We start from the raw sequence: 55748 nt of genomic DNA, 5'->3' as shown, positions 1-55748 counted from the left end.
GCGGAGAGCAGACGCTCACGACCACTCAGATCCCGCTCGGCACGGATGCACCTCCGCTTGCCCGGAGAGTGCTCTTCCCGATGAGGTTCTCTCTTCGTCTCGGGAGGAACGCCGGGACGTCTGCCTCCGCGAGCTTGGTCATGGCGGAGCCTACGGGAGATCACCCGCAGGGGTACGCCTGGGGTGCAGTGCCCGGGGGCGGGCAGGCAGCGACGACTTCCAGTTCGTGAGCGCTGTCATCGGCGTTGCCGTACTGCAGGACCAACCCTCGGGCCGGAGCCCGGCCGGGCGGAGCCAGTGCGCTGCCGGGGCGGTCGTCGAGGGCGTCGATGCTGTCGTCCGTGGTGCTGCGCCGGTTCGCCGGTGTGGTGTAGGGGCGGGCTGGGGGGTTGTCGGGCGGAGTCAGCGGCAGAAGGGGCTCGCACGGGTGTCCGTTTGCCGCGCACTTGATCACCGCTCTATAGTCGCCGCGGTTCAAGGTCGTTTACGGGGGAGTCACACACATGCGCACTGCCACATCACTGCTCGGAGCGGCCGTAGCGGTCGCCGCTGTACTCACGCTTACCGCCTGCGGGGGCGGCGCGGACCCGGCCGTCGTTGGCGGCAGTGGCGCCGTCACCGGAACGAACGACGTCACCGATGGCGGCCCTAACGAGGGGACGTTGGACAACCCGGCGAAGAACGGTGGGGTCAACGGGGGTGCTCCAAAGGACGGCACCGCGTTCCAGAATCTGCCGAAGGCCGCGACGATGGCGGCCGCGGCCCGCTTCGTCAACAGCTTCACCGAATGCGTCGAGATCACGACGACGGAGAACGGCTACGAGTACTGGGAGCTGGACTCCCAGTACGGCGAGGAGACCTACTCGGTCATCGAGCGCGGTAGCTGCGACAGCGGCGACACCCGCATCTTCATGATCAAGGACATGAAGGTCTTCCAGGCGGCGCACAAGGCCGACGTCGACCGCCAGATCAAGGCCGGAGAGGGCGGCCGGGACGGCGGCCCGGTCATCGGTCAGGACTTCAGCGTCGGGTCCACCCAGTCCACGGCGATGGCCGCCCTCCTGCAGCCGCAAGCCGGTCTGCTGATGCTCAACTGCCACCCGGACTTCAAGGCTCCGAGCGGATTCCGCACGGAGCCTGCCCTGGTGGATGGCTGTGTCCTCACGGACTACTACAAGGACTGAGGGACTGGCGGACCCGGGAACGGGGTTCGCTGCTCCATTCTCAGTCGGATCGTGCGGCTTCCCACCTCCATGAGGTGGGGCGGGGGAGGCCGTCGAGCTCTCCGCGACCGGTGCACCACAGGAGTACACGAGCGGGGTCTCCGGGCGGGGCGGCGGGGAAGAGCCGGCCGAGTACCGCTTCGCTCAGCGGTGCGGGTGGCAGCCAGCTCACGGACAGTCCCTGCGCGATGTCGTGGGTGTGCAGCAGAGTTTCGGCGACGCCCATCGCCGCGAACCCCTCGGGGTCGCACGGACCCCAGTGCCAGGCACGCACGGCCGGGCCGGCTGTGGCCAGGGCGCTGCTGAGCAGTCCGCCGCAAGCAGTGACGATCTGGAGCACTTCGGCCGGCGAGGCAGTGGGGCGCACGGTCAGGTCGACGGGAAGGTAGGCGTCGGCAGGCCGTGCTGCCAGCTGCGCTGCGTAGGCCAGCAGGTCGTGGCCGATGTGGGCTGCTGTCTGCCAGCAGGTCCATTCGAGAGGCCCCGCCGGAACCGTCCAGTCCTCGGCGGTATGAGAGCCAAGCACCCGCAGCATCTCTGCCACGGCGGCGTCGACGTCCTGATGATCCACGCAGAGCTCCTCACGGTCCGTGTGGGGGGACTGGGCCGGGGCCGGTCGATCCTTCACGCCACCGGGTCCGGCTGCCCGCCCCAGCAGCCTCCGCCGGGCCCCTCACCTGAGGGTGAGGGACGCCGGTGTGACCAGGTGGCTGTGAGCATGCCGGGCCCGGCGCCGTATCTCCGCGGCGTCCGCCAGGAGTTGGCGGGCCCGGGAGGAGACCTCCATGCGGGAGGTGAGATCCGTACGGCCCTCGGCGAGCAGCTTCAGCGCCGTGGTGGTCTCACGGTGGGCGCGGTGCAGCGAATGCGCCTCGACGCCGGCCCGGGCGAGCGCGGCAAGGTCGTCGGCCCCCGCGTCGAGAGCCGCTCCGGCGGCCGTGAGGGGACCAAGGGTCTCGGTCCTGAACCGGCCGAAGGTCTCCAGCATCGTCTCCAGGGCCTCGTCCACCCCCCGCGTCTTCTCGATCAGTTCGTCGAAGGCATCCCTCCACTCCAGAAACAGCCCGGCCGCCTGTCGCAGGTCAGCCGGCTCGGTGAACCTGGACAAGGGAGTCCACTGGTCGAGCGCCTCGAAATAGGACACGAAATAGCCGTCGAGAGTCCTGTCGAATCTCTGCGCCCACTGGAGCGGGTTGGCGACCATGTCCTGGTTGAGGCCGAACCGAGCCTCCACGAGTTCTCCCAGCAAGGCCCTCATCCGGTCGTACCGCCTGCTGATCACCTCGATCTCGTAGAACGCCGCCGTCACCTCACGCAGCGCACTCTCCGACCGTGCCCGTTCCGCCAGGGCCTCTTCGGCTGCCACCCGCTCGGCTTGTCGTCGTCCCCACCACACAGCGCCCCCCTCGGTCAGTCACACGCGTTTGGATCATGCCACGCGGAGCCGCCGAGCGGCCGGGCTGTCTCGACAAGGGCAGCGGCGGCTACGTCTAGGAGTCGATCAACAGGTGGGTGTACGACGGCGCCATGGGCGCACGACGGGCCGACCGGATCAGGGCGCGGTGCGCGTGCGGCCGCGCGGGCAGAGCGCGTACCCGGTGGCCCTGAGGGGCCGTCGACTACGGCCGGCCGCACCACGGGCCGCTCTCGGCACGCTCCTGGTGACCGCTGCAGCCTGAGCACGCCGAACAGGAACGCATGATCGTTTGGTCTGTTCGTGTGCAACCCTTCCGCTCGTCGGCTCGTCCAACTGTTCGTTACTGACCGGAAAAAGCGAGGAAACCGTACGCGTGACGCGTCGATGGGAACGAATGACAGCGGCGGTGGGGGCGGCGGCTCTGCTGCTGACCTGCCTGACCGCCGCGGCACAGGCGGCGCCGGCGGCGAACCCGGTGGACGCCAAAATTTACGCCCACCTCGACAGGGCGATCGTCACGCCCGGCATGAAGGTCGGTCTCGTGGTCAGTGCCGACACCGAGGGAAGGGGAGCCATATTGGACCCGGGCCTGACGCTCACCCTGCCCGAGGGCGTCACGTTTGACGGCCACATCGACGACGAACGAGGAAGCTGCGTCCCGGAAGCTGGGGGCCGGACCCTCACCTGCACGGCGGTGAACCGCGGCCCGGTGGATCTGGTCTGGGTTCATCTCCGTGTCGCGTTCGCCGCGGGCCTGGCGCCGGGTACGAAGCTGGAGTTCACGGCCGCTGCGCACCTCGGCGGCGCCACCGACCCATGGCCGGACAACAACACCACGACGGTGAAGGCCACCGTGCAGACTCCCGCGGATCTCGAACTGACGTGGACCGGGCCGTCCGGGCCGGTGCCCGCCGGCGAGTCCGTGCCGACCACGCTGGTCGTCACGAACCACGGTCCCGGCACCGCCACCGGCTTCTTTCCGTTCCAGGTCAGCGTGCGCGGGGAAAATGCCCACCCCAGTGGGTACGAGAAAATCTGCTGGGCCGATCCCGCCTCAATGATCTGTGACGCGTCGGGCGTCCTGCAGCCGGGCGAGAGCCGGTCGTTTCCCTTCGTCTGGGACCTCCCGAAGACGACCCCGGGGACGTCCCGGACCGTGGGGGCTTCGCTGCGAACCCAGGACGTGCTCGACCTGAATCCGGCGAACGACGCGGCCGACCTCACTCTGAAGTTCGGCTCGGAGCCGGGGTCGAAGCCCACCAAGCTGACTCCGACCGCCTCCGCCACGATCGCGGGCGCGGTCCTGGCGCTGATCTTGGCCGGTGCCACGTTCGTGGCCGTCCGCCGACGCAACCGGCACCGGGCCTGAGCAGGGTCCCGTCGATCGGCCTGGAGGTCAGGCCGGTCCACGTCCCCGCGTCGGCAACCCGTCGTGGGCGCCGCCCCTCTCGCACCGCCACGAGAACGCCGTCTTTGCCAGGCACGCGGCGGGTTGGGCACGCGCTGAGCGGCCCGAGGTATCCAGGAGCCGGCTCCTCTGCTCACGTGGGCTGATGCGTCGCTGTCAGGGCAGAAGACACCGCGCCGGTCACGTGAGGCAAGGGGCCTGAGGCGCCAGGAGGGCATGAACCCGGTCTGCCCCGAGCACCTCACAGCCTCCGCAGCGCCGACGCCTTCTCCCGCGCGCGGCCAGGAGTCCGTAACCCTCAGTCGATCAGAAACGGAGTCAGGGCCAGGGCGATACCGCCGGCCAGCGGCGGCAGTGAACCGAGGATCCAGGCCCCGGCCCGGAGCTGGTGGTTGGGTCCTGATATCTCGGCGGTCAACCCGTGGGGGGCCTCGGGGTCGTAGGAGACGCGGGCTACCGGACCGCTGTACTTGCCCCGCGTACTGAGCTCGACGCCGTCGACGTCGGTGAACTTGTACCAGGCCGCCCCGTCCGTGGTCCTGAAGTCCAACGTGGCGGGCACGGTGACCCCGCGCCGCTTGAGTGCAAAGTGGATCAGCGTCCTTTGGGCCCCGACAATCAAGAGGCCCGCTCCGAAGGCGATCGGGACGGTCGCGGCGAGGGGAGCGACCACCTTGGTCCCCAGAGTGACGCCTACCCAGATCACGTAGGCGACGTAGACGGCGAGGAGGGCGATCAGGATCACCGGCCGCGGCCGGTACTTCGGGTGGCGTTCCGGCTCTTCCGGCTCCTCCGGTAGCGCCAGCGGAGTGACCGTGACCCGGGCGCTACCGGCGGGGTCTCGCTCTTCGGGGAGTGCGGCGGTCAGGGTGGAGACGAAGGTGGTGGCGGCCGTCGGGTTGCCGGCGTCCACACGGTGCACAGCACCGTCGCTGAGCACGATCTCGACGCGGCGTCCGCCGTCGGTACGGGCCGCCTGGACCACCGCGAGGGGAATCTCCGTTCGGCTGCGTCTGTCGACCAGCCGCAGGCCACTGTCATCGAGCACGGTCTCGGCACCGTCGCCGCCGATCAGTATCTGCGAAGAGACCATCGCCTTCTCCCACCCCTGTCGATACGCCACGGTCCGGTCGCCGCCGCGTCGGCGGAAACCTACCGGAAGGTGCAACGGGCCCCGCCACCACGGCCGATCTCGCCGGATCACCCCTCCGCGTCGGCTGCCGAGGCGTTAACGGTTCGAGGTCTGGTCGGCGAGCTGCGGGAGCACGGCCCGGATGCCGCGCCGACGGAGATGACTGTGGATCGCCCGAGACGAATAGGCCTTGTCGGCCAGGACCAACTCCGGGGTGATTCTGGGGCGGCCGATCGGCCGGGGCACCCGTAGGGCCATGACGTGGGCGGACGCGGGTACGTCACCAGCCCGGCCGGGCGTGAGGACGACGGCGAGCGGACGGCATCTGCTGTCCGCGGCGAGGTGGATCTTGGTGGTCTGTCCGCCGCGGGACCGTCCAAGGGCATGGTCGTCCGGCTCGCCGACCGGGGCCCCTTTTGACGGGCCCCGGCGGCGTGCTGATGAGCCCGGACAGCGGGTGGAGTCGTCCGCGACGACCAAGCCGGCTCCCGGCCTCAGCCTCGTACGCGCGGGGGCGACAGCCGGGGAGTCCGCTTCGTGGACGGCAAGTGTGAGGTATTCCGCGTTTGGCTCGGGTGAGTCCTGGTGCGTCCACGTCAAAAGCAGAGTGGTAGATCACCCCAGTAGTAACTCCTTTTACACAGCGCCCCCTCCTGCCTACGGTCTGCGACTGCGCGCGCCATTCGCACGCATGTCTTATTCCCTAGGAGAGGAAACGGCAGCTCGTGTCGTTACACAGCTCCATAGCAAGGCGCTTCCTGCGCCCCGGGATCGTTCTGGTCGCCGGGCTGATGACGGCCACCGCCGTACCGTCCGCCGTCGCGGCCGGCGGAACACCGGGCCCGTCGAGCGCACCGCCCAAGGTCCACGGGGCGGAGCCGCAGTTCTCGGTCATGGCCGGGTCGCGACCGGTGTCGGGCCGATCGCCGTCCGCCGGACCGAGGTTCACCAAGTCCGGGGACACCTGGCGGGTCGTCGCCCCCGAGGTCGTCCTGCGCAACACCGTCACCGACGCCGACGGTGAGAAGTCGACGCTGACATTCGAGGTGTACACGGCCAAGGCGGACGGCACGCCCGGAACGAAGGTCAAGCTGACCGACGCCAACCCCTACGGGGTGCTGGTCTCCCCGTATGTGACGTCCGGCAGCACGGCGTCGGTCAAGGTCGACTACGGCAGGCTGAAGCCGCGCACCACCTATCTGATGCACACCAACGCCTACGACGGCAGCCTCTATGAGACGACGTGGTCCCCGTGGGCGAAATTCCGCATCGAGCCCTACGTGACCTTCCCTACGGCGCAGTCCACGTCGGGTATCGACTCGACCGCGCAGACCACCGCCGAGTTCACCCGCTCTGACCCGGACGGGTCCGCCACCGCGACGTCGTCCACTGCCACGGCGCAGTCGTCGCCGACGCTGGCGGACTTCGACCGAAAAGACTGCTCCAAGCAGGACAAGGCCGACCGCCTGGTGTGCTTCCGCATGGTCAAGCGGGACAAGGCCAAGTCGGTGCAGCCCCCGCCGAAGCCCGGCAAGACCCGAGAGACCAAGCAGACGTTCACCGCGAAATCGGCTGCGTCGGCGGGGATCCTCTCGACGCCGGGCGGTAACGACGCGGTCGACCTGGTCGACTGGTGCACCAATGCCGCCGAGGGCCTCGACTACATGAACCGCACCGAGGCCTGCCTGAAGACCCTCGGCGAAGGTGAGCTGTGGTTCTTCGACGCCGATCCGAAAAAGCCGGCCATCGGACGCGGCACGTTCCTGTTCGAGCAGCGGATGAAGACCTACCGCAACAAGACTGAATCCGGCAGTGACTTCGCCGAGTTCGACCAGCAGCTCGTGATCGCGCCCACTTACATCGACCCCGCGCTGGAAGGCGTCACGATGCGGTGGGACATCGACTCGTCATGCTCGGCGTGCGACGTGGCGCCGATCCAGTGGACCGACGACGGCGCCAACCCGGTCGACGGCGCGTCCTGGGACTACGACCCGGCACAGGACTACCGCAGCATGTGGGGCACCGTGGTGACCCGCTGGCTCGGCACCGGTAAGGAACAGATCGATCTGGACTGGTCGATCACCGCGACCGTCGACGCCAGTGACTCGGTCGACGCGACGGCGGACTTCGGCACCAGCGGAGTCGCCTCCCTCCGAGAGCTCGCGCCGCGTTGCGATGACATCACCCGAGGAGCGGTCACCCCGGGTTGCGTACTGCCCTTCTTCAAGCCGACGTTCGCCGTCGACACCAACCTGTACCCGGCGGCCGGTGCCTACTACTGGCTGATGCAGGAACGGATGCCCGACCACGCCGGCTCCAAGAGGTGGGACAGCCTGGTGCACTACCTGGGCCCGGACACCACCGTGAAGAACCCCTCCACGGGGGCGGCCTGGTCGTCCGACGACAGCCGCAAGGTCGTCTGCCCCAGTACGTGGACCAAGCATCCCGCCGACAGCGTCGTGGGCACCACCGACTGCGACGAGTACGCGCCGGCGTCCACACACGAAAGCGGCGGATTCCCAGGCGGGGTCAACCAGGTCACCAGCGGCAACCAGTGCGCCCAGCTCTACACCGACTGGGTTTTCAACGGCGTCGGTGACGGGTCGACGTCATTCGGTCTGCTCGCGGACACCCGCGTCGCCACCAACGGCCCGACCGGATCAGAGCGGTGCGGACGTGCGGCGATCGACTCGTCGCAGAACCAGGGCGCCTTCCACAAGCTCCAGCCCAGCCTCTGGCGGCTGACCGATGGGGACGGGTTCTTCATCGACACCCCAGGGTTCAACCACTGCTCCGGCGTGGCAATCACCTGCACCTGGCGCAAGGTGTGAACCGCCGCTGACAGGTGACAGCACGAAGGGGCGGACAGGCAGCTGCCTGTCCGCCCCTGCTCTCGTGTCAGCCCGGGAACGGCCGCCACAATTCGGCCTCGTCTGCAGCGAGCGGCGGACCCCACACCAGACGGTCACCGATCAGGCCGGGCTGGTAGCCGACAGCCAGCTGTGGGTGCTCCAGCGTGTCGGCGATCTCCTCCAGCACCTCTGTGAGCGACTTGTCCCAAACGGTCCGCACAGCCGTGTCGTCCCACTGGCCGACCTCGCTCGTCTCGGCGTCGACGAACAGACCCGCACTGACGTCGGTCACCGACCACGAGGCGAACGGGATCCAGGACGGCTTCCACAGCCAGCCCTCGCCCTCATGCTCCCGCTGCCACCGTGACTGACGCACGTACACCCGGCGCACGGAATCCAGCGGCATCAGCGCCCACCCGTGATCCGGAACCCACCCCGCGCCCTGCACGTCCCGGTCCCCCGCACACAGCGCCCACAGCGCCCGCAGCTCCACCGGTACAGGCACCCACAGCTCCCGCTCCAGAGCATCCACGTCCCGCCTGGCCGCGCCGGGCAGCAGCGCAGCATGCGTGGCCGGCGCGTTCACCTCAAGCCAGGTGGCGATGCGCTGCCAGGTATCGGTCACCTGTCGTGCTGCGGGCTGCCTCAGGCGCCGGTCAGGGGCGGAGGGATGCACGTCGTCGGACCCAGCGGCCAGATGGCTGAGGATGGCGTGCGCGTCGTACTCGCGCATCGCCGAGTAGACAAGCTGGTCGGCCTCGCGGACGACGGCGAGGACGCTTTCGGTCGCATGAGTCCCGGGCCGGTCGGCTGCGGCGCGCGTGGCCCCGGCCGCGCGAACATATACGGCGGACGCGGCTTCGAGCGCGGCGGAACGGTTGACGTCCTGCTCCTGGGTGGCGTGCTCGCTTGCGAGGCCGCCGAGGTAGTCCAGCAGCGCGGTGACGCCGGGCGCGGTGATGCCGGTGGCCTGGGAGACGCTGCGGCCTATGTCGTCGGGCAGTTCGAGCGGCATGGCGGGGAGGCCCTTCCGATGCTGAGGCGATGGTTGCTAGACGTACGCCCCGAACGTTACTGCCGACAGTGAAACGTACGTCGCCCGTCGAAGGCCCACTTGTCGGCTTCCACGTCCTGACCGAACGCGAGGAGACGGCCAAGGCCGGCTGACCGCCGCAGGCTCCCCCGATCCAGCCTCCGCCCTCAGGGCGGAGCTGGATCGAAGTTGCCCGGCTCCCACCCACCCCATGCTGAGCCCTCCGGTATGTTCTTCCGGATCCGCCCCGGCGGTTCACACGTGTATGTGAGGGGGAGACGTGCCAGGTGAGCGGCTTGACGCGGAGTGGGTTCGGTCCTGGTGGAAGCAGGTCGATGCGGCGCTGACGAAGCTGATGCAGTCCTTCCTCCCGACGCACGGCTTCCCACCCGGTCACAACTCCGTGATGCTCGCAACTGACGACAGCCACCGGGCGACGGACGCACTTGTGGACCTGACGCCGATCCCCTCCGACCTGACCACGCTCTACTGGGTGATCAGCGAGGCTTCCCTGCCCGATGTCGACAGCGGATACTTCATCCACTCACCCGCGACGGCGGCGGAGCACTTCCGCGAGTACGGCCCCGCTCCGATCGACGGCGAATCGATCGCACTGGTCTTCGCCAGCGATGGCGGCGGCTATCTGTTCGCGATCGGAGACAGCGGACAAGTCTGGAAGTCCACCACGGCTTCCTGGTTCGACGACTTCGAGGTTGCCGCGGCCAGCTTGCAGGGGTTCCTCGCACAGCTCGGCCGACGGATCGCGAACCAGCTCTGATCACGGCCGAGACGCAAACCAGCACACAGGAAGGTTTAACGAGCCCCATCACCACTGGGTGACGTCATCTCTGGTGAACATCTGGAGCACTCAAGATCGCCAACTGCTGCCCAAAGTGCTGACCAATCGCCGCTATTCACGTGAACGAAGCCAACCGCTCCACGCTCGTGCATCGGATCGCGACGGCTGCGCTCGGCGCCGGCTTCGTCGGTTATGTGCTCCACGAGCACCCGGCCGTGCGTGAGACCGCAGCCGCACCCGGCGCCATCGCTGTTGTGGTCGTCATGGTGCTGGCAGGCGGGCGATTAGCGACACCTTGGAGTCACCGCCGATCGACCACGTCCTGGCCGTGCTGCGCGGCGAGACCGAGAACCAGATCGGGCCCGACAGCGTGCTGGACGCACTCCGGCTCACCCTCGACATCGACCAGCGGGTCAACAATCCGCGCTGGGCGCCCTATCCCGCCGCGGGCTCCGTAGCTGGTCGGCCCCGGCTGAACTCAGGAAGTCTGGCCATGAGCAGCGTGCCCTCGCCCACGCTGAGATCGTCATCACCGATGCCCGAAAGCCATGCCCGAGGCGTTCGCGACCCCCTGCGCACTCTCGCTGCCGACGCCGAGGGCTCCAGCAACGCCAACGCCAACGCGACGCCGTCGCCGGGCTGGAGGGCTGTCACCCACCGTCCTCCGGTTCTCGTGGCGTTGCCTCGCTCGGGTCGGCCATGCGGACCCTGGAAGCGGCGGCCGGCGAGGCCGCCTCAGCCTGATTCCCAGGCGCCCTCGTCGCGTGTCTGTCCGTGAGGAGGCTCGTTGCGCAGAGCGAAGCGGGCCCGCACGCTCGCCCTCGGTGAGATCGCCCCCCGAGGCGACGAACGGGCCCTGCCGGCGGGAAGCCGGCAGGGCCCGTTCGCTGTCTCAGACCATCCCGAGGTCCCTCAGCAAGCCGCGGGGTCGGCGGGGAGTGTGGCCCGGCGGCTCCGCCCCGGCGACGCAGCAGGGCTCTGCCGCCCGCGGCATCGTGCCGTTCGCGTAGCGTTGGTGGCAGCCTGCGCCGAGATGGCGTGCGCGGGTGGGGCCCGGCGCAAGATGCGTTCTGAGGGCAGTACCGTCGGGTCGCCACCCACCCCGTGCCTCAGCGACTCAGCCCGCGGCCGCCCAGTCGAGTACGAGGAATGCTGGGACCTGGCCTGCACCGCAGGGAAGATCGCCGCTCTGTTGCGAAGCGGGGTGGGCCACCGCCTGAAGCGACATTGCGGGCCGCAGGCGTCGACTGGCGCCTCGTGGTCTACGGCGGCGCCCTGTACGCCTTCCACCACCCGCCGGTCGACCACACCGTGATCCCCGGCGTCGGCTATCACCCCCGGCACGCCCGCCGGGCATGGCGCGACATCGTCGCCCTGCTCGCCGAGTGACTCCCCCTGACGGAGTGACCCGCAGCGACCCCGGGCATCCCGGCCACCGACCTCATGGCGCCCAAGGCCTCCGTCTGCCCGGCCGGGGCACGCGCAGCCCCCCGACGGACACCCGCGCGCTCAGAGACTGCCGGCCCAGCCGAACACCGCGTTGTAGGCGCGCTGGAACGCGTGTGGGCCCCGGTCGCCGTCGGCGTGGACCCAGACCAGGGCGAGGCAGAACCAGAGCAGGAAGACGCCCGAGACGACACCGAGCGCGACGAACTCACCGAACCAGACCAGGGCCGCCGCGGCCACCGCCACGATGATCAGACCGGCATGAGCGGCCCTGAGATCAAGAGATGCCGACCTGCGCCTGTCCGCCCGTTCGGCCCGCTCGGCGGCGAGTCTGCGATCCCGCACGTCCTGAGGCTCGTTCTCGTCGAAATACATCCATCCTCCGTACCAACCCACGACAGCACCGCGCACGCCACCCGTCCCCGCACACGAAGACCCACCCCGAGCCGTCCGAGTTGCCCGCCACCCCCGTCCGACCCCCGAGCACATGCGGCTCCGCGAGCAGGACCGGTACGGGCCAGCCACGGCTCAAGGAGCTGCGCCGACCGCCGGCCGCGCCCGCCCGGACAAGGCGGCTGTCAGCAACGCCCCGGGCCCGGCACCGCCACGCACTGGACGAAGGAACCCGGCTCCTCGCACCTTTGCACGGCGCACAGCCCACCGAGACTGTGGCCGATCGGGTCCGCTGCCTACTCCGGCCTGGACCACAGCCACAGGCCATCCCTTAGTCTGATCAGCGCACTGAAGAGGGATTATGAACGGAAACTCGCTGTTCCATGCTGCGGGGCTGGCCGTCAGCACGCTGATTCTGATGCCGCTGCCGCTGCTCGTCCTGACGGGGCGTTCCCCCGGCTGGTCGCGAAGCCGGCTCGCGGACCCGCGGTGGCTCGCCCTGGCCTTGACCGGCTTCTGGCTGCTTGTCCTGTTCAACGCGCTCCCGCGGATCCTGGGGGCCGGCAGCGGTGTCGTCACGGCCTGCGCCGTACTGGGGGTACTCCTCGGACTCGGCGGCATCATGTGCTTCTTCAGGGCGGCGCGGGCGGCCGCTCGTGCCGCCCGCGCCGGCCGACGACGCTAAGCCGATTCCGTCGCTCGTTCCCGTCGGTCTGCGGCCGGGGGTTTCGCGCGGCCTATCCGTCTGACGATATGTTTGTCGCTCATGGGGTTGAGCGGCGGGCCGGGCGCGGCCGGCGTGAACCAGGACTTCTCCTCGACGCCCGCGCAGAAGACAGCCGCGGCCAACGCGATCGAGACCGAACTCCAGCCGAATACACGGAAGGCTTCGGGCCACGCGGATGAGGCCACGAACTCTCTGCGGAAAGGCTTCGGAGGCTGGGAGACGGCCGCCGGGACGAAGACGGTTGCCGAGACTTGGGAAAAGCAGGTGAAGAACCTGATGGCCCGTCTGGAAAGTGAGAGGAACGCGCTGCGCGGGGCCTCAGGACTCATCGCACGAAACGACACCGGGCTGGGAAATGACTTGCGCGCTTCGACGTCAAAGCTGAACGGACTCTGAGGAGCTGCGATGCTGACGTATCACGAAGTCATGACCACCGACCTGGGGCTCCTGACGACGGCCGCCGCCTAGTGGAATTCGATGGCGGGGGAGTTCAAGATGGTCGAGACCCGATACGGCGAGACCGTCCAGAAGATCACGATGGGCCCGAACTGGTCGGGCGTCAGTGCCGGGACCGCGCAGACTAATTTCACGGGCACCCGCTTCGAGTACTCGGCCGCCCAGACCCAGGCCAAAGCCATCGCGAGCCTGCTGAGGGACGCGCACGAGAAGTTCACCGATCTCAAAAAGAAACTGCAGAGCGCGCGCCGACGCGATAGCCGCCGGAATGACCGTCTCGGAACAGGGACACGTCGCCATCGACTCCTCCAAGCTCACCGAGGGTGTGACGCCTACCACCGCGACCCGGACCACCAGACCTCGGCCCGAAAGGCCGTCAGCACCTGGCAGCAGCACATCGAAGACTGGGTGAAGGCCGTCTCGGAGACCGACGAGCACGTGAAGACGGCCCTGAGCGCCGCCGTCGTGTCGATGTCTGTGAGTGTGGCGGGGGCAGGACGAGGAGGCACCGGGTAGGTAGTTGCCAGCGGTCGGGTGGACGCCGAGGCTGAGCAGGCCTCCGCCCAGGCGGTCGAGGTCGACGGCGAGGATGCCCCATGCCGTGCGGGGCGGCATTCCAGCGGAGTGAGCCTGGCCGCTGCCGTCTCGGCCAGGACCAGTCCGGCTAGATCGGTGCCCGCATCCAGGCCCTGCGGGTCGCCGGCTGCCTTGAAGGCCAGAACCCGGCGGTCGATGCGTCCCCGCGGGGGCAGCAGCCTCAGCACCTCGGCTGTGGTACGGAGTAGCTATCCGGACCCGTGCCACGCGGCCGGTGTGGTGCAATTCGTCCCATGTACGAGGGCCGCAGCCGCGCATCGCCGGGCAGGGCGGCTGTCAGGCGTGCCGCGGGTCTCGCAGCCGGGCGGTGCGGGCGATCTGGCGGGCCCGGTTGGCTGCCGTGGAGCCGAGCGCGCGCCGGCGGCGTGGGCGGCGACCTTTTCCACGCGAGGCCGGCCCCGTGCTGGCGCAGACGGAGGGTCAGTTCCTCCATCCGAATCCTTCGCCGTTCTCCGGGGGCCAGGATCCGGGAGCCGAGCAGCCCGAGGACGGCTGCACGCTGCCCCGTGGTGGCGGGAGCGGTGATCACGGTGGTGCCGCCTGTCAGGGACGGATCGCCGCTCCTGTCCACCCGGGCGGCGAGCTGCTCCCACAGCCAGCGTGCTTCTGGGGTGAGCAGGGAGTGGAGCCGGGCGCCGTCGCAGGCCCCGCCGGAAACGGCAAAAGCCCTATTGGAATCGCAGGTCAGGAAAAGTGCTCTCTGGCCAGGTGGAGGCGGGCGGGCGTGCCCGGTCCGGGGAGGCCCCCGGCCCGGGCATGCGCCCCGCGTCGCCTGCGTCCTGCGCCGCCTACGGCTCGTGTCGTCTGCGCCTCGTGTCGTTTTTCAGGTCAGCCGACGAAGATCTCCGTCAGGGACCAGATCGCGAGCGCCGCCATGCACAGGCCGCCGATGCGCTGCACGGTCTTGAGGGGCACGCGCTTGGCGATGAAGCGGCCGGCGACCAGCGCGAGGGCCGAGACGCTCATCAGGGCGGCGGCGGAGCCGATCGCCGTGGACCAGGTGCCGTCGGTCGCGGCCAGGTTGGCCGTCGTGATCTGGGTCAGGTCGCCCCATTCGCTGATGAAGACGGCCATGAACGCAGTGGAGTAGACGGGCCAGAAACCGGTAACGGTCCTGCCGCCGGCCTCGTCCTCGTCGTCGTCGCCCCCGCCACGCAGCAACATGAAGGCGCCGAAGGCGAACAGCAGGGCCGAGATCAGTTTGACGATCCAGTCGGGCAGCAGGCCGATGAGGCTGCCCGCGCCGACGGCGATCGCGACGTGCACGAGGAACGCGGTCGAGGTGCCGAACCAGACGTACAGCGGACGCATGCGCGTGCCCATGGCGAGGGACGCGAACATCGTCTTGTCGGGAAGCTCGGCGAGGAAGATCAGCCCGAAGGCGGTGAGGATCGCCAAGGGGTCGAGGTGCATACCGGGGCTCTCTGCTCGGTCCGGGCCCGGGATCCGCACGGCACCACGGCGGGCGACGGGAAGAACCACTCGGCCCGGCACGTCGGACCACGCCCGCGGGGTGCGGGCATGGTGAATGCCTGGCCGAAGGTCTCGCCCGTCCGCGCTCTCGCGCGGACCCGGTCACCGGGAACCCGGGGGTTCCAGTGTGTCGACGACCGGTTCTCGGGGCTACTCCCCTTCGCTGTCCCCGAGTCTAACGGACGCCCTGTTCGATCTTGGCGGGCGCTCCTTGTCGGGGTGGTAGACACTGTCTACGCAGCTTTGGTAGACAGTGTCTATGACTCAAGATCGAGAAGCCGAGGGGCTGCGTCGCCGACTCGTCGACGCGGGTGTCGAGCTGGTCGACGGGGAAGGGGCGCAAGCCCTGTCCCTCCGGGAGATCGCCCGGCGCGCCGGGGTGTCCCACGGCGCGCCCCGCCGCTACTTCCCCACCCACCTCGACCTGCTCTCGGCCATCGCCCGCGAGGGCTTCGCCGAGCTGGCCGCCCGCGTCGCGGACACGGTCGGCACGGGGCCCGGGGGCGCGGTCGGTACGAGGGGCGGGGACGGGGCGCTGCCTGGCGGCGCGGGCGGTGCAGTGCCCGGCGGTGCGGAGGACCATCCGCGCGCGCGGCTGTACGCCCTCGCCGAGGCCTACCTCGACTTCGCGCTGTCGCGCCGAGGGATGTACGAGCTGATGTTCCGCCACGACCTGCTGGAGAGCGGGCGGCTCGGGCTGCGGGAGACGAGCCTTCCGCTCTTCGAGCTGCTGACGCGTCTCGTGGCGCACGCAAGGGGCGACGCCACCCACGACGGCACCACAACCGGTGCCGATACGGGCACCGACGTGGCCGCGGACCGCCCCGACCACCCCGGCGGCGCCGCAACCGTTGCTGATACGGGCACCGCCGTGGCCACCGACCGCCCCGACCGCCCCGACGGCGCCGCAACCGTTGCTGATACGGGCACCGCCGCCACCGGCCGCCCCGACCACCCCGGCCGCCCCGACGGCGCCGTCCCCGCCCTCGCCCCGCCGGCCGTCGTCGCCGGGGCGCTGTGGGCCGGCCTCCACGGGATCGCCCAGCTGTGGGGGTGGGGCAGCCTCCAGCTCGCCACCGGTGCGGACGAGGTGGCGCCGCTGCTGCGGGCCGCCGTCGACGCGCACCTCGGGCCCGCGGGACGCGCGCGGTGACGGCCCGCCGCCATGTCGCCCTCGCCTGCAGCGTCCTCGGCGCGGCCGTCGTCGCCCTCGACGGCACCGTGCTCACCATCGCCCAGCCCGCGCTCCAGCACGATCTGCGCGCGGACGTCGACCAGGTGCAGTGGACCAGTACGGGATACCTCATCGCCGTCGCGAGCCTCCTCGTCTTCGCCGGACGGCTCGGCGACCGCTACGGTCACCGGCGGCTCTTCGCCCTCGGCACCCTCGGCTTCGCCGTCACCTCGGCCTGCGTCGCGTACGCGCCCGGCATCGGCTGGGTGACGGGACTGCGCGTCGCGCAGGGCGTCTGCGGCGCGCTGCTGCAACCTGCCACCCTCGGCATGCTCCGCGCCGCCTTCCCGGCGGACCGACTGGCGATGCCGATCGCCCTGCGCACCAGCGCCATCGGCCTCGCGGCGGCGGCCGGGCCCCTCGTCGGGGGCGCGCTGGTGAGCGCGTACGGCTGGCGCTCCGTCTTCCTCCTCACCGCCGTCCCGGCCCTGGCCGTCGGAGTGCTCGCCGTCGCCGTCCCCCTGCCGGACGTGTCCAAGGCGCTCCGTTCCTCGCGCCCGCCCCGGGACCTGGACCTGCCCGGCGCCTGTCTCCTCGCGATCGCCCTCGCCTGCCTGGTCCATGCGCTGGTCGCCGTCGCCGAGCCCGGCCGCCCTTCCCGGACGATCCCGCTCGCGCTCGCCGCGGCGCTCGTGGCCGGTGCGGCGCTCGTCCGGCGCGAGCGCCGCACCCCGCGCCCCCTCCTGCCGCCCGACGTCCTCCGCTCGGCGCCCGTCCTCGCCGGGCTCGGCGCTCTCCTCGCTGCCTCGGCGGCCCTCTTCGGGACGCTGTTCGTGACGACGTACTTCCTCCAGGACACCCTCGGCCTCGACCCGCTGGAGAGCGCCCTGTGGGTCCTGCCGCTCGCGGTGACGATGGTCCTCGGTGCGCCGGTCGCCGCGCTGCTCACGCGTCGCTTCGGCGCCCGCCGTACGACCGTCTCCGGCGCGGGCCTGCTCACCCTCGGCGTGCTGCTGCTCTCCCGGCTCGGCGACGAGGCGACGGCCCTGGCGGCCGGCGGCTGCTTCGCCCTGGTCGGCGCCGGTTTCAGTACGGTCATGGTCACCGCCACCGCTGTGCTCGTGCACCGGGCGGACGTGGCCGACGCCGGGGTCGCCGGCGGACTGCAGCAGACGGCCATGAACGTCGGCCCGGCCTTCGGCGTCGCCGCCGCGACCCTCCTGATGACCGTCACCCCGGCCGGGGCACCGACCGGCGGGTCGACCACCGGCCTCCTGGCCCTGGCCGCCCTCGCCGCCCTCGGCGCCGCGGCGGCCCTCGGACTCCCGGGCAGGGCACCGTCCCCGGCCCCCGACGAGCAGCCGGCCCCGACAGCGATCACACCACCGCACCCAGCGCCTCCGACAGAGGCGGCACAGCCGCACCCGGCGCCCCCGCCCCCGACCGTGCACCGCCCCTGAACAGGGGCTGCCCCCGCCCGGGCGGCCCCGGCCGCTTGATCACTTCGTGATCCGTCGGGGGACAACCTTTCAGTTCGGCTCCCGGTCATGTTCACGTGATCCGTTCCTTCGCCCGTTCCCTCGTGCCGCCGCTCGCCGCCGCGTCCCTCCTTCTCACCGCCTGCTCCGGCGGCGACGGAGGCACGCGGCCGGCGGCCGCGCCCGCCCGGCACGCGGTCTTCGACCAGCCGCTCGACCGGCAGGTCTTCCTCGCCCTGCGCCAGACGCAGAAGGCCGGCACCGCGGCCTTCACCCAGACCGTCACCTTCGCCTCCGCGAAGGCCAAGGCCACCCAGACGCTCACCGGGCGGCTGGACTTCGCTGCCAACAAAGGCGAGGCCACTGTGAAGTGGAACGTCGGGAAGGGCTTCCCCCAGGCCGCGCGGGAGGCGGTCCTGGGGACGACCCCTAGCGAGGGTGAGGCCGACGCCGGCGGCGAGATCCTCACCGACCCCGCGCGCATCCACTACCGCCCCGACTCGTCCCTCTACTGGCTCCGGTACGCGTCGTGGGACAGGGACCCGAACTACGGCACCGGGGTCATCGACCACCTGCGTGGATCCGAGGCCCCGATCGGCGGCACGCTCCTCGAAGGGCTCGGTGCCGCGGAGGCCACCGCCCAGCGGGCCGCCGGCGCCGGCCGGACGTATCAGGCGACCATGCGCAGCACCCTCACCTGGAAGCTGTTCCCGCCGGACCTGATGCGGGAGCTGTCCGCTCAGAGCCCGCCCATGGTCAGCTATGCCAAGAGTGATCCGGTTCCCGTGACGGTGACCGTGGACGCCCGGGGCCGTGTCACCCACGTCCGGGCCGACTTCTCCTGGGCCCTGGGCAAGAAGGACAGCGCCTTCCAGGACATGAAGTCGCTCCGGATCGACCTCGCCCTCACCGGGCACGGCGCCGGCGCCTCCCGGCCCGCCGTCACCCCCGGCAGCCCTCCGCGCGACGCGAGCACCGTTCTGCGTCGGTTCTCCCGCGTCAAGGCGGGCGACTGCGTCGACTTCAACACCGGCCAGCGGACGCCGCGGCTGGTCGTGACCGTGCCGTGCGCGGGCGACCACGACGGTCGCGTCTTCGCCCAGAAGTCCCTCCGTCCGCGAACGTTTCCCGGGGCCGGCGCGGCGAAGCGACTCGCGGTCGACACCTGCCGCGATGCCTATAGCGAAGCCCCCGACGCGTGGACGGAGGACAGCGGCTCTTGGTCCCGGTGGCCCCAGAAGGAAGAGTGGAACAGGGACGGCGGCGGGCACGCCACCTGTTACACCGTCACCTAGGCGGTATCCGCAGCGTGGCGCCGTCCCCCCGGCGGGCCACCAGGGGCCTTCCGGCTCCGGCCTAGGCGGCGCCCGCTCCGCGTGCGGCGGCGCCCTTCTGCCACTCGCGGCCGATGCCGCGGATCAGGGCGGGGTAGACGCCCAGGTAGCGGAACGGCTTGATCCCCAGCATGTACAGGGAGCCGAGTCGCCCGTTCGGTTTCACCAGTACCGCCATCTGTCCGCTGTAGCCGCCGGCCCCGTCCGGGACCCAGCCGATGTGCAGCACCCCGTGCATGGTCCGGTTGGCCATCTCCGCCGCCCACTCGTCATGCGTCAAGAAGACCGAGGTGAACGGCACGGCCTTGGTATCCGGTCCCCGCGGGCCCTCACGCAGGTCCGCCGGGAGGCGGTCGCGCAGGGTGGGTACCCGGCTGCCGAGACCACCGGAGGGCGCGTCCCAGCCGAGCAGGGCGCCGAGCTTCCAGCGGAGCGCGAAGAGTGCCCGCCCCACCGGCGAGGGCACGGGGTCCCCCTCGCCGTTCGCGAACTGGTCGACGAGCAGGGCGAGATCGTCGGGCCCACCCGGTGTGGGCAGCTGCCAGACATCCTCGACGTGGAAGTCACCGGTGATCTCGTGGACCCGCCACGGGCGGGAGGTGTGCGCGGAAATCGGAAGTCTCACGAGCAGGCTCCTGTCTATACGATGCCGTATAGAAGAAGAGTAGCGCTCGTCTATACGGTCCCGTATAGACGGGTGGACGTGAGGGAGACGGACAGTGGGCGTGACCCGCACACCACGCGGCAAGTGGATCGAGGAAGGCCTGCGCGCGCTCGCCTCCGGTGGCCCCGAGGCCGTCCGGATCGAGCCGCTGGCGCAGGCGCTCGGGGTCAGCAAGGGCGGCTTCTACGGCTACTTCCGCAACCGGGACGCGCTGCTCGACGAGATGCTCGACACCTGGGAGCGCGCGGTGGCCGAAGCCGTGATCGAGCAGGTCGAGAGCGAGGGTGGTGAGGCACGGGCCAAGCTGGAGCGGTTGTTCACGATCGCCTCATCGGCCGAAGGGCCGACGATGGGCGTGGCGGCCGAACTGGCGATCCGTGACTGGGCCCGGCGTGACGCGTCCGTCGCGGAGCGGCTGCGACGCGTCGACAACCGCCGGATGGACTACCTCCGCTCTCTGTTCGGCGCCTTCTGCTCTGACGAGGCCGAGGTGGAGATCCGCTGCATGTTCGCCCTCTCGGTGCGGATCGGCGAGTACTTCATCGCCGCCGACCACGGCACCCGCAGCCGGGCCGAGGTGATGGAACTGACCCGGGACCGGCTGCTCAGCTAGGGGGGTGCCCTTCTGGTCGCGGCACCAGCCCGAACACACCGATCCGCGGCACGCCGCCCGGACACACCACCCGACGGAGCCGGGACCCGACGCGCCCGCTGCGTACGATCACGGAATGCCCACAGGTGGTCACCGTCAGCTCCCCGCCTCCCGGACGCGTACACAGATCACCCTCGGCCGCATCCTGCCTTTCCTGGTGATGGCGCTGACCGTCGCCGCCGACCTGCTCACCCCCGAGCGGGAACGCTTCGACCGGCTGCTGGTCGCCGCCCCCGCGCTCGGCGCCGTCACCTGGGGCGTTCGCGGCACCTGCGTCATCGGCGCGCTCGCCATGGCGGTGCGCGGGGCGCTGGGGGTCGCGAGGGGGGAGCCGCTCGTTCCCGATCTGCTCGCCAACGAGGCGGTACTCGCGACGGTGACCGCGGCCGCCGTCTGGGCCAGCCGGGTGCGGCTGCGGTACGAACGGGACCTGCGGGAGGTCACGGCCGTCGCCGAGGTCGTCCAGCGGGTGGTCCTGCGCCCGCTCTCGCCACGGCTCGGCCCGCTGCGCCTGCACCTGCTGTACGTCGCCGCGGCCGCCAAGGCCCGGATCGGAGGCGACTTCTACGAAGCCGTCCGCGTCCCGGGCGGCGTACGCCTGATGCTCGGCGACGTGCAGGGCAAGGGCCTCGGGGCCGTCGAGACCGCGTCCGTGATCCTCGGCTCCTTCCGCGCCGCCGTCGACGACGCGGACGGTCTGCCCGCACTGGCCGCCCGGCTGGAACGCGGCCTCGACCGCTACAGCGCCTGGGACCCGGACTCGGACGCCGCCGAACGCTTCGCGACCGTCGTCCTGGTGGAGATCCCCGACGACGCGCATGTCGCCCGGCTCCTCAGCTGCGGCCACCCGGCCCCGCTGCTGCAACGCGGCTCGGAGGTGCGGGCCGTGGACTTCGCCGACCCGTCCCTGCCGCTGAGCCTGGCGGGCCTCGCGGAAGAGCGGCACCGGGTCGAGGAGATCCCGTTCGGACCGGGGGACCGGCTGCTGCTCTTCACCGACGGGGTGAGCGAGACGCGTGACCGAGCCGGGGTCTTCTATCCGCTGGAGGAACGGCTCCGAGGCTGGGTGCGGGAGCCGGGCGAACGCCTCCCGGCCCTGCTCCACACCGATCTCGTCGCCTACGGGGCCGGCGGCCTCGATGACGACGTCGCCGCCATCCTCGTCGAACGGCCGGAGGAGCGGCCCGACCGGCGCTGATCGCCCGCGCCCGGCTGCGCCACGCCGACCCGGTCTCGCCGCGGGGCCTGCCGCCCGCGCTTGGCCTCCGCCACACCGACCTGCCTTGGAGCCTGCCGCCCGCGCCGCGCTCCGCCACGCCGGCCCCGTCTCCGTAGCTGCCGCCGGCCCCGGTCGCTCGGGTGCCCCGCTCAGCCGAGTGCGTGGCCCGTCGTGGCGTCCACGTGGTCCGGGATCTCCTCGTGCCGGTCGCCGACCGACAGCGTGCCGGTGGGCTCGAACAGCAGGATCGATGCCCCGGTCGGGGCGTACGGCCGGTGTTCCACGCCCTTCGGCACGGTGAAGACGGAGCCGCGGGCCAGCGTGACCTCGCGCTCCGAGCCGTCCTCCCGCAGCGCGATGCGCAGCTCCCCGTCCAGGACCAGGAAGAACTCGTCGGTGTCGTCATGGGCGTGCCACACGTGTTCGCCCGCCACCTTGGCGACGCGGACGTCGTAGTCGTTCACCCGGGTCACGATCCGGGGGCTCCACAACTCCTCGAAGGAGGCGAGGGCCTGGGGAAGGGCGATGGGTTCGTTGGTCAGATCGCTCATGCGCCCATCCTGCGCCGTGACCGCGTAACGCCGCGAGTGCTAGAAAGAGCACATGTCGCAAGGATCCTCGCATGCGGGGGAGCGTGCCGATACGGGCCTCCACCGGGTCGTCGTCATCGTCGACGCCCACTCCAACCCCTTCGAACTCGGCTGTGCCACTGAGGTCTTCGGACTGCGCCGCCCCGAGATCGGCCGCGAGCTGTACGACTTCCGGCTCTGCTCACCCGAGCCGCGGACCCTCATGCGCGACGGTTTCTTCACCCTCACGGGTGTCGCCGGACTCGACGCCGCGGACGAGGCGGACACCCTGATCGTCCCCAACCGCCCGGACGTGGAGGTGCCCCGCCGCCCCGCCGTACTCGCCGCGATCCGCCGGGCCCACGCGCGCGGGGCGCGCCTGCTCGGCTTCTGCAGCGGCGCCTTCACCCTCGCCGAGGCCGGGGTCCTGGACGGCCGCCGCGCCACCGCGCACTGGCAGTGGGCGGACTCTTTCCGGGCGCGCTTCCCCTCCGTACGCCTCGAACCGGACGTCCTCTTCGTCGACGACGGCGACATCCTCACCGCCGCCGGCAGCGCCGCCGCGCTCGACCTCGGGCTCCACGTCGTCCGCCGCGACCACGGCGCCGAGGTGGCCAACGCGGTCAGCCGACGGCTGGTCTTCGCCGCCCACCGGGACGGCGGGCAGCGCCAGTTCGTCGAGCGACCGGTCCCGGACCTGCCCGAGGAGTCCCTCGCGCCGCTGCTCGCCTGGGCGCAGGAGCGGCTCGGCTCCCCGCTCGCCGTCCCCGAGCTCGCCGCCCGCGCGGCGGTCAGCCCGGCCACGCTCCACCGCCGCTTCCGGGCCCAGCTCGGCACCACCCCGCTGGCCTGGCTCACCGGAGAGCGGGTGGCCCTCGCCTGCCGGCTCCTCGAACGCGGCGAGGCCAGGCTCGACGTCGTCGCCCGCTCCAGCGGCCTGGGCACCGCCGCCAACCTGCGCGCCCTGATGCACCGACAGACCGGGCTCAGCCCCTCCGCGTACCGCCGCCGCTTCGGCCCGGCCGCCGGTTGAGCCCCCGGGGCTCGAGAGCCCCCCCCTCCGCGCCCCCGGCCCGAGCGGCCGATCCGGGGCCCCGAGCCGCTTCGGCCCGGCCGCCGGTTGACCCCCCGGACGTCGAACTCCCGCCTCCGCGCCCCCGGCCCGAGCGGCCGATCCGGGGCGCGAGCCGCTTCGGCCCGGCCGCCGGCTGAACCCCCGGGGCTCGCAAGCCCCCCTCCGCGCCCCCGGCCCCAGCGGCCGATCCGGGGCCCCGAGCCCCGACGCCTCCCCGGAGCCGTCGACGGATCCCGGGCGCCTCAGCCGCGGTACGGAGTGTTCGCCCCGGCCCAGTCGGCGAGGGCCCGGGCGCAGTCCGCCACCGACTCGCGCCAGGTCCTGGCCGCGCCGTCACCCGCCTCGTCGCTGACGTGCTTGACGATGCGCAGCGGAACGCCGGCGACGGCGGCAGCGGACGCCAGGGCGTACCCCTCCATGTCCACCAGCGGGGCGCGCGCGGCGAGGCGGGCGCGGGCCACCTCGTCCGAGATGAAGGCGTCGCCGGTGGCGAGGACCACCTCGCCGCCGTCAGGGAGCGCCAGCGGCTCGCCGTAGGACTCACCGGTCAGCGTGGCGAGCAGTTCGCCGTCGAGGTCGTGCTGGATCACCGTGCCGACGATATGGGTCCCCGTCCAGCCGGGCCGCAGAGCCCCGGCCGTGCCCAGATTCACGATGCCGGACGGTCGGGGGCCCCGGCCGAGCACGGTGGCGAGCGCGGTCGCCGCGTTCACCTTCCCCATGCCGGTCAGCAGGACCGGCAGATCCGTGTCGAGGAACTGCGCCTCCTCCTTCACGGCCAGCACGAGCAGGGGCCGGTCGGCCGCGATCTTCCCGATGAGTTCCATGGGGCCACGCTAGTTCGAGGCACCCCCGTGCGTACAACCGGCTGGGACCGGCTCCCGACGAGACCTCCGAGGGGCGATTTCACGCCTCGGCGTGTTTCTTGCTGCAGGACGCTTGTGCGCGGGCCCCGGCCCCGGCACGCTCCTCCGTATGAACACAGCCAGGCACGCCAGTGAACGCCTGATGAGCTGGCCCTCGCTGGTCGCCGACCCCGCCCTCTGCGGCGCCGAGGTCGGCCTGCGGACCGCCACCCGGGAGATCGTCCACTTCCACGGGGAGCACGAGGCGGACGTCCATCTCAGCCGATCCATGATCGCGAGGCTGCGGCCGGCCCTCCTGGGGTCCAGCGCCGTGCGGTTGCGGGCCGGCTCGGGCTGGGTGACGGTCCGTCTGGACATGGGCTCGGACATCGACTTGCTGGCCACGCTGGTGAGCGCCGCACTCCAGGCCTCCAGCGGCGCCCTGGAGACGGCGGACACCCTGCCGGACGGCTGCACCCGCACCTGACGCCGTCCCGGGCGGCCGCACGCGGCACCGCGCCGGATGGCCGCACCCGCGCCCGCACCGCGTACCCCGTTCGGCGGCAAGCCGGAGGTGTCCGGTCCCGGTGCGGGTACTCCCCGTGGCATGCCCCCCACATCCGGTGCGCCCCACGACGCTGCCCCCGCCGAGCACGGCCACTGGTTCCACCGGCTTTACCAGCGCGTCCTGACCTCGGTCATCGGGCTCGCCTGGAGCCGGGGGCGCGAGATGGAGCTGATGCACCGCGCCATGGGGTTCGCCGCCCTCAGCCTGCTCACCCTCGTCCCGCTGCTCATCATCGTCGCCGCGGCCGACCTCGCCAGCGGCCGGGGCTTCGCCCGCTGGCTGGTCCAGGGCCTCGGTGTCTCCGAGGTCTCGGAGGAGGAGGTCGAGCAGCTCTTCGGCCAGCCCGGGCAGGCGCTGCAGCGGACGACCGCGTTCGGCCTCGCGGCCCTCGCGGCGTTCGGTGTGACCTTCGGGTCGGCCGTACAGACGGGATACGAACGGGTGTGGGACCTGCCCACCGCCCGCTGGCACACCATGTGGCGTCACGTCGTCTGGCTCGCGATCCTCGTCGCCGCGCTCCTGGTCTTCGCCGCGACGCCCCCACCTGAGGGCACCGCCAACACCGTCACGGTCGCCGCCGCCGACACCGTGGGGACCGCCCTCTTCTTCTGGTGGTCCCAGCGCTTCCTCCTCTGCGGCCGCATCCGCTGGCGCGCCCTCGCCCCGGGCGCGATCTGCACGGCCGTGGGGCTCTTCGGCCTGCGGATCTTCTCCCAGTTCGTCTTCTCCCCCCTCATCGCCTCGAACGCCGTCACCTACGGCCAGTTCGGCACGGTCCTCGTGTTGCAGTCCTGGCTGGTCGGCGTCGGATTCGTGGTCTACGGAGGAGCGCTGGTCGGCCGGCTGATCCACGAGCGCCGGGTCGCACGACGGCTCGACATCGAGCCCCTCGGACCACCCCATTGGCCGCCACCCGACGCGCCCCCCGATCCGCCCCGCGAAGCGAGCTGAGAGCCGGCCGGGCCGCTGACCGCGGCCGCGCGGCGGGCGCGCGACGGCGAGTCCGCGGCCATGATCACCCGATCCGGTGATGTGCTCCTGGGTCGGCCGGATCCGCCGCCCGGCCCGCTTGGATGGGACCGTCCACCGGCCCGTCCGTCGAGAGAGAGCCGCCCCATGGCGAACACCTGGCTGCCGCCCGCCGAGTACGTCGCGACGCTGCCGAGAGCGACGGCGTACGCCTGCCTGTACTTCACCGACACCGACGGCCGGCCCTTCCAGCTCCGCGCTTCGTACCGCGCCGAGCTGTGGCAGTGGCCCGGCGGGAACATGGACCCGGGGGAGACGCCCTGGCAGACGGCGGTCCGCGAATGCCACGAGGAGACGGGCATCGTCTTCCGCGGCGAACCCCGGCTCCTGGGCACCCACTTCGTCACCGACCGGGGCGAGGAGTGGCCGGCCAACCACATCGGGTTCATCTTCGACGGCGGGGTCCTGACCGCCGAACAGCTCGACGCCATCGTGCTCGACCCCGACGAGCACAGCGAGTTCAGCGTGCGGACCATGGCCGAGTGGGAGCGGGAGCTGCCGCCGTGGAACTTCGCGCGCCTGGTGGAGATCGACCGGGCGCGCCGCCTCGGCACCACCGTCTACGTGGAGACCTGCGCCGAGGCCTGACCCGGACCCGCCGCGCCGTGCCGGACCCGCCGGGCCGGGCCGGCACCGCGTGGTGCGGGCGCGCGAGCGGCGATGCGTCTGATATGCCTGGTCCGTGTGCTGGAGTGCGACGGCCGACCTCGTGGCGGGAACCGCCATCGGCGCCGTCGGCGTGGCCTGCCTCGCCGCCGTACGGCGGCCTGCCGACCTCCTCCTCGCCGCTCTGCCCCTGCTGCTCGGCGCCCACCAGATCGTCGAGTCCGTCGTCTGGCGGGCGGGCGGCGGGGCCGGCCCGGCCACCCTCGCCTGGGCGGTGATCGCCCTGCCCCTGCTGGCCCTCTGGGTCCCGCTCGGCGTCCTTACCGCCTCCCCGCCCGACGACCGGCGGCGCTTGGCGGCCCCCGTCCTGGCCGGCGCGCTCGCCGCCGCCGTCCTCGCGTACCGCCTCGCCGTACGGCCCGTCACGGCCGAGGTCCGCGGCCGCACCCTCGGATACGTGCTCGACCTGCCGTACGCGCTCCCGCTGATCGCGGCCTACCTCCTCGCCACCGTCGGGGCGCTCCTGCTCGCCCGCGACCGGCTCCTGCGCCTCCTCGGCCTCCTGACCGGCGCCGGAGCGGTCGTCTGCGTCCTGCTGTGGCGGACGGAGTTCGTCTCCACGTGGTGCGCGTTCGCCGCCGTCGCCTCGCTCGTTCTGCTCGTCTGGGTCCGAGGCCGTAACCCCCGGGCGCCTCGGCAGTTGACCAGGGCATGAAGAAGCGCAGCATGCTCGCCATCGCCTCCCTCGCCGCGGGCGTCGTCACGGCCCTCGTCACCCCGCCGCCCCACGCGACCGCCGCCACCGGCGCGGACGGGGGCGCGACCGGCACCACCGGACTGTCGCAGAGCGACGCCCCCGTCGAGTCCCTGCTGGAGGACGCCGCGCCCGTCCTGCCCGACGGCGGCCTCCAGCTCCCCGAGGGCGGTCCCCTGGCGTAGCGGTCCCTCCGGAGCGCGGCCTCCCTCAGGGCCGCGGCCGGGCGCTCGGACCACGGCAGCGTCCGGATCCTCGGATCCCCGTACCCACGGCGGAGTACGGGGATCCGGCGTGTGGCGGCAGCCCGTGCGCGCGAGGCGGGCAGGGAATGACAGGATGTCCCCATGAGCAACAACGTTTACTTCGACATCACCATCAACGGCGAGGCCGCCGGCCGGATCGTCTTCCAGCTGTTCGACGACGTCGTCCCGAAGACGGCGCGGAACTTCCGCGAGCTCGCCACCGGCGAGCACGGCTTCGGCTACGCCGGCTCCCCGTTCCACCGCGTCATCCCCCAGTTCATGCTCCAGGGCGGTGACTTCACCAACGGCAACGGCACCGGCGGCAAGAGCATCTACGGCGAGAAGTTCGCGGACGAGAACTTCACCCTCAAGCACGACCGCCCGTACCTGCTCTCCATGGCGAACGCGGGCAAGAACACCAACGGCTCGCAGTTCTTCATCACCACCATCGTGACCGACTGGCTCGACGGCAAGCACGTCGTCTTCGGCGAGGTCGTCGAGGGCCAGGACCTGGTCAAGAAGATCGAGTCCCTCGGCTCCCGCTCCGGCACCACCAGCGCCAAGATCGCCGTCGCCGCCTCCGGCGTCGTCGAGGCCTGAGCGCCCTCCCTCGTACGTACACCGGCGCACCCCTGAGGGGTATGCCCGACCGCCCCTGCGGAGCCCGCGGGGGCGGTCTTCGTCTCGTCGCCCGTCCGGCCCCGCGGCGAACGGCCGGCCCGGGGGGTCGTCGGACGGTATCCGGATGCGCCCGTCCGGTGCGGCGGGTACGGTCGCACCCCATGCCGCTCACGTACGGCCGCGGCGGACACCCCGCCTCCGGACGGCGGGCCCGCCCGTGCGCACGCGGCATCCGGGGCGCGCGCCACACCGCACCGGTACGACCGCAGCACTCGCCGACCCGGCCGAAGGAACCATGACCGTCACCCCTTTCCGGATCTCCGTCGCCGACGACGTCCTGCACGACCTGCGCCACCGCCTCGGTCGCACGCTCTACACCGAGCCGTCCGACTCCACCTACTGGGCGGCCGGCACCGACCCCGGCTTTCTCCGGGGGCTCGTCGCCTACTGGGCGGACGGCTTCGACTGGGCCAAGGCCGAGGCGCGCCTCAACGCCCTTCCGCACTTCCTCGCCGACGTCGACGGACGCCCGGTGCACTTCGTCCGTCTCCGCGGCCGGGGCGCCGAGGGGGCGCCCGCGCCGTTGCCGCTGATCCTGACGCACGGCTGGCCGAGCAGCTTCGTGGAGATGCTGCCCGTCGCCGAACTCCTCGCCGACCCGGCCGCGCACGGCGGCGACCCGGCCGACGCCTTCGACGTGGTCGTACCGTCGCTGCCCGGATTCCTGTACTCCGCTCCGCCGGCCGGCCCCTTCACCCGGCGGGGCGTCGCCGAGACCTGGCACCGGCTGATGACCGAGACGCTCGGCTACGCGCGCTTCGGCGCGTTCGGCGGGGACATCGGCGGCGGGGTGACGCAATGGCTCGGCGCCCTCCACCCGGCCGAGGTGGCCGGCGTGCACATCACCTCCGCCGTCGTCACCTCCGACTTCGAGGCGGAGCCGCCCACGGCCGAGGAGCGGACCTACCTCGACGCCCTCACCGCCTACGACGCGCAGGACCAGGGCTACAGCGAGATCATGTGCACGCGGCCCGACACCCTCGCCGCCGCGCTGCGGGACTCGCCCGCCGGACTGCTGGCCTGGATCGTCGACAAGTACCGCGACTGGAGCGACTGCGAAGGGGACGTCGAGTCCCGCTGGGACCGGGACACGCTGCTGACGGTGGCGACGCTGTACTGGGCCACCGGCTGCATCGGCTCGTCCTTCCGGCAGTACTACGACTACCCGCGCAACCGGCCCGTGCCGCCCGTCGAGGTGCCGGCCGCGGTCACCCTCAGCCATGAACCGGCGTACGCGGACTACCCGCGGAGCCTCGCGGAACGCACCTTCCGCGATCTGCGCCACTGGAACGCCCCGGGCCGGGGCGGCCACTTCATGGCGCACGAGGAGCCCGAACAGGTCGCCGCCGAACTCCGCTCCTTCTTCCGCCCGTTGCGGTAGGCGACCGGGTTCGGCCTCAGCTTCCGTCGCGCCCGCGGCGGTTCGGCGGCCTCGTGGCGCCGTCCCGGGTCAGGACGTCTCCTCGCCGTAGCGGCGTTCGAACCTGGCGATGCGGCCCTCGGAGTCGACCGTGCGGGCCTTGCCCGTGTAGAAGGGGTGGCTCTCCGAGGAGATCTCCACGTCCACGACGGGGTACGTGTGGCCGTCGTCCCATTCGATGGTCTGGTCGCTCGTCGCCGTGGACCGGGTCAGGAAGGCGAATCCGGCCGAGCGGTCGCGGAACACCACGGGGCCGTAGTCCGGCTGCTTGTCCTGCTGCACGTGTCCTCCTTCGGCGGCCTGCGTCTGGGGACAGCCTCGCCCGCGGGGGGCAGGGGGACCAATGACCGGGGGCCGACCGGGTGAGGGCGTTCCCTTGTGATCGATCCCGGGTTACCGTGGGCCGCAGGGGAAACGCGGAACGAATGCTCGGGGGGAGCACCATGGTCGCCGTACTCGTCTTGTTCGGAGTCATCGCAAGCGCCGTCGTCCTGCTCATCGTGACGCTGCTGCGGCGCGGCAGCGGGCCGACCGGCAACGCCGATGGTCTGCTCATGGAGCAGGAACGCCGGGACCAGGCATACCGCGACCGGGTTTCGTTCTCGTCCGTCGCCCAGCACAGCTCGCTGCCGACCATCGGCGACCACCACCACCGCCGGCGCTGAACCGGACGCCGTGCCCCTCAGGCCTGCCGTGCCCAACGGGCGGCCAGCAGCAGGGCGATGTCGTCCGGGCGGTCCGTGGCGCGGCGGGCGTCGCGGATCAGGCGGTCCGCCGTCTCCGCGAGCGGGGCGGAGCCCGTGGCCGAGAACGTACGGCGCAGCCGTTCCACGCCCTCGTCGATGTCGTGGCCCGGCTGCTCCACGAGGCCGTCCGTGAACAGGGCCAGGACCGCGCCCGGCGCGAGCCGTAGGTCGTTGAGCGGGTACGTCGCGTCGGTGTCGATGCCGAGGACCAGCCCGCCCGTGAGGTCCAGGACCTCCGTCTCGCCGTCCGGGTGACGCACCAGGGGCTGGGGATGTCCGGCCCGCACGGCCTGGGTCGCACCGGTCCGCGGGTCGAGGACGATGTAGCAACAGCTCGCGAACTGCCCGGGGTCGAGGGCGATCAGCAGCCGGTTGGTGCCCTGCACCACCTCCTGCGGCGGATGCCCTCCGATCGCGAACGCCCTTACGGCGCTGCGCAGTTGTCCCATCGTGGCGGCCGCGGCCACCCCGTGCCCCTGAACGTCGCCGACCACCAGCGCCAGTTGTCCCTGCGGCGTCTCGATCACGTCGTACCAGTCCCCGCCGACGTCCATGCCCTGCGTGCCGGGCAGATAGCGGGCCACCGTGTCGACCTGGTCGAGCACGGGGAGGCGGTGGGGGAGCAGGGCGTCCTGCAGACCGCGGGCCAGCGCGGACTCGGAGTCGTAACGCCGGGCCCGTTCGAGCGCCTGGGCGATGAGCCCGGCGAGCGCCGTCAGGACGGTGCGCTCCTCCGGGCTGAAACCGCGCGGCCGGTCGAAGCCGAGGATGCACGAGCCGACGGGCCGGCCGGAGGCGATGAGCGGCAGGAAGGCCCTGGCCCCCGTATCCGCGTCCAGGGGAAGGTCCGGATAGGCCGTACGGAGCTGGTCCATCGACTCGTAGAAGAGCGGGCGGCCGCTCGTGAGCGTCTCCACGCCCGGCAGCCGGGCGTGCAGACCGACGCCGTCGAACGGCTCGAGGAAGCCGGGCGGGAAACCGGTCTCCCACGCCAGATAGAGGTGGCGCTCGCTCAGCAGATAGATCGCGAGCTGGCGGCCGCCGAAGGCGGGGAGCAGCTCGTCGGTGACCACCGCCGACACCTGCCGTGCGGTGACGGCCTCGGTCAGCGCGATCGCCAGCGCCACCGGCCGGTACAGCGCCGAGGCACGGTCGGCCGGGGAGCCGAAGCCCATGTCCGGCCGGGTCACGGAGGCGGGCTGGTAGCTGGGGTCCTCCTCGGGGAGCAGGACCAGTGTCACCCCGTCGTGGCCGGGATAGAGCGAGACGGAGAGCCATTCCCCCTCGGAGGGGTGGGCGAGGAAGTGCACCGCCTCGTCCGAGAGCAGCGCCGCGCGGAGCTGTTCCTCGTGGGCGGGGTGGTCGAACCAGGGGAAGATCTCCGTGAGGGGCCGCCCGGCCAGCGCCGAGCGGGGGCGGCCCACGAGGTCCTCGGTGCGGTGGTTGATGTACGTGATCCGTCCGAGGCGGTCGATGGCGAGGATGGCGCGGGGGAGCCGGTCGGTGGCGTCCGAGCCGACCAGGCCGGTGCCCAGGTCGACGAGCGAGCCGGTCAGCCGCCCGCCGCCCTCGCCGGGCACGACGACGGCCCCCGGCTCACTGCCCAAGGCGCCGTCTTCCGGCCGGGAGGCGGTGCCTGCGGCGGGCCCCGGCGCGGCGCGGGCGGAGACCTCCAGCAGGTGCAGCCCCCCGTCAGGACCCCGCAGCCGGATCCGGCGGGCCACCGGGGCGCCGGACTCGGCGGCCCGGCGGGCGATGGTCCAGAGGGCGTACGTGTCCGCCGGGTCGAGGCGGGCCGTGAGCGCCTCGATCGTCCCGGGGAAAGGCGCGTCGTCGCCGAGGATCGCCCGCAGGCCGTCGTCGGCGGTGACCCGGCCCGAGTCCAGGTCCCAGTCGAAGTAGCCGATCCGGATGGGCGGCGCGCCGGACGACGGGAGCTGGACGCAGACGGGTTCCACCGCCCACTCCACCGACGTCCCGTCGGCGGCCAGTTCCGCGAGCGCCCCGCCGAGCCGGCGGGCCTCCTGGGCCAGCCGCCCCCGGTCGCGGGCGTTGACGGGCACGCCGGGGCTCGGCGGACGCAGCACCACCAGCACCCCGATCCGTTCACGGCCGCTGACGACCGGCGCGTAGAGGGAGGCGAAGGGGAACGGGAGGCTCGCCACGAGCTGGGGGAAGAGCCGCATGGCCTCTTCCGCGTCGGCCAGGTGCACCGGCTGCCCCGAACGGTAGGCCTCGGCGACGGGGAACGGGCGGTTCACGTGCATGCGCCACCACGGGCGGAACAGGCCGCTCGGAAGCCCCGCGAGGACCGCGAGCCGCAGCAGACCGGGCGTACCCGACCGCAGGTACACACCGCCCGCGTAGCCGCCGAGCGCTTCGATCGTCCGCAGGGCGGCCTCGGCCAGCGTCAGCGACAGCGCGCCCATCTCCGGCCCGCCGACGCTCGCTGTCCGGGCCGCGTCCTCGGCCTCGGCCGACGACTCGGGGCCGGCCGCACCGTACGACGTCACACCCTCAGCATGCTCCCCGGCCGACGAGCCCCGCATCTCGGCGGCCCGGCGCGCGGGGCCGTCCGCCCCATCGCCCGGAACGCACGGACGGGATCCGTTCCGGCGGCCGGCCGACGCCGGGGGAGGAGACCTCGTCCTGTCGTCGCCGCGGGGGGCGGCCCATGGGGGAGCATGGAGGGCGGAGCGGGAAGGCGGGTGCCATGGACGCGAGCGTGCTGACGGCGGCGATCGCCGCGACGGCGCTCGTCTGCCGTGCGGCGTTTCTGGAGTGGCGCGATCCGGGCGCCGGCCGGCGCGTCTGGTCCTTCGTCCGGGACCGGCGGGCGCTCGGCGCCGGGCTGGCCGCGGCCGTCCTCCTCGGCGCCGTCGGCTGGAGCCGCGCCGGAGCGGACGCGCTCGTCTGGGCGGTGCTCACCGGAGTCATCGTCGCGTCGCTGACGGCGGGCAGGCGGCAGCCCGGCGAGCGGGGCGGCCCGCCGGAGAGCTGACCGACGCAACAGTCGTTGCCAAGCCCCTTGACGCACGACTTAACTCACTCCTTGAATCATGTGTGCAACAAAGGAGCGGAGACAGGTGACGTCTCCGCAGCAGAATGTCATGGGCATGGCATCCCGTGTCCTCCCCCCACCCAACGGAAGCGAGAGTCATGCGCTCCTCCCGCACACCACGGCGCGCGCTCTGGTCGGCCCTGACGGCGGTGACGGTCCTCGCCGTCGCCGCCCTGGGGCTCGACATGCCGGACGCCGACACGGATCCGCCCCTCGCCTCGGCGCGGGCGGCCGTCGCCCCCGTCGCACAGACCGCCGCCGTCACCTTCGCCGACGAGTTCGACGGCCCGGCGGGCGCGGCCGTGGACGGCGGCCGATGGCAGACGGAGACCGGCGACAACGTCAACAACCACGAGCGGCAGTACTACACCGCCGGCAACCGCAACGCCGCGCTCGACGGCCAGGGCCACCTCGTGATCACCGCCCGCAAGGAGAATCCCGGCAACTACTCCTGCTGGTACGGCCGGTGCGAGTACACCTCCGCCCGCCTCAACACGGCCGGCAAGTTCACCGCCCAGTACGGCAGGGTCGAGGCGCGGATGAAGGTGCCGCGCGGCCAGGGCATGTGGCCCGCCTTCTGGATGCTGGGCCACGACCTCGGCCAGGTCGGATGGCCGGCCTCGGGCGAGATCGACATCATGGAGAACGTCGGCTTCGAACCGTCCACGGTCCACGGGACGCTCCACGGCCCGGGCTACTCCGGAAGCGGTGGCATCGGAGCCGGCTACACCCTGCCGGGCGGGCAGGCCTTCGCCGACGCCTTCCACACCTTCGCCGTCGACTGGGCGCCCGGCCGGATCACCTGGTCCGTCGACGGAGCCGTCTACCAGACCCGCACGCCCGCAGACCTCGGCGGCCGCTCCTGGGTCTTCGACAAGCCGTTCTTCCTGATCCTCAACCTCGCGGTCGGGGGTTACTGGCCCGGCGACCCGGACGGCTCCACCGCCTTCCCGCAGCAGCTCGTCGTCGACCACGTCCGCGTCACCACCGCCGACGGCCCCACCGGCGGCGGACCCATCACCGGCCTCGGCGGCAAGTGCGTGGACGTCGCCGGCGCGAACCCCGCGAACGGCACGGCCGTGCAGCTCTACGACTGCAACGGCACCGCGGCCCAGCGGTGGACCGTCGGCGCGGACGGCACCGTCCGCGCGCTCGGCAAGTGCCTCGACGTCGCCTCCGGCGGCACCGCCGACGGAACCGCCGTCCAGCTCTGGGACTGCAACGGCTCCGCCGCGCAGCGATGGGTCGCCAACGCGGCCCGGGACATCGTCAACCCGCAGGCCGACAAGTGCCTGGACGCGACGGGCAACAGCTCCGCCAACGGCACCCGGCTGCAGATCTGGACCTGCGGCGGTGGCGCGAACCAGAAATGGACGGTGACCCGCTGAGCCGGCGGGCCGGCGGCGGATGACCCGGACCAGATGAGCCCGGGCCCGGCCCGGAAGCGACCCTTCCGGGCCGGGCAGGCCGATCACGGCTTAACTTATCGTCTGACCCCATCCCCCGGATCAGGCGCGCGTCAGGAGTCACGCGGCGGTATGTTGCGTACAGGAACGTGACGACAGGGGGCAGGGTGACACAGCGCAGTGGCCGTACGGTGCGTGACCTGCGGCGCGAGAACCGCACCGCCGTACTGCAACGCCTGTACTTCGACGGGCCCCTGAGCCGCTTCTCGCTCGGCCCGGTCACGGGCCTGAGCTCGGGTTCCGTGAGCAACGTGGTGGCCGAACTGGTCGCCGAGGGGCTGGTGGAGGAGGCCGGCAGCGTCGACTCCGCCGGTGGCCGCCCCCGCACCCTGCTCCGCATCCGGCCGGACAGCGGCTACATGATCGGCGTCGACGTCGGCGAGACCCGGATTCGGGTGGAGCTCTTCGACCTGGCCCTCACGGAGCTCGCGCGGGTGGAGAGACCGCTCGCGACCGAGGGCCCGCGGGGCACCGACCGCTACGACGTCGGGGTCGTCGTCGGCCATCTCCGCGAGGGCATCGCCGAGGTCCTGGAGCGGGCCGGCATCGCGGCGGAGGCCCTGCTCGGCGTCGGCGTCGGCGTCCCGGGCATCGTCGCCAGGACGCCGGAGGACGGCGCCGTGGTGCACGGCCAGACCATCGGCTGGGACGGCGTGCCGCTGGAGCGCCTGCTCCGCGCGTCCGGACTGCTCCCCGACAGCGTGCCGTACTACATCGACAACGGCGCCAAGACGCTCGGACAGGCGGAGATGTGGTTCGGCGCCGGGCGCGGCGCCCGCAACGCCGTGGTCGTGCTCTTCGGCTCCGGCGTCGGCGCCTGTGTCGTCTCCGACGACATGCGCCCCGGCCGCGCCGTGGAGTGGGGGCACCTGACCGTACGGGTACGGGGGCGGCGGTGCCGCTGCGGCGCCCAGGGCTGCCTGGAGGCGTACGCCGGAGCCGAAGCGCTCCTGGAACGGTGGGCGGAGGCGGGCGGACGGCCTCCGGCCGGCGTGGACGAGGAGACCGCGCTGACCGCGATGCTCGCCGCCGCGTACCCGGATCAGACCGGGGGCCCCGGAACCGAGCACGGGCCCGGCACCGGACAGGGCGCCGAGCACGGACCCGGCACCGGACAGGGCGCCGACCGTACGGCGCGCGAGGCCGATGCCACCGCGCTGGCCGTCCTGGAGGAGACCGCCGAGTACCTGGGCGCCGGGTTCTCCGACCTGATCAACCTCTTCCAGCCCGAGCGGATCCTCGTCGGAGGGTGGGCCGGACTCCAGCTCGGCTCCCGCTTCCTCGACTCCGTCCGTACCCACGCCACCGCCTACGCCCTCGCCTACCCGGCCGCCCATGTGCGGATCGACCTCGGCACCCTGGGGCCGGACGCCGTGACGGTCGGCGCCGCGATCCTGCCGCTCACCGACTTCTTCGGGCGCGGCGGCCGCCGCGCCGAGACGGACCCCGAGGAGCCCACCCCGGCCTGGCGCGCGACCCTGGAGGAGCGCACCGCGCCCTGAGACTCTGGACCGGGCCCTGGTCCTGGCCCCCTGCCCCGTCCGGATGCGCGCGGGGATACGGACCGCACCGGCGCCCCGGCCCCCGGCTGCCGAGCCCCGGCCGCCGCCACCGGAGCCCTGGACGCCGTCACTCCTCCAGGCCCGGCAGGCCGTCCGGGGCCGGGCAGACGCGGCGGCCGCCGTGGTCGAACACGTACAGCTGCGCCAGATCGACCAGCAGCGGAATCTGCGCCCCCACCCGCACGCGGACGTGCGGGCCCGTCCGCACCACGAGGTCGCTGCGGCCGAACACCCGCCGCTCCGCCGAGGCCGGTGTCTCCGGGAGCCCGGACTCCGGGGCGGTGGCCTCGGCGACGTCCGGCCCGGCGTCAGGCCGCGAAGACAGGGCCGCCGCGTGCTGCCGCAGACGGGAGAGGACGTTCCGCCGCGGCGGGCGACGGCGCCGTCCGGCGGCCGGCCGGGGGCGGGGCGCCTCCAGCTCGGCCACCACCGCCGGCTGCGAACCCGTGTTCACATGAACCAACGCCTCGTGGCCCTGGTACTCCACGTGCTCGACGATCCCGGTCAGCGCCACCTCACCCGGCCGGGCCTGGCTCGGCGGGGCGATCCGCACCGCCTCCGAGCGCAGCCCGACGATGATCCGGCGCCCCTGCTGGATGCGGAGCAACTGATGGTCGGAGCTGAGCGGTTCCGGCAGGACGAGGCGCTGCCGGCCGAGGTCGATCGACATCCGGGCGTCCAGCGGCGCGTGCACCACGGCCTGCAGCAGACTGATGCGCGGAGTGCCGATGAACGCGGCGACGAAGACGTTCGCGGGCAGGGCGTACGTCTCGCGCGGGGTGCTGATCTGCTGGAGCACACCGCCCCGCATCACGGCCACCCGGTGACCCAGGGACATCGCCTCGGACTGGTCGTGGGTCACGTACACCGTCGTCACGCCCAGCTCGGCGGTCAGGCGGGCGATCTCGGCGCGGAGGTGGCTGCGCAGCTTGGCGTCGAGGCTGGACAGCGGCTCGTCCATCAGGAAGACGGACGGCTGCCGGGAGATCGCCCGGCCCATCGCGACCCGCTGCCGTTCGCCGCCCGACAGCTGCCCGGGGAACCGGTCGAGGAGGTCCTCGATGGCGAGCATCCGGGCGGTCGCCTCCACCTGCGGGGCGTGGTCCCCACGCGGATCCCGCAGCTTGAGGGGGAAGCCGATGTTGGCCCGGCCGGTCATGTTCGGATACAGCGCGAAGCTTTGGAAGACCATGGCGATATCCCGCTCGCGGGGCGGTACGTCGTTGGCGTACTCCCCGTCGAGCAGCAGCTCCCCCTCGGTGATGTCCTCCAGACCGGCGATCATGCGCAGCACCGTGGACTTGCCGCAGCCGGACGGCCCCAGCAGCACCAGGAACTCACCCGGTCGGACGGTGAGGGAAACCCGTTCGACGGCCAGGGAGTCGCGCCCGTATCTCTTGCTGACTTCGCGCAGTGCGATGGCACGGCTCATGGCGATCCGCCCGGGGAGAGGAGAAGGGTGCAGGGATGTGACGCCAGAAGCTAGCCGACGAATGCCCTCCAGGGAACGCCTTGCGCCAAGATCGGGAGAAGCGGGCCGGGAAAGGGCAAGAGATGAACCGGCCAATCAACTCCCGCCGCTCGCATGGGAGTTGCCGCTCTCTGACGAGCGCGTTCCGGGGCGGGGCGCGAGCCGGTGCCCGCCGCCCCGAGCCGGGGCGCCCGCGCTCCCCGGCGGGCGGCGGAGCGCCGCATCGACGACAGTGGGGGCGTGGACGTGGATGTGGACGAGGTCGCCTCGGAGCTGTACGGGCTGCTGCCCGCGGAGTTCACCGCCGCCCGGAACGCCGCCGTCGCCCGGGCCCGCACCGCGGGGGACGCCGACGCGGCGCGGCGGATCGCCGACCTGCGCAAGCCCACGCTCGCGGCCTGGGCCTCCACCCTCCTCGTACGGCACAGGCCGGAGGAGACCGAGGGGTTGCTCCAGCTCGGCCGGGCGCTCAGGGAGGCCCACCGGAACCTGGACGGCCCACGCCTCAAAGAGCTCGGCCACCAGCAGCACGCCGTCCTGGCGGCGCTCGCCAGGCAGGCCCGGGACCTCGCCGCCGAGGCCGGCCAGCCGGTGAGCGAGACCGTGGTGCGGGAGATCGAGGAGATCGTGCGCGCCGTCGTCGCCGACGAGGCGGTGGCGGAGCAGTGGTCCTCGGGAGTCCTGGAGAAGGCCCCGCAGGCCAGGGTCGGCTTCACCGGCCTTGAACCCGGGCCTGCCGCCGTGCCGAGCCCGCCGGAGCGTGGCGGGACCGCCCGTCCGGAGCAGCCCCAGGACCGGCGGAAGAAGACGGTGAGGGAACGGGAGAGCGAGCGGCGGGAGAGCGCCCGGGAGGAGGAACGGAGGAAGGAGGCGGAGCTGGCGGCGGCCCGGCGGGAGACGGAGCGGCGCGACAAGGAGCTGCGGCGGGCCGAGGAGAGCCGGCGGACGGCCGACCGGCGTCTGTCCCAGGCGGAGGACCGCCTCGCCGATCTGGAACGGCGCCGCCGCGAGGCCGAACAGGCCCGGGACCGGGCACGCGACGACGCCGCAACGGCCGAATGCCGGGCCGCGGAGGCCGGACGGGCCGCACAGGCCGCGCGGGAGAAGCTGGAGCGCCTCGGGAGCTAGGTCGTGCCTTGTCGATCAGGCCGGGGTCGCGCCGCTCGGTGCGCGACGGGCCGGGCGATTGTCAGTGGTGGATGCGATGCTGCCGGGTATGGACGAGCTGATGAGAGGCCGTGTGTACGGCGCCGACCACGACGACCCCGACCCGGGGCCCAGGCCGGGGCGCGACTACCGGGAACTGGTGGCCGGGCCCCTGGACGGACTGCTCCTCGACGTCACCGGCTGGACCCCGGCGCAGCTCCGGGAGCCGGCCGCCCTGGCGACCGAGATAGGGACGTACGGCCCCGGTGGCCGCGCCCAGTACGGCCCGCGCGATGGCGACCCGCTGCACTGGGACTGGGAGGGCGACGTCCGCTGAGACGCGCCCGCCGGCCCCCGGCCCTGGCGGGACCGGGGGCCGGGTGCCGTCACAGCGCCGGGTGGGCGTTCTTCAGCAGCTCCTGGAATTGGGCGGAGAACCACCGGCCCGAGATCGGAGCGTCGGGCAGCGCGCCCGACATGCTGTTGCCGTTGCGCGCGTTCCCGGTGTAGGTCGGATCGCACATCCGGTCGAAGCCCTTGCCCTCGTCGTTCGGGATCTCCTTGCTCGCCCCGTCCGACTCGCCCGGCGGCTTCATCCACACGTACGCGTCGATCCCGGCGGCCGGTGCGGCCTGGGGCCGTTCGCCGAGGCCCGCCCCCGACTGGTTGCACCAGTTCCCGAGGTGGATCCGCCGGTCGTAGCGCCCCCCGTCGACGTACGTGTCGACCGAGGTGCGCGCGCCCGGAGCGGTCGGCCGCGCGGTGCCGCCCCAGCCGTTGCGGGAGGTGTCGATCAGCATGCCGAGCCTCTGATCGAAGCCGAGCGAGACCAGCTTGTCGCGCATCGCCTGGGCGTAGGACAGCTCGTCGACGTAGCGGTTCCAGTCGACCCACTTCGACTGGCGCACCGAGACCCCGTTGACGGAGTCGCCGATGCCGAAGTGGTTCTCCTTCAGCGCGCTGTAGTTGGCGGTGTTCACGATGAAGCCGTGGACGTGGCCGACCGTGGCGCCCTCGGCGGTCGCCGCCTGTTTGAACAGTTCGGCGGAGGCGCCGAAGTTGTCGTCCCAGCCCAGCCAGCCGTGGTGGCCGGCGTCGACGTAGTTGTAGACGTTGGCGATCGAGCCGAGCTTGTTCAGCGCGTAGCCGACGCCCTTGACGTAGTTGCCGTTGGCCTTCATCACGTCGCAGTTCGGGGTGGCCGTGGGGCGCCCGGAGACGTTGGTGACCAGGTTGGGCAGGGAGTCGATCTCGACCGTGGTGACGATCCGCAGCCCCGCGTACTTGGGGTCGGCGAGGACGGCGGCGATCGGGTCGATGTACTGCGTCTTGTACCGGTCGATCTCGGTCGGGCCCAGCTCGCCGTTGGACGCGAGCGCGGCACAGTCCCGCCCCGGCAGGTTGTAGATCACCAGCTGGACGACCAGCTCACCGCCGCCCTTCTGCGCCAGGGCGGCGTCGAGGTGGTCGCGCAGGCCCATGCCGCCGTTCGCGCCGCCGATGGCGGCGATGCGGTCGAGCCAGACACCGGTGGGCTGGTTCGAGACCTTCGTCCCGCCGGGCTCGGCGGCGGCCTTCGCCGACCACTCGGGGTTCACGTACACCCGTGCGCCCGCGTACGGGTTGTCGGCCTTGCCGCCGGCCGGCGGCGGTGTCGTGGGCGGGGTGGTCGGGGGAGTGGTGGGCGTGTCGGTCGGCGGGGTGGCGCCGTTGCAGGTGACGCCGTTCAGCCGGAACGTCGCCGGCACCGCGTTCGTACCGCTGTACGACCCGTTGAAGCCGAAGGAGGCCGAACCGCCCGTGGTTAAGGAGCCGTTGTAGGACAGGCTCTTCGCGGTGACGGCCGCCCCGGACTGGGTGATGGCGGCGTTCCAGCCCTGGGTGACCTTCTGGTCGCCGGCGTAAGACCACTCCAGGGTCCACGAGGCCACCGGGTCACCGGTGTTGGTGACGACGACGTCCGCGCCGAAGCCGGTGTTCCACTGGTGGGTGATCCGGTAGTCGACCGTGCAGCCCGCGGCCGCGGCGCCGGCGGTGGAGGTCATCACGGTCGCCGTCGCGCCGGTCGCCGTGATCAGTCCGACGGCCGCGAACAGGGCGCTGCGGCCGGAGGTCCGACGGGCCGCGCGGCCGGTCGTGGTGGTGCGGAGGCTTGTGCGGCTCATGTCCGGAGTGCCTTTCCGTTCAGGGCGCGCAGACGGTCGCGCAGCCCGATGCCGAATGAGGTGGGTGTGCCGTCGTACGACGTGATCAGGGCCGGTCCCGATGAGCAGTTCCAGGTGTTCCAGGTCCAGCCGAGATACGAGAGGGAGCGGTCGTCGAACCACTTCATGACCCGGTCGATGAAGCCGTGACCGCAGGTGTTCTCACCGATCTCGCCCGCCACCAGGGGGACGCGGGCGGCGACGGGGGCGAGGGCGCCGTCCCAGCACGCCTCGGTGACACAGGCGTTGAAGTTGTACACGTGCCAGGCCGCGGCGAGATTGCCCGCGGGGTCGGTGGGGGCGTGGGCGAGCCACTGGCTCAGGTCGTTGGAGTACGCGATGCCGGGCACCAGGACGAGGTTGCGGGCCCCGGTCGCGCGGACAGCGTCCAGCAGGTCCTGCATTCCGGCGACCTCGTAGCCGATGCCCGGGCAGGTGCCGCCGTCACGCCAGCAGGTCCAGGCCTGGCCGGCGGTGGGGGTCGCCCGGTCCGGGTAGGGCTCGTTGAACAGGTCGAAGACCACCCGGCGGTCGTTCTTGAAGGTCTCCGCGACCGAGGTCCAGAACGCCGGTGTGTACCGGGCGCCGGGCATCGGCTTCTGACAGGAGGCGTGGACGTCGGAGCAGCCCGCCGAGTTGCCGGTGTACAGGCCGTGGGTCCAGTGCAGCTCGACGATCGGCGTCATGCCGTGGGCGAGGACGCGTCCGACGAGCCCCTTGACGGCGTCGATGTAGGCGGCGCCGCGGTAGGCGGGGTCAATGTTGTCCAGACCCAGCCAGCACTCCTCGTTGAGGGGGATGCGGACGGTGTCGGCCTCCCACTCCGCGATGGCGCGGACCGAGGCGTCGTCGACGGGGCCGTCGAAGATGCCGTGGCCCTGGACGCACATGAACTCGCCGCCGGACCGGTTGACTCCGAGGAGCCGGCGGGGCGCGCCGTTCTGGTCGACGAGGCGGTTGCCTGCCACGCTCAGCTCCGGCGCGCCGGGGACGGGAGCCGGCGGATCGGGCGGATCCGTGGGGTCGGTGGGGTCAGGGGGATTCGGGGTGGGTGTCGGGGTCGGTGGGGGAGTGGGGTCGGTCGGGTCGGGGCCCGGAGCGACGGCGCAGGCCGATCCGTTGAGCGTGAAGGCCGTGGGCGTGGTGTTGCCGCCCGACCAGCTCGCGAGGAAGCCGGCCGTGACGCGCGCGCCGGTGCCGAGCGAACCGTTCCAGCTCTCGTTGGCCGCCGTGGCCCGGGCGCCGGACTGGGTCCACTTCGCGCCCCAGCCCTGGCTCACCCGCTGGCCGGCCGGTAAGTCGAAGCCGAGGCTCCAACCGTTCAGCGGCGTACTGCCGTTGGTGACGGTCACCGAACCCTGGAAGCCGCCGGCCCATTGGCCGACGACGGCGTACTCGACCGTGCAGGACGGCGCGGCCCCTGCTCCGGAGGCCGTACCGGCCACGGCGAACGCGGTGCTCGCCATCGTGAGCGCCGCTCCGGCGAGCAGCGCGGACAGACGTGGGGGATGTCGCATGAGCGACTCCTTGCAGCGAGGGCGCGTCGATCACGACGCGCCGACTGACGGAATCGCTCCCACTGGTGGGGCCAGACCGTAGCGGCAACCGCCGCCACGCAAAAGAGGGTGCGGAGAAGTTCCCGGTCCGATGCGTTCGACTCTTCACGCACCTTGACGCCCTCGCGTCCCGTCTGCACAGTGGGAGCGCTCCCACTGGTTCAGAGCTTGCGCACTTCTCTCCGCACGCCCCTTTTCCGAGCCGCGAGGAGAACCCCTCTCATGCCCTCTCGTCCGACCCGCGGACCGCGCGGACCAGGCAGAACACCCGGAGTGCGCCCCCTGCCGGCGGCGGCGCGGGCCGTCTCATCGTCGGCGGCGGGTCACACGGCGGGCCGGTCGAGCGCCGTGAAGGTGAAGGAGAACGTGGCGGGGGCGGCGAGCAGCCGGTGCGGGGGCAGCACGCCCGGGCCGCAGGAGCCCGAGCCGATCCCCTGCTGGGCATGGTCGAGCCGAAGCCAGACGGTGTCTCCGGGGACGAGATCGCTCCGGTGCTGCGCCGCGTCGAGCTGCTCGTCGGTCCAGCGGCGCGCGGCGAACCAGAACGCGGGATCGCCCTCCACCCGCAGTCCGCCGTGCTCCCCGCTCAGGTCGAGCCACCGGGTGTCGGCCCGGGCGCCGTTCTCCTGCGGACGGACGTACGGCGTGTGGAGCCCGTCCACGGTGGTCTCCCAGCGGCCGAGCCGGGCGGCGGCGCGGGTATCCGGGTAGGCCTCGCCCGGGCCGGCGCCGAACCAGGTGACCCGGTCCAGGGCGGCCGGCAGGCCGAGCCGGACCCCGAGCCGGGGGAGGGGCAACGGCCAGTCGCCCTCGGGGACGACGCGGACCGTGAGCCGCAGCCGGGTCCCGTCGGAGGTCCAGCGGTACGCGGTGGCGAGCCCCGCGTCCAGGGCGGCGGGCGCCACCCGGGTCCGTACCGTCAGCCCCTCCCCGTCCGTCTCCACCGCGTCGACGCGGTGCCGCATCCGGTGCAGTCCCGCCTCGCGCCACCGCGCTCCGTAACACTCGTCCGGCTTCCACCACGCGCCGTTGTCGTTGTCGGTCGGCGCCCGCCAGACGTCGAGGCGCAGTCCGCGTACGGGGATGCCCGCGAGGGAGAGCGGTTCGCCCGTCCGGGCGTCGAAGGACGCCGGGCCGAGCGTGATGAGCCCCGAGGCGCCCGGCCGCGCCCCGAGCACCTCGCGCCGGGCCACGGCCGGTGCGGGGAGCGGGAGTTGACCCCAGGCGATCTCGTGGCCCGCGGGGGCCCAGGCGGTGTCGGCGGCGAGCAGCGCCTGTACCGTCCAGGTCCGCTCCCTCCGCCCCTCCCCGTCTCCGTCGTGCGCGGGCGGAGCGGGCAGGGCGACCTCGGCGCTCTCCCCGGGGGCGAGGGCGGGCACGGCCAGCGGCCCGTCGGCGACGGTCACTCCGTCCACCAGGTACGACCAGGTGAAGGAGAGCCCGGAGAGGTCGACGACGTCGTACAGATTGGTGATCCGCACGGATCCGCCATACGAGTCGACGCCCGAGCCGCCGCCGGCACCACCCCCGTCGGCCTTCGAACCGCCCCCGGCCGGCTCGATGCGCACCGGCTCGATCACCTTCTTGTACTCGACCAGGCCGGGCGACGGGGTCCGGTCGGGGAACAGCAGCCCGTCGCAGACGAAGTTGCCGTCGTGCAGCTCCTCGCCGAAGTCGCCGCCGTAGCCGTAGCCGTACTCGGGATGGGCGAGGCCGTGGTCGATCCACTCCCAGACGAAGCCGCCCTGGCAGCGTTCGTACCGCTCGAAGAGCCGCTGGTACTCGGAGAGGCCGCCGGGCCCGTTGCCCATGGCGTGCGCGTACTCGCAGAGGATGAAGGGGAGCGCGCGCCGGGCCTCGGGGCCTTCGTCCTCCCGGCGGCCGATCTCCTCGACCTCGGCGTGCGAGGCGTACATCCGGGAGTACAGGTCCGTGTCCGCGCAGGACCGGTCGCCTTCGTAGTGGAGGGGCCGTGACGGATCGCGGTCGCGGATCCACGCCGCCATCGCGGTCAGCCCCGCGCCGGTCCCGCACTCGTTGCCGAGCGACCAGATGATCACCGAGGCGTGGTTCTTGTCGCGCTCCACCGTCCGGGCCGCCCGGTCGAGCAGCGCCGGGGTCCAGGAGTCGTCGGCCACCGGATTGCCCCGCCAGCCGAACCGCTGGAAGCCGTGCGTCTCCAGATCGCACTCGTCGATCACCCACGGGCCGTACTCGTCGCACAGGTCCAGGAAGGCGGGATGCGGCGGATAGTGCGAGGTGCGCACCGCGTTGATGTTGTGCCGCTTCATCAGCTCCACGTCCTGGCGCATGGTCGCCAGGTCGAGGCTCCGGCCGGTCTCCGGGTGGAACTCGTGCCGGTTCACCCCGCGGAAGAGGATCCGGCGGCCGTTTACCGTGAGGACTCCGTCCTCGACCAGGACCGTCCGGAACCCGACGCGCAGACGGACGCGTTCGCCGCCGACGGCCAGCTCGCCGTCGTAGAGGCGGGGCGACTCCGCGGACCACGGCTCGACCGCCACCGTCACCGCGTCACCGGTCGCCCCGTCGACGCCCAGCTCCGGCACGACGACCCGCCCCGGCACGTCGCTCTCCACGCGCAGGGTGCCCGTGGCGGTGGTGTGGTCGTACGAGGCGTGCACGAAGAAGTCCCCGACGGCGCCCTCGGGGCGGTGGTGCAGAGTGACGTCCCGGAAGATGCCCGGCAGCCACCACTGGTCCTGGTCCTCCAGATACGAGCCGGATGACCACTGGTGGACCCGGACGGCGAGCACGTTGCCCCGAGGCTTCAGCAGCGCCCCGACCGCGAACTCGTGCGGCAGCCGGGAGCCCTTGAACGTGCCCAGCTCCTCGCCGTTGAGCCACACCCGCGCCGCGGACTCCACGCCGTCGAAGCGCAGCACGGCACCACCCGCCTCCGGCCAGCCGTCCGGGAGGTCGAAGCGGCGCAGATGATCGCCGGTGGGGTTCTCGCCGGGGACGCGGGGCGGGTCGACCGGGAAGGGATAGAGGATGTTGGTGTACGCGGGGGAGCCGCGGTCCTTGCCCTGGAGCACCCAGTGGCCGGGGACCGCGATCTCGTCCCAGCCGCCGGAGTCGTACCCCTCGGCGGCGGAGGAGGTGTCCTCGGCGTCGGCGGCGGGGGAGAGCCGGAAGGCCCATGTCCCGTTCAGCGAGAGGGAGACGGCGTCCGAGCGGGCGTACCAGGCGCGGGGCGGCAGGCAGCCGCGGCCGGGGGAGACGTCTTCGTACCAGGGCAGGGAGGACATGAAGCTCCTGCGGGAGAGGACGGAGAGGACGGAGAGGACACGGAGGACGGCATCCCGTCCATCCCATCCTGACGACTTCCTCCGCACAACCCCGTCGGCGCGCCGGACTGTTGGACTCTTCGCGGCCGGGTTGGACCCTTCCCGACGTGGGCCGATCCCGGCCGGACGCCGGACACAGGATGCCGGACGCCGAACCCGGCCGGACGCCGGACGCCGGACGCCGGGCCCCGGGGCCGCCCGCTGCCCGGGGGCCCGGGGGATCAGCGCAGCCGGCCCGCGCCCGCGCGGTGCCCGACCAGGGCCGGCACGGCCCTCGGGTGATCGACCCGGGTGCGGAGCACCGGCGTCCAGCCGGCGTCCCCGCGCAGGGCCTCGTCCGGGAACTCCGCGTTGTGGACGGCCAACAGGTCGACGGGCCGGCCGTTGACGTGATTGTCCGCGGTCGTGACCGGGGAGTCCTTCCACTTCTTCAGGATCTTCCCGGCGCCGACGCCCGCCGGCACCGTGAACGCGTTCTTCTCGGCGACGAGCCGGGACTCCTGTCCGACACCGAGGCTGTACTGGTATCCGGCCGCCGGCACGACGAAGTGGTTGTTGTACGCGTCGACCTTGCCGAAGCGGACGCGCGGCGCCCGTTCGATCACGTTCTCGAAGAGGTTGTGGTGCAGCGTGACCCGCAGCCTGTCCCGGTCGGTCGCACCCGCGCTGTCGCTGTTGCCGATCATCAGGGTCTTGTCGTGGTCGGCGAAGACGTTCCAGGAGACGGTCACGAGGTCGGCGCCGCGCACCACGTCCAGTTCGCCGTCGTGCTGCTGGTAGACCTCGCCGTAGTACGACGGCAGCGAACTGTCCGGGTGCGCGCCGTCCGTGAACGTGTTGTGGTCGATCCACACGTGCGTGGAGCCGTACACGACCATGCTGTCGTACTCGGAGTTCCAAGCGCCGGTCGCGCCGTCCGTCGGATCCCACTGCGGGAAGCAGTCGAGCGGGCTCTCCAGCGTCAGGTTCCGGACCACCACGTTGTCGACGCCCTGGATCTGCAGACTCCCGCCGGTGATCCCGGCGTTCCGGCCGATGCCGATGATCGTGGTGTCGGCGGGGACGTACGCCTTGATCGCCTGGGCCTGCGCCTCGGCGGAGGCCGCCCGCCGTTCCTCCTGCGGGCCGCTCACCGGCGTGTCGTACCCCCAGACGGCCGGGTCGTAGTCGGCGAGGTATCGGTCGAAGTCGTATCCGGCGGCCTCGAAGGCCGGGCATCCGGCGGCGGTCGCGTCCAGCGTCCCCCTGACCTTGACGATCCTCGGGCCGGTGCCGGGGGCGGCGAGCGCGGCCCGCAGCTGCTCCCAGGTGGTGACGGTGAAGACCCGGGAGGGGGCGGCTTCGGCGCCGCCGCTGGTCCCGGCGCCCTCGGAGGCCCATCCGTCCCCGGCGGGGAGGCTCTGCCGGGCCGGATCCGGCCCGGTGTGCGCCGTGGCGGCGGGACCGGTGACGGTCAGGGCGAGGGCGGTCGCGCCCACGGCCCACAGGTGTGTCTGTCTCACGGGTCAGCTCTCCTTGGGTTCGGGCCAGGTGATGCATCCGGCGGGGGCCGCGGCAGGGGCGGGCGTGAGGCCCGCCCCGGCCGCGATCACCCCACGGCGTGCGGGGTCCGGCGTCACTTCTTCTGCGCCTTCCACTCGGCCTGCGCCGCGTTCAGCTGCTCGGCCAGGCCGTCCAGGAACTCCTTGGCCGTGGCCTTGCCCAGCAGCAGCTTCTGGAAGGCGGGCTCGTTGTCGGCCTTGGAGATGGTGTTCCAGTCCGGCAGGTAGTACGGCAGCTGCACGATGGCGGCCTTGCCGCCGAAGAGGACGTCGGCGGCGAGCTTCGTCGGCTCGGCCTTCCGGATCCAGGCGTCCTCGGCCGCGTCGGTGTGGGCCGGGATGGCGCCGGCCGACTCGTTCCACTTGCTGTTCGAGGCGTGCGAGGCGGCGAACTCGATGAACTTCCAGGCCGCGGCCTTGTTCCTGCTCGACGAGAACAGCCCCAGGCCGTCGACGGGGTGGGAGACCTGGACCCGGGTGCCGTCGTCCTTCGTCGGGTTCGGGATGCCCCGGAACTTCGCCGTGCCGAGGGCCTTCACATGGTCCTTGTACGATCCCAGGTTGTGGTTCAGCATGCCGATCTCGCCGCTGTCCCACTGCGCGACCATCTTGGTGAAGTCGTTGTTGACGTCCGCCGCCGGGGTGTTCTTCTTGAACAGACCGGCGTACTTCTCCAGCGCGGCCACGTTCGCGGGGTCGTTGACCGTGGTCGTGTCGCCGTTCCAGAAGCTCGTGATGCCGCTCTGGCCGTACATGGCGTCCAGGGCCTGGGCGATGGAGCCGGAGCCGCCGCGGATGGTGTAGCCGAACCTGTTCCGGTCCTTGGCCGTGAGCTTGTCGGCGGCGGCGTAGAACGCCGACCAGGTGGTGGGCTCCGCCAGGCCCGCGGCGGCGAAGAGGTCGGTGCGGTAGTAGAGGACGCCGTTGCTCGCCGAGGTCGGGACGGTGAAGAGCCTGCCCTGGCCGCCCGCCGACTTCACGCTCTCGACCATGCCCGCGTTCAGCTTGCCCCGGAGCGAGCTGCCCTCGATCCGGGCGTCCAGCGGCTCCAGGGCGTTCTGGGCGGCGATCCCGGCGAGCATCGCCGCTCCGACACCACCGACGTCCGGCAGGCCGCCGCCCTGGATGGCCGTGTCGTACTTGGACTGCACCTCGGTGGAGGCGATCCCGACGTACGTCACCCCGATGTCGGGGTTCTGCTTCTCGAAGTCCTCGATGATCTCCTTCCAGACGTCGGTGCGGACACCGCCGTTGTTGTCCCAGAAGGTGATCTCTCCCTTGCCCGAACCCTCGCCGCCCTTGTCGCCGCCCGCTCCGCTGCCGTCGTCTCCGCAGGCGGCGGCGGTCAGGGCGAGCACGGTCGTCAGGGCGAGGGCGCGGACGGCTCGGCGCCGTCCGCCACGGGGAATGGTCATCGTCGGCTCTCTTCTCTCGGGTCCTGCACGGGACTTGCGGGGGTGGTGCCGGGGGGTCTTCAGGCGTGGGGGAGTACGGGAGGTACGGCTCGGGAGGGTGACGGGCGACGGTCAGGGGGTGCCGGGACCGCGGTGGCCGCTCGTGGCGGGAGCCGTCCCGGGGGTGCGCGTCCTGCCCCGGGCGTCGCTCACGCGGTGACCGCCTCGCGGACCAGCGCCGCGGCCTCGGAGCGGCCCAGGCGGCCGTCGGCGACCACGGTGACCACCCGGCGTACGACGCTTCCGCCGGCCTCCACCGTCAGCCGCCGGTCAGGGGCCAGCGAGGAGCCGACCCCCGGATACTCGGCGGCCCGGACGAACCACGGATCACGCCGGGTCCGCTCCGTCGCCCCGGCGAACACCAGCGTCCAGCCCGCACCCGCCAGCGCCACCCAGTCGGAGCACGCACCGTGCACCGCCTCCTCGCCGATCGCGTCGGCGCTGAACACGGCCGGCGCGGCCGCCTCCTTCGGCGCGCGCCAGAAGAAGCCGCCGTAGGCCGCGCCCGGGCGCCCGTTGGTCGCCGGGCTGCCCACCGACAGGTCCGCGCCCGAGACGTTGGTGAGGGAGAACGCGACGTCCAGCGCCCACGCCGGGCCGGTCAGCGCCGCCACGGCCACCGTCCGGTGCTCCCGCAACAGCACGCGGTCCGCCGCCGTCCAGCTCAACACCTGCGCGAATCCGCCCGGATCGCGTCGGACGAATCCGTCGTGCCGCTGCACGCCGTGGTTGTCGAGCACCGTCGGGCCCCGGTCGCGGACGAAGGTGCGCCCGCCCCAGAAGTTGTGTCCCGCCACGTCGGCCACGGCCAGGCCCGCCCCGAGGTGGTGCGGATGGTCCGCGGGCAGCAGCTCGGTGACCCGGACCCCCGCCAGGGTGGTGACGGGGTGCAGATATGGCCGGGGCGCGTGGTCGGCCGACAGCTCGGGCTCAGTGACATAGCGGGCGACCGGACGGCCGGCGCAGCGCAGGACGAGCGCGGGGTTCATCGGACCTCCGCCGCGGCCGCGAGCGCCCAGGGGGCGCCGAGTTCGGAGTAGAGGCCGAGGGTGTCGGCGCTCCGCCCGACGAGGGCGTCGATGCCGGCGACGACCCGGCGCGGCCCGTTCTCCCCGGCCTCGGCGCGCCAGTACGCCTCCGGCAACGGCACGGGGTCGGGGGCCAGCCGGATCGCCTCCACCACCCGCATGAAGGCACCGGTGTCCTCGGGCGGCACGCACAGCGCCTCGCCCCGGGTCACGTGCGTTATCAGGTTCTCCAGCAGGTCGGTGCGGCCGTGGACGGTCTCCTCCGGGCCGTGGCCGCCCCGCTGGAGCAGCACCCGGTCCTGCTTGTACCAGAACGTGATCCGGCCCCGGCTGCCGTGGACGAGGACGTACGGTTCCGACGCCGTCTCGGCGCACAGCGTCGCCGCCACCGTCACCCGGACGCCCCGGGCCGTCACGACCCGCACGCACGAGGTGTCGTCGGCCTCGATCGCGTGGGCGCGCAGCAGCTCCGTCTCGATGCGCTCCACCTCCTCCGCCCGGGTGCTCCCGGCGAGCGCGAGCGCCGTCGCGACGGCGTGCGCCAGCGGATTGGTGAGCGCCCCGTCGACGACGTCGGCCCCGTCCAGGCGCCGCCGCCCCGACCACGGCGCGCGCCGGAAGTACGCCTCGTCACGGACCCAGGCCCCGGCCGCGCCGATGCCGAGGAGTTCGCCGATGGCGCCCTCGGCCACCAGTCGCCGGATCGCGGGGACGGCGTGCGACCCCATCGACTGGAAGCCGATCTGGCAGGCGACCCCCGCCGCCGCCACCCCGTCCGCCATCCGCCGGAACTCCGCGAACGACGGGGCCGGCGGCTTCTCCAGGAGCACGTGGGCGCCTCGGCGGGCGGCGGTCAGCGCCAGGTCGGTGTGGGTCTGGATCGGCGTGCAGACCACCGCGATCCGCGCCCCGGTGGAGGCCAGGAGCGCGTCGAGGTCGGCGGACTGCTCCGGCCCAGCGGAGCTCCGGGCGTCCGGCGCGCCCGACTCCCGCGACCGCGGCGCGCCGGAGTCGAGCGGCCCCGCCGCGTCCCGCAGCTCCGCCGCGTCGAGCGGCCGGGGCTCGCAGATCCCGGCCAGCCGGACGAGCCCGAGCCCTTCCAGACGGCGGATGTTGCGCAGGTGCCAGCGGCCGTGGCCGCGCGCGCCGGCCAGGACCAGGGGGAGGGGAGCGGACGCGGGTGCGGGCCCGGAGGTGGCGTTCATCCCTTCACCGCCCCCGCGCTGAACCCGGTGACCAGCCACTTCTGGATGAAGGCGAACACGATCACGACGGGCACGGCCGCGATGACACCACCGGCGGCAAGCGCCCCCAGGTCGACGCTGTCGGCGCCCATGAGGGTGTTGAGGCCCACCGGGATCGTCTGCTTCTCCTGGCTGCTGAGGAACATCAGCGCGAAGAGGAAGTGGTTCCAGGCATGGACGAAGGCGAAGGAGCCGACGGCGACCAGGCCAGGGCGCAGCAGCGGCAGTACCACGATGCGGAACGCCGCGAAACGACCGCAGCCGTCGACCCAGGCGGCCTCCTCCAGGGAGTACGGCACGTTCCTGATGAAGCCGCTGATGAGGATCATCGACAGCGGGAGCTGGAAGACGGTCTCCGCGATGATGACGCTGCCCAGCGAGTTGATCATCCGTAGATTGGCGAAGATCTGGAACAACGGGACCAGCAGCAGCGCGCCCGGGACGAACTGGGAGCAGAGCAGGGCCAGCATGAAGCCCTTCTTGATCCGGAAGTCGAAGCGCGCCAGGGCGTAGCCACCGGCCAGGGCGACCACGGTGGTCATCACCAGAGTCGCCACGCCGATGAGCAGACTGTTCTGGAAGAAGGTGGCGAAGCCGCGCTCGGTCCACACCTTCTCGAAGTGCTCGGTGGTCATCGGCCAGGGCACGAGCGAGGTCGAGCCGGCCGGGCGGAGGGCGAAGAGCAGGATCCAGTAGAAGGGGATCAGGGTGAAGAGGAGATACACGCCGAGCGGGAGGTAGATCTGCCAGCGCGGGGCCTCGTCCCAGGCGCGGCGCCGCCGGCGGGAGGCGGGCGCCGGGGTGCGCGGCGGCGGACCTCCCGGCACCGTCGCGGGCGCGGTCGGCGCGGTCAACGTGTGTTCCGGGGCCGTCACTTGCTCTCGCCTCCGAACTTGCTCAGGCGCAGATAGACCATCGAGCAGAAGAGAAGGATCACGAACGCGACCGTGGTGAGCGCGGAGGCGTAGCCGAAGTTGTGCGCGTCGACGCTGGTGTTGGCGATGTACAGCGGCAGCGTGGTCGTCTCGCCGGCCGGGCCGCCGCCGGTCAGGGTGTAGAGCAGGTCCACGTTGTTGAACTCCCACACCGCCCGCAGCAGGGTGGAGAGGACGATCGCGTCCTTCAGGTGCGGCAGCGTGATGTGGAGGAACTGCCGCAGCCTGCCCGCACCGTCGACCTCGGCCGCCTCGTACAGGTCCTTCGGCACGGACTGCAGATCGGCGAGGATGAGGATCGCGAAGAACGGCACCCCTCGCCACAGGTCGGCGACGACCACGGCGGGGAAGACGGTGGCCGTGTCGGACAGCCAGGACGTGCCGTACTCCCCGATCCCCAGGTCCGCGAGGTAACGGGTCACACCTGTCTGGGAGTTGTAGAGCAGCACCCAGATGGCGGAGGTCAGGACGCCGGAGACGGCCCACGGCGAGAAGACCAGGGCGCGGCCCACGGCACGGCCGACGAAGGTCTGGTTGACGATCAGCGCGAGGGCCAGGCCGAACAGCAGCTGCAGGGTCACCTCCACGACGACCCACTTGAGGCTGAAGCTCAGCGTGCCCCAGAAGTGCGGGTCGTCGGTGAAGACGCGGACGAAGTTGTCCCAGCCGGCGAAGCCGTTGCGCCAGGGCTTGGTGGGGTTGTAGTGCTGAAGGCTGTAGAAGAAGACGCTGATGACGGGATAGGCGATGAAGCCCAGCATCAGCAGCCCGGCGGGGGCGATGAGCAGATACGGAAGTCGGCGGGGCGCCGCGCCGGTGCGGCGGCTGGGTGCCTTGGGGGGCGGGGTCACGGCTGTGGCCATGACGGCGGCTCCGTTCTCGGGCGCGAGGCGCGTCGCGGGACGGTGTGACAGGGGTGCGGGTCAGCCCGCGTAGGGGTCCGGGGTCGCGCCCGGCCGTGCCAGGAACGCGAAGTCGCAGCCGGTGTCGGCCTGGGTGATCTGCTCGGCGTACAGCGCTCCGTAGCCGCGTTCGTAGCGGACCGGCGGCGGCGTCCACTCCGCCCGCCGGCGCGCCAGCTCCTCCTCCGGTACCTCCAGCCGCAGGGAGCGGCCCGGCACGTCGAGGGTGATCGTGTCGCCGGTACGGACGAGGGCCAGCGGCCCGCCGACGTACGACTCGGGGGCCACGTGCAGCACACAGGCGCCGTAGCTCGTGCCGCTCATCCGGGCGTCGGAGATCCGGACCATGTCCCGCACCCCCTGCTCCAGGAGGTGGCGGGGGATCGGCAGCATGCCGTACTCCGGCATGCCCGGGCCCCCCTTGGGCCCCGCGCCCCGCAGGACCAGCACGTGGTCCGCGGTGATGCCGAGCGCGGGATCGTCGATGGTCCGCTGCAGGGTGCGGTAGTCGTCGAAGACGACCGCGGGACCGGTGTGCTTCCACAGACGCGGCTCGGCGGCGATGTGCTTGATGACGGCACCGTCCGGGCAGAGGTTGCCCCGGAGCACCGCGACCCCGCCCTCGTCGGCGAGCGGACGGTCCCGCGGGCGGATGACCCGGTCGTCGTGGACCGGCGCACCGCCGAGCTGCTCGCGCAGGGTGGCGTGGGAGACCGTGGGCCGGTCGAGGTGGAGCAGGTCGGTGAGGCGGGAGAGGAAGCCGGGCATCCCGCCGGCGAAGTGGAAGTCCTCCATCAGATACCGCCCGCCGGGGCGGAGATCGGCCAGCACCGGCACCGTGCGGGCGATGCGGTCGAAGTCGTCCAGGGTCAGCCGTACCCCCGAGCGGCCGGCCATGGCGATCAGATGGATCACCGCGTTCGTCGAGCCGCCGAGCGCCAGGACGGCCGCCACCGCGTCCTCGTACGCCTCCCGGGTGAGGATTCGCGACAGCCGCAGGTCCTGCCGTACGAGCTCGACGATCCGCATCCCGGAGGCCGCTGCCATCCGGTCGTGGCCGGAGTCGACCGCCGGGATGGACGAGGCCCCGGGCACCGTCACGCCGAGCGTCTCGGCCGCCGCCGTGAGGGTGGAGGCCGTCCCCATCGTCATGCAGTGACCGGGGGAGCGGGCCAGACCGTTCTCCAGCTCGGCCATCTCGCAGTCGCCGATCAGGCCCGCCCGCTTGTCGTCCCAGTACTTCCACATGTCCGTGCCGGAGCCGAGGGTCTCGCCCCGCCAGTGCCCCGGCAGCATCGGCCCGGCGGGCACGAAGACCGCCGGCAGGTCCACCGACGCGGCGCCCATCAGCAGCGCGGGCGTCGACTTGTCGCAGCCGCCGAGCAGCACGGCGCCGTCGACGGGATAGGACCGCAGCAGCTCCTCGGTCTCCATCGCCAGCAGATTGCGGTACAGCATCGGCGTCGGTTTCTGGAACGTCTCCGAGAGCGTGGAGACCGGGAACTCCAGCGGGAAGCCGCCGGCCTGCCAGACCCCCCGCTTCACCGCCTGCGCGCGGTCGCGCAGATGGACGTGGCAGGGATTGATGTCGGACCAGGTGTTGAGGATCGCGACGACCGGCTTGCCCAGGTGCTCCTCGGGGAGGTAACCGAGCTGGCGGGTGCGGGCCCGGTGGCTGAACGAGCGCAGCCCGTCCGTGCCGTACCACTGGTGGCTGCGCAGCTCCTCGGGGCGGCGGCTCATACCGGCCACCCGGCGGCTATCGCGGCGACCTCGGCCCGCGCGGACGGGGGCAGTTCCCGGCTCGGCGGCCGGATGTCGCGGCGGCACAGGCCCAGCGAGGCGAGCGCCTCCTTGACGACGGTGACGTTGTCGGCGCTGCCGTCGGCCGCCCGCAGCTCCTCGAAGCGGCGGATCCGCTCCCACACCTTCATCGCGGCCGGATAGTCGCCGGCCCGCAGCGCGTGCAGCAGCTCGAGGGAGACGGCGGGGGAGACGTTGACCAGACCGGAGGTGAAGCCGGTCGCGCCGCACGCGAAGTAGGCGGGGGCATAGGGCTCGGCGAGGCCCGCCACCCAGACGAAACGGTCGAGACCCGCGTCCCGCGCGAAACCGGCGAAGTGCGTGGAGTCCGCGACGGCGTACTTCACCCCGATGACGTTGGGGCACGCCTCGCCGAGCTCCGCGAGCCGGGCGCCGCTCAGCAGCGGACTGCGGATGTACGGGACGACGCCGAGCTCCGGCACGGCCTCGGCGATGGCCCGGTGGTAGTCGACCCAGCCCGCCTCGGAGACGTACGGATGGACCGGCTGGTGCACCATCAGCATCCGCGCGCCGGTGTCCCTCGCGTGCCGGGCCGCCTCGACCGCCGTCGGCACGTCATGGCCGACCCCGACCAGGACCACGCCGCGGTCGCCCGCCTCCTCGACTGTCAACTCCGTGACCCGGCGGCGCTCTTCGGGGGTCAGGGCGTAGAACTCGCCGGTGTTGCCGTTGGGGGTGAGGGTGCGCACGCCGGCGTCGAGGAGCCGGCGCAGCAGCGCGCGGTGGGCCTCGGTGTCGAGTCCGCCCTCGGCGGTGAAGGGGGTGACGGGGATGGCCACGACATCGGCGAGGGCGTCCCTCAGGGGCTCGAACGTCATGGTCACTGGGTCTCCTGGGGGAAGGCGCGCTCGACGAAGGAGGCGATGTGGGCGTGGACCGCCCGGCCCGCGCCGGCGACGTCGCCGGCGGCGGCCAGCCGCAGGATCTCCTGGTGCTCGGCCGCCTCGCGCTCCCAGGAGGGTTCGGCGGCCCAGGCGACGGTGGACACGAGGGCGGCCTGGTCGCGGACCTCGTCGAGCATCCGGCCGAGC

Annotated in this window: 50 protein-coding genes and 4 pseudogenes (1 of these 54 running past the window's edge); 28 read left to right on the top strand and 26 right to left on the bottom strand. The window is 72.3% G+C overall.

Annotation, left to right across the window (positions count from 1 at the left end):
* Positions 1-503 precede the first annotated feature (503 nt).
* A complete protein-coding gene (locus ACFZBD_RS01390; RefSeq protein WP_391133425.1) occupies positions 504-1184 on the top strand; it encodes a hypothetical protein in 681 nt (226 codons plus the stop codon).
* A gap of 40 nt (positions 1185-1224) precedes the next feature.
* Here ACFZBD_RS01390 and ACFZBD_RS01385 read toward each other — a convergent pair whose 3' ends face one another.
* Together ACFZBD_RS01385 and ACFZBD_RS01380 are read right to left on the bottom strand one after the other, a co-directional pair.
* Positions 1225-1794 (bottom strand): maleylpyruvate isomerase N-terminal domain-containing protein, encoded by a 570-nt coding sequence (locus ACFZBD_RS01385; protein WP_391133422.1) that lies wholly within the window; start codon positions 1792-1794, stop codon positions 1225-1227.
* 102 nt (positions 1795-1896) lie between these two features.
* On the bottom strand, positions 1897-2589 hold the full coding sequence (locus tag ACFZBD_RS01380; protein ID WP_391133419.1) for a hypothetical protein: 693 nt from the start codon (positions 2587-2589) through the stop codon (positions 1897-1899).
* Between the two features lie 445 nt (positions 2590-3034).
* On the opposite strand from ACFZBD_RS01380, the gene ACFZBD_RS01375 reads away from it, so the two are divergent.
* Positions 3035-4009: a hypothetical protein gene (locus tag ACFZBD_RS01375; protein WP_391133416.1), complete on the top strand. Its 975-nt coding sequence runs from the start codon at positions 3035-3037 to the stop codon at positions 4007-4009.
* A gap of 337 nt (positions 4010-4346) precedes the next feature.
* On the opposite strand, the gene ACFZBD_RS01370 is transcribed toward ACFZBD_RS01375, so the two are convergent.
* On the bottom strand, positions 4347-5141 hold the full coding sequence (locus ACFZBD_RS01370) for a hypothetical protein (protein ID WP_391133413.1): 795 nt from the start codon (positions 5139-5141) through the stop codon (positions 4347-4349).
* Between the two features lie 138 nt (positions 5142-5279).
* Positions 5280-5561, bottom strand: a pseudogene (locus tag ACFZBD_RS01365) (transposase); the annotation flags it as partial.
* Between the two features lie 344 nt (positions 5562-5905).
* Between ACFZBD_RS01365 and ACFZBD_RS01360 the strand changes: the two are divergent.
* Positions 5906-8011, top strand: coding sequence for a hypothetical protein (locus tag ACFZBD_RS01360; protein WP_391133411.1), 2106 nt, complete (start codon positions 5906-5908; stop codon positions 8009-8011).
* A 67-nt stretch (positions 8012-8078) separates the two neighbouring features.
* On the opposite strand, the gene ACFZBD_RS01355 is transcribed toward ACFZBD_RS01360, so the two are convergent.
* Positions 8079-9047 (bottom strand): SMI1/KNR4 family protein, encoded by a 969-nt coding sequence (locus ACFZBD_RS01355; protein ID WP_391133408.1) that lies wholly within the window; start codon positions 9045-9047, stop codon positions 8079-8081.
* 298 nt (positions 9048-9345) lie between these two features.
* Here ACFZBD_RS01355 and ACFZBD_RS01350 point away from each other — a divergent pair, with 298 nt between their 5' ends.
* Together ACFZBD_RS01350 and ACFZBD_RS01345 are read left to right on the top strand one after the other, a co-directional pair.
* Complete coding sequence (locus ACFZBD_RS01350) at positions 9346-9843, top strand: hypothetical protein (RefSeq protein WP_391133405.1); 498 nt, start codon at positions 9346-9348, stop codon at positions 9841-9843.
* A 1248-nt stretch (positions 9844-11091) separates the two neighbouring features.
* Positions 11092-11253: pseudogene (locus ACFZBD_RS01345) on the top strand (dienelactone hydrolase family protein); the annotation flags it as partial.
* Between the two features lie 120 nt (positions 11254-11373).
* Here the strand turns inward: ACFZBD_RS01345 and ACFZBD_RS01340 are convergent.
* Positions 11374-11685: a hypothetical protein gene (locus ACFZBD_RS01340; protein WP_391133402.1), complete on the bottom strand. Its 312-nt coding sequence runs from the start codon at positions 11683-11685 to the stop codon at positions 11374-11376.
* 379 nt (positions 11686-12064) lie between these two features.
* Between ACFZBD_RS01340 and ACFZBD_RS01335 the strand changes: the two genes are divergently transcribed.
* From ACFZBD_RS01335 to ACFZBD_RS01325, 3 genes are all read left to right on the top strand, one after another.
* Positions 12065-12388 (top strand): hypothetical protein, encoded by a 324-nt coding sequence (locus tag ACFZBD_RS01335; RefSeq protein ID WP_391133399.1) that lies wholly within the window; start codon positions 12065-12067, stop codon positions 12386-12388.
* 81 nt (positions 12389-12469) lie between these two features.
* Positions 12470-12826: a hypothetical protein gene (locus ACFZBD_RS01330; RefSeq protein ID WP_391133395.1), complete on the top strand. Its 357-nt coding sequence runs from the start codon at positions 12470-12472 to the stop codon at positions 12824-12826.
* A 99-nt stretch (positions 12827-12925) separates the two neighbouring features.
* Positions 12926-13402, top strand: coding sequence for a hypothetical protein (locus ACFZBD_RS01325; RefSeq protein ID WP_391133392.1), 477 nt, complete (start codon positions 12926-12928; stop codon positions 13400-13402).
* Positions 13403-13533: 131 nt separating this feature from the next.
* Here the strand turns inward: ACFZBD_RS01325 and ACFZBD_RS01320 are convergent.
* Together ACFZBD_RS01320 and ACFZBD_RS01315 are read right to left on the bottom strand one after the other, a co-directional pair.
* Positions 13534-13659 (bottom strand): annotated as a pseudogene (locus tag ACFZBD_RS01320) (TIGR02679 domain-containing protein); the annotation flags it as partial.
* A 652-nt stretch (positions 13660-14311) separates the two neighbouring features.
* The gene (locus ACFZBD_RS01315) at positions 14312-14896 is read right to left on the bottom strand and encodes a TMEM165/GDT1 family protein (RefSeq protein WP_391133389.1); all 585 of its coding nucleotides are present in this window, start codon (positions 14894-14896) and stop codon (positions 14312-14314) included.
* Positions 14897-15215: 319 nt separating this feature from the next.
* Here ACFZBD_RS01315 and ACFZBD_RS01310 point away from each other — a divergent pair.
* The 4 genes and pseudogenes from ACFZBD_RS01310 to ACFZBD_RS01295 form a co-directional block, all read left to right on the top strand.
* Positions 15216-15335: pseudogene (locus ACFZBD_RS01310) on the top strand (TetR/AcrR family transcriptional regulator); the annotation flags it as partial.
* On the top strand, positions 15336-16109 hold the full coding sequence (locus tag ACFZBD_RS01305; protein WP_391135851.1) for a WHG domain-containing protein: 774 nt from the start codon (positions 15336-15338) through the stop codon (positions 16107-16109). It begins immediately after the preceding pseudogene.
* A complete protein-coding gene (locus ACFZBD_RS01300) occupies positions 16106-17590 on the top strand; it encodes an MFS transporter (protein WP_391133387.1) in 1485 nt (494 codons plus the stop codon). Before ACFZBD_RS01305 ends, ACFZBD_RS01300 begins: the two co-directional genes overlap by 4 nt.
* 95 nt (positions 17591-17685) lie before the next feature.
* Positions 17686-18903, top strand: a complete 1218-nt coding sequence (locus ACFZBD_RS01295; protein ID WP_391133384.1) for a hypothetical protein — start codon at positions 17686-17688, stop codon at positions 18901-18903.
* A 61-nt stretch (positions 18904-18964) separates the two neighbouring features.
* Here ACFZBD_RS01295 and ACFZBD_RS01290 read toward each other — a convergent pair whose 3' ends face one another.
* On the bottom strand, positions 18965-19567 hold the full coding sequence (locus tag ACFZBD_RS01290; RefSeq protein ID WP_391133381.1) for a DUF2867 domain-containing protein: 603 nt from the start codon (positions 19565-19567) through the stop codon (positions 18965-18967).
* A 94-nt stretch (positions 19568-19661) separates the two neighbouring features.
* Between ACFZBD_RS01290 and ACFZBD_RS01285 the strand changes: the two genes are divergently transcribed.
* Entirely contained in the window at positions 19662-20219 is a 558-nt protein-coding gene (locus ACFZBD_RS01285; protein ID WP_391133378.1) for a TetR family transcriptional regulator, read from the top strand.
* Between the two features lie 115 nt (positions 20220-20334).
* Positions 20335-21456: a SpoIIE family protein phosphatase gene (locus tag ACFZBD_RS01280; protein WP_391133375.1), complete on the top strand. Its 1122-nt coding sequence runs from the start codon at positions 20335-20337 to the stop codon at positions 21454-21456.
* 170 nt (positions 21457-21626) lie between these two features.
* Here the strand turns inward: ACFZBD_RS01280 and ACFZBD_RS01275 are convergent, their stop codons facing one another.
* A complete protein-coding gene (locus tag ACFZBD_RS01275) occupies positions 21627-22028 on the bottom strand; it encodes a cupin domain-containing protein (RefSeq protein ID WP_391133373.1) in 402 nt (133 codons plus the stop codon).
* Positions 22029-22080: 52 nt separating this feature from the next.
* On the opposite strand from ACFZBD_RS01275, the gene ACFZBD_RS01270 reads away from it, so the two are divergent.
* Positions 22081-23079: a helix-turn-helix domain-containing protein gene (locus tag ACFZBD_RS01270; RefSeq protein ID WP_391133370.1), complete on the top strand. Its 999-nt coding sequence runs from the start codon at positions 22081-22083 to the stop codon at positions 23077-23079.
* Between the two features lie 284 nt (positions 23080-23363).
* On the opposite strand, the gene ACFZBD_RS01265 is transcribed toward ACFZBD_RS01270, so the two are convergent.
* Positions 23364-23948, bottom strand: a complete 585-nt coding sequence (locus ACFZBD_RS01265) for a nucleosidase (RefSeq protein ID WP_391133367.1) — start codon at positions 23946-23948, stop codon at positions 23364-23366.
* Positions 23949-24096: 148 nt separating this feature from the next.
* Here ACFZBD_RS01265 and ACFZBD_RS01260 point away from each other — a divergent pair, with 148 nt between their 5' ends.
* The 7 genes from ACFZBD_RS01260 (at position 24097) to ACFZBD_RS01230 (ending at position 29230) form a co-directional block, all read left to right on the top strand.
* The gene (locus tag ACFZBD_RS01260; protein ID WP_391133364.1) at positions 24097-24453 is read left to right on the top strand and encodes a luciferase family protein; all 357 of its coding nucleotides are present in this window, start codon (positions 24097-24099) and stop codon (positions 24451-24453) included.
* A gap of 120 nt (positions 24454-24573) precedes the next feature.
* Positions 24574-25485 carry a YhjD/YihY/BrkB family envelope integrity protein gene (locus ACFZBD_RS01255; protein WP_391133361.1) on the top strand — a complete coding sequence of 304 codons (912 nt, stop codon included), beginning with the start codon at positions 24574-24576 and terminating at the stop codon, positions 25483-25485.
* Positions 25486-25650: 165 nt separating this feature from the next.
* Complete coding sequence (locus ACFZBD_RS01250) at positions 25651-26151, top strand: NUDIX domain-containing protein (protein ID WP_391133358.1); 501 nt, start codon at positions 25651-25653, stop codon at positions 26149-26151.
* Positions 26152-26245: 94 nt separating this feature from the next.
* The gene (locus ACFZBD_RS01245; protein ID WP_391133355.1) at positions 26246-26884 is read left to right on the top strand and encodes a DUF6629 family protein; all 639 of its coding nucleotides are present in this window, start codon (positions 26246-26248) and stop codon (positions 26882-26884) included.
* Positions 26881-27108, top strand: coding sequence for a hypothetical protein (locus ACFZBD_RS01240; RefSeq protein ID WP_391133352.1), 228 nt, complete (start codon positions 26881-26883; stop codon positions 27106-27108). The genes ACFZBD_RS01245 and ACFZBD_RS01240 overlap by 4 nt, the downstream gene beginning before the upstream one ends.
* Before the next feature lie 162 nt (positions 27109-27270).
* Positions 27271-27768 carry a peptidylprolyl isomerase gene (locus ACFZBD_RS01235; protein ID WP_391133350.1) on the top strand — a complete coding sequence of 166 codons (498 nt, stop codon included), beginning with the start codon at positions 27271-27273 and terminating at the stop codon, positions 27766-27768.
* Between the two features lie 316 nt (positions 27769-28084).
* Positions 28085-29230 (top strand): alpha/beta fold hydrolase, encoded by a 1146-nt coding sequence (locus ACFZBD_RS01230; RefSeq protein ID WP_391133346.1) that lies wholly within the window; start codon positions 28085-28087, stop codon positions 29228-29230.
* A 69-nt stretch (positions 29231-29299) separates the two neighbouring features.
* Here the strand turns inward: ACFZBD_RS01230 and ACFZBD_RS01225 are convergent, their stop codons facing one another.
* A complete protein-coding gene (locus ACFZBD_RS01225) occupies positions 29300-29551 on the bottom strand; it encodes a type B 50S ribosomal protein L31 (protein ID WP_391133342.1) in 252 nt (83 codons plus the stop codon).
* A 161-nt stretch (positions 29552-29712) separates the two neighbouring features.
* Between ACFZBD_RS01225 and ACFZBD_RS01220 the strand changes: the two genes are divergently transcribed.
* The gene (locus ACFZBD_RS01220; RefSeq protein ID WP_391133340.1) at positions 29713-29934 is read left to right on the top strand and encodes a hypothetical protein; all 222 of its coding nucleotides are present in this window, start codon (positions 29713-29715) and stop codon (positions 29932-29934) included.
* A gap of 17 nt (positions 29935-29951) precedes the next feature.
* On the opposite strand, the gene ACFZBD_RS01215 is transcribed toward ACFZBD_RS01220, so the two are convergent.
* A complete protein-coding gene (locus ACFZBD_RS01215; protein ID WP_391133337.1) occupies positions 29952-32564 on the bottom strand; it encodes a SpoIIE family protein phosphatase in 2613 nt (870 codons plus the stop codon).
* A gap of 164 nt (positions 32565-32728) precedes the next feature.
* Here ACFZBD_RS01215 and ACFZBD_RS01210 point away from each other — a divergent pair, with 164 nt between their 5' ends.
* From ACFZBD_RS01210 to ACFZBD_RS01200, 3 genes are all read left to right on the top strand, one after another.
* Entirely contained in the window at positions 32729-33016 is a 288-nt protein-coding gene (locus tag ACFZBD_RS01210; protein WP_391133334.1) for a hypothetical protein, read from the top strand.
* 158 nt (positions 33017-33174) lie between these two features.
* Entirely contained in the window at positions 33175-34464 is a 1290-nt protein-coding gene (locus tag ACFZBD_RS01205; RefSeq protein WP_391133331.1) for a ricin-type beta-trefoil lectin domain protein, read from the top strand.
* 185 nt (positions 34465-34649) lie between these two features.
* The gene (locus tag ACFZBD_RS01200; protein ID WP_391133328.1) at positions 34650-36044 is read left to right on the top strand and encodes an ROK family protein; all 1395 of its coding nucleotides are present in this window, start codon (positions 34650-34652) and stop codon (positions 36042-36044) included.
* A 127-nt stretch (positions 36045-36171) separates the two neighbouring features.
* Here the strand turns inward: ACFZBD_RS01200 and ACFZBD_RS01195 are convergent, their stop codons facing one another.
* Positions 36172-37536, bottom strand: a complete 1365-nt coding sequence (locus ACFZBD_RS01195) for an ATP-binding cassette domain-containing protein (protein ID WP_391133325.1) — start codon at positions 37534-37536, stop codon at positions 36172-36174.
* 279 nt (positions 37537-37815) lie between these two features.
* Between ACFZBD_RS01195 and ACFZBD_RS01190 the strand changes: the two genes are divergently transcribed.
* Both ACFZBD_RS01190 and ACFZBD_RS01185 read left to right on the top strand, forming a co-directional pair.
* A complete protein-coding gene (locus tag ACFZBD_RS01190; protein WP_391133322.1) occupies positions 37816-38703 on the top strand; it encodes a hypothetical protein in 888 nt (295 codons plus the stop codon).
* Between the two features lie 88 nt (positions 38704-38791).
* A complete protein-coding gene (locus ACFZBD_RS01185; protein ID WP_391133319.1) occupies positions 38792-39058 on the top strand; it encodes a hypothetical protein in 267 nt (88 codons plus the stop codon).
* 49 nt (positions 39059-39107) lie between these two features.
* Here ACFZBD_RS01185 and ACFZBD_RS01180 read toward each other — a convergent pair whose 3' ends face one another.
* The 12 genes from ACFZBD_RS01180 to ACFZBD_RS01125 form a co-directional block, all read right to left on the bottom strand.
* The gene (locus ACFZBD_RS01180) at positions 39108-40886 is read right to left on the bottom strand and encodes a glycoside hydrolase family 6 protein (protein ID WP_391133316.1); all 1779 of its coding nucleotides are present in this window, start codon (positions 40884-40886) and stop codon (positions 39108-39110) included.
* Positions 40883-42442: a cellulase family glycosylhydrolase gene (locus ACFZBD_RS01175; protein WP_391133313.1), complete on the bottom strand. Its 1560-nt coding sequence runs from the start codon at positions 42440-42442 to the stop codon at positions 40883-40885. The genes ACFZBD_RS01180 and ACFZBD_RS01175 overlap by 4 nt, the downstream gene beginning before the upstream one ends.
* A gap of 362 nt (positions 42443-42804) precedes the next feature.
* Positions 42805-45750: a glycoside hydrolase family 2 TIM barrel-domain containing protein gene (locus tag ACFZBD_RS01170; RefSeq protein ID WP_391133310.1), complete on the bottom strand. Its 2946-nt coding sequence runs from the start codon at positions 45748-45750 to the stop codon at positions 42805-42807.
* 260 nt (positions 45751-46010) lie between these two features.
* Positions 46011-47291, bottom strand: coding sequence for a polysaccharide lyase family 1 protein (locus ACFZBD_RS01165; RefSeq protein ID WP_391133307.1), 1281 nt, complete (start codon positions 47289-47291; stop codon positions 46011-46013).
* A 113-nt stretch (positions 47292-47404) separates the two neighbouring features.
* Positions 47405-48745, bottom strand: a complete 1341-nt coding sequence (locus ACFZBD_RS01160) for an extracellular solute-binding protein (RefSeq protein WP_391133304.1) — start codon at positions 48743-48745, stop codon at positions 47405-47407.
* 188 nt (positions 48746-48933) lie between these two features.
* On the bottom strand, positions 48934-49773 hold the full coding sequence (locus ACFZBD_RS01155; RefSeq protein ID WP_391133301.1) for a DUF6807 family protein: 840 nt from the start codon (positions 49771-49773) through the stop codon (positions 48934-48936).
* Positions 49770-51017 (bottom strand): Gfo/Idh/MocA family oxidoreductase, encoded by a 1248-nt coding sequence (locus ACFZBD_RS01150; protein ID WP_391133298.1) that lies wholly within the window; start codon positions 51015-51017, stop codon positions 49770-49772. The genes ACFZBD_RS01155 and ACFZBD_RS01150 overlap by 4 nt, the downstream gene beginning before the upstream one ends.
* On the bottom strand, positions 51014-51883 hold the full coding sequence (locus ACFZBD_RS01145) for an ABC transporter permease subunit (protein WP_391135848.1): 870 nt from the start codon (positions 51881-51883) through the stop codon (positions 51014-51016). Before ACFZBD_RS01145 ends, ACFZBD_RS01150 begins: the two co-directional genes overlap by 4 nt.
* Positions 51884-51927: 44 nt before the next feature.
* Positions 51928-52854, bottom strand: a complete 927-nt coding sequence (locus ACFZBD_RS01140) for an ABC transporter permease subunit (RefSeq protein ID WP_391133295.1) — start codon at positions 52852-52854, stop codon at positions 51928-51930.
* A gap of 60 nt (positions 52855-52914) precedes the next feature.
* Positions 52915-54636: an L-arabinonate dehydratase gene (gene araD / locus ACFZBD_RS01135; RefSeq protein WP_391133293.1), complete on the bottom strand. Its 1722-nt coding sequence runs from the start codon at positions 54634-54636 to the stop codon at positions 52915-52917.
* Positions 54633-55541: a dihydrodipicolinate synthase family protein gene (locus ACFZBD_RS01130; RefSeq protein ID WP_391133290.1), complete on the bottom strand. Its 909-nt coding sequence runs from the start codon at positions 55539-55541 to the stop codon at positions 54633-54635. The genes araD and ACFZBD_RS01130 overlap by 4 nt, the downstream gene beginning before the upstream one ends.
* A protein-coding gene (locus ACFZBD_RS01125; protein ID WP_391133288.1) for an FCD domain-containing protein crosses the window boundary here: on the bottom strand, positions 55538-55748 show its 3' end. Its footprint extends 431 nt past the window's final position; 211 of the gene's 642 nt are visible here — the last part of the coding sequence; its start codon lies beyond the right edge, outside the window — the gene reads right to left on this strand; its stop codon occupies positions 55538-55540. Before ACFZBD_RS01125 ends, ACFZBD_RS01130 begins: the two co-directional genes overlap by 4 nt.

Source organism: Streptomyces sp. NPDC008121 (assembly GCF_042957155.1).
GTDB lineage: Bacteria > Actinomycetota > Actinomycetes > Streptomycetales > Streptomycetaceae > Streptomyces.
This window is presented reverse-complemented; position numbering and strand designations above follow the sequence as displayed.

Excerpts from the sequence above, each read along its gene's own strand:
- ACFZBD_RS01195 (WP_391133325.1), bottom strand. The coding sequence starts at position 37,536 with ATGAGCCGTGCCATCGCACTGCGCGAAGTCAGCAAGAGATACGGGCGC.
- ACFZBD_RS01340 (WP_391133402.1), bottom strand. The coding sequence starts at position 11,685 with ATGTATTTCGACGAGAACGAGCCTCAGGACGTGCGGGATCGCAGACTC.
- ACFZBD_RS01175 (WP_391133313.1), bottom strand. The coding sequence starts at position 42,442 with ATGCGACATCCCCCACGTCTGTCCGCGCTGCTCGCCGGAGCGGCGCTC.
- ACFZBD_RS01265 (WP_391133367.1), bottom strand. The coding sequence starts at position 23,948 with ATGGAACTCATCGGGAAGATCGCGGCCGACCGGCCCCTGCTCGTGCTG.
- ACFZBD_RS01215 (WP_391133337.1), bottom strand. The coding sequence starts at position 32,564 with ATGCGGGGCTCGTCGGCCGGGGAGCATGCTGAGGGTGTGACGTCGTAC.
- ACFZBD_RS01210 (WP_391133334.1), top strand. The coding sequence starts at position 32,729 with ATGGACGCGAGCGTGCTGACGGCGGCGATCGCCGCGACGGCGCTCGTC.
- ACFZBD_RS01205 (WP_391133331.1), top strand. The coding sequence starts at position 33,175 with ATGCGCTCCTCCCGCACACCACGGCGCGCGCTCTGGTCGGCCCTGACG.
- ACFZBD_RS01315 (WP_391133389.1), bottom strand. The coding sequence starts at position 14,896 with ATGCACCTCGACCCCTTGGCGATCCTCACCGCCTTCGGGCTGATCTTC.
- ACFZBD_RS01250 (WP_391133358.1), top strand. The coding sequence starts at position 25,651 with ATGGCGAACACCTGGCTGCCGCCCGCCGAGTACGTCGCGACGCTGCCG.
- araD (WP_391133293.1), bottom strand. The coding sequence starts at position 54,636 with ATGAGCCGCCGCCCCGAGGAGCTGCGCAGCCACCAGTGGTACGGCACG.
- ACFZBD_RS01255 (WP_391133361.1), top strand. The coding sequence starts at position 24,574 with ATGCCCCCCACATCCGGTGCGCCCCACGACGCTGCCCCCGCCGAGCAC.
- ACFZBD_RS01235 (WP_391133350.1), top strand. The coding sequence starts at position 27,271 with ATGAGCAACAACGTTTACTTCGACATCACCATCAACGGCGAGGCCGCC.
- ACFZBD_RS01240 (WP_391133352.1), top strand. The coding sequence starts at position 26,881 with ATGAAGAAGCGCAGCATGCTCGCCATCGCCTCCCTCGCCGCGGGCGTC.
- ACFZBD_RS01220 (WP_391133340.1), top strand. The coding sequence starts at position 29,713 with ATGGTCGCCGTACTCGTCTTGTTCGGAGTCATCGCAAGCGCCGTCGTC.
- ACFZBD_RS01230 (WP_391133346.1), top strand. The coding sequence starts at position 28,085 with ATGACCGTCACCCCTTTCCGGATCTCCGTCGCCGACGACGTCCTGCAC.
- ACFZBD_RS01355 (WP_391133408.1), bottom strand. The coding sequence starts at position 9,047 with ATGCCGCTCGAACTGCCCGACGACATAGGCCGCAGCGTCTCCCAGGCC.
- ACFZBD_RS01170 (WP_391133310.1), bottom strand. The coding sequence starts at position 45,750 with ATGTCCTCCCTGCCCTGGTACGAAGACGTCTCCCCCGGCCGCGGCTGC.
- ACFZBD_RS01185 (WP_391133319.1), top strand. The coding sequence starts at position 38,792 with ATGGACGAGCTGATGAGAGGCCGTGTGTACGGCGCCGACCACGACGAC.
- ACFZBD_RS01270 (WP_391133370.1), top strand. The coding sequence starts at position 22,081 with ATGTCGCAAGGATCCTCGCATGCGGGGGAGCGTGCCGATACGGGCCTC.
- ACFZBD_RS01260 (WP_391133364.1), top strand. The coding sequence starts at position 24,097 with ATGAACACAGCCAGGCACGCCAGTGAACGCCTGATGAGCTGGCCCTCG.
- ACFZBD_RS01150 (WP_391133298.1), bottom strand. The coding sequence starts at position 51,017 with ATGAACGCCACCTCCGGGCCCGCACCCGCGTCCGCTCCCCTCCCCCTG.
- ACFZBD_RS01335 (WP_391133399.1), top strand. The coding sequence starts at position 12,065 with ATGAACGGAAACTCGCTGTTCCATGCTGCGGGGCTGGCCGTCAGCACG.
- ACFZBD_RS01325 (WP_391133392.1), top strand. The coding sequence starts at position 12,926 with ATGGTCGAGACCCGATACGGCGAGACCGTCCAGAAGATCACGATGGGC.
- ACFZBD_RS01375 (WP_391133416.1), top strand. The coding sequence starts at position 3,035 with ATGACAGCGGCGGTGGGGGCGGCGGCTCTGCTGCTGACCTGCCTGACC.
- ACFZBD_RS01280 (WP_391133375.1), top strand. The coding sequence starts at position 20,335 with ATGCCCACAGGTGGTCACCGTCAGCTCCCCGCCTCCCGGACGCGTACA.
- ACFZBD_RS01370 (WP_391133413.1), bottom strand. The coding sequence starts at position 5,141 with ATGGTCTCTTCGCAGATACTGATCGGCGGCGACGGTGCCGAGACCGTG.
- ACFZBD_RS01275 (WP_391133373.1), bottom strand. The coding sequence starts at position 22,028 with ATGAGCGATCTGACCAACGAACCCATCGCCCTTCCCCAGGCCCTCGCC.
- ACFZBD_RS01330 (WP_391133395.1), top strand. The coding sequence starts at position 12,470 with ATGGGGTTGAGCGGCGGGCCGGGCGCGGCCGGCGTGAACCAGGACTTC.
- ACFZBD_RS01140 (WP_391133295.1), bottom strand. The coding sequence starts at position 52,854 with ATGGCCACAGCCGTGACCCCGCCCCCCAAGGCACCCAGCCGCCGCACC.
- ACFZBD_RS01155 (WP_391133301.1), bottom strand. The coding sequence starts at position 49,773 with ATGAACCCCGCGCTCGTCCTGCGCTGCGCCGGCCGTCCGGTCGCCCGC.
- ACFZBD_RS01390 (WP_391133425.1), top strand. The coding sequence starts at position 504 with ATGCGCACTGCCACATCACTGCTCGGAGCGGCCGTAGCGGTCGCCGCT.
- ACFZBD_RS01160 (WP_391133304.1), bottom strand. The coding sequence starts at position 48,745 with ATGACCATTCCCCGTGGCGGACGGCGCCGAGCCGTCCGCGCCCTCGCC.
- ACFZBD_RS01180 (WP_391133316.1), bottom strand. The coding sequence starts at position 40,886 with ATGAGCCGCACAAGCCTCCGCACCACCACGACCGGCCGCGCGGCCCGT.